Here is a 57,671-nt window from a genome sequence, read left to right on the forward strand (position 1 = left end):
GCCCGATGGCGGTCGCGGCTACCTCGGCAAGGTCTTCAACGACAAGTGGATGCAGTCGTACGGCTTCATCCAGCTCTCCACCGAGAAGACGGTGGGCGATGTGCTGAAGACCAAGTCGGGCGAGGTGCCCGCGCTCGTGCACCTGCACCCCTCCGACACGGTGCGGGACGCCATCCAGATCATGGCGAAGCACGACGTCTCGCAGCTGCCCGTGCTCACCGCGGAGCCCCCCGTCGTGATCGGCGAGGTGGTCGGTGCTCTCGATGAGCGCGCCCTCGTCGAGCTCGTCTTCAGCGGCAAAGCCAGCCTCACCGACTCGATCGCGGAATTCGTGGGCGCCCCTCTCGGTTTGATCGGTGTGCACGAGCCGGTGACGGCCGCGCGCACCGCCCTCGAGTCGGCCGACGCCCTCATGGTCATCGACGATGGCAAGCCGGTCGCGGTGCTCACCCGCTACGACCTCCTGGGCTTCCTCTCCCACTAGCTCCACCCACAGAAAAGACGTTCGTCGTGTCAGACACCGCTTCTTCCGCGCCCGCCCAGCAGGGGTTCTCCACCCGCGCCATCCACGCCGGGCAGGCCTTCGACCCGAGCACGGGCTCGGTCGTTCCCCCGGTCTACCTCACCTCGACCTTCGTGCAAGACGGCATCGGCAACTTCCGCGGCGGCTACGAGTACGCCCGCGGCGGCAACCCCACGCGCGACTCGCTGCAGGAGCTCCTCGCCTCGCTCGAGGGCGGCACCGCCGCGTACAGCTTCGCCTCCGGGCTGGCGGCAGAGGATGCCCTGCTCCGGTCGATCCTCACCCCCGGCGATCACGTCGTCATGGGCAACGACGTGTACGGCGGCACCCATCGCCTCGTCAACCGCGTCTTCGTTCCCTGGGGCATCACCCTCGATGTCATCGACATGAGCGACCTCGATCAGGTGCGCGCGGCGGTGCAGCACCCGGCGACGAAGGTGCTCTGGATCGAGACCCCGAGCAACCCGCTCATGAAGATCAGCGACATCGCGGCACTCGCCGAGATCGGCCACGGCGTGGGGGCGACCGTGATCGTCGACAACACCTTCGCCTCGCCCTACCTGCAGCAGCCCATCGCCCTCGGGGCCGACGCCGTCGTGCACTCGACCACGAAGTACCTCGGCGGCCACTCCGACGTGCTCGGCGGTGCCGTCATCGTGAACGGCGCGGAGCTCGCCGACAGGGTGGCCTTCACGCAGTTCGGGGTCGGCGCGGTGAGCGGGCCGCTCGACGCCTGGCTCACGGTGCGGGGCATCAAGACGCTCGCCGTGCGGATGGAGAGGCACAGCGCCAACGCGCAGGCGATCGCGGAGGCGCTGGTCGGTCATCCTGCCCTCGACGCCGTGTACTACCCGGGCCTGCCCACCCACCCCGGGCACGACCTCGCCGCCCGCCAGATGCGCGGCTTCGGCGGGATGCTCTCGGTGTCGCTGCGCGGGGGAGCGGCCGCGGCGCGGCGCTTCGCCGAGTCGACCACGGTGTTCCAGCTGGCGGAGTCGCTCGGTGGGGTCGAGTCGCTCATCGGGTATCCGAGCGAGATGACCCACGCCTCGGTGAAGGGAACCTCGCTCGAGGTGCCCGACAACGTGATCCGCCTCTCGGTGGGGATCGAAGACGCGGACGACCTCGTCGCGGACGTGCTCGAGGCGCTGCGTTCATAGGATCCCCATAGGGGACGCACCCCATCGTGCCAGTCTGGCGATAGGGGCGGCATAGGGGCGACGCCGATCGTTGTCGGTATGAAGCCAACGACCGACGCCCTCGCCCTCGACGTCGTCGTCCCCGTCTACAACGAGCAGGGGACGCTCGACCGCAGCATCCGCACACTGCACCAGTACCTCAGCCGCGAGCTGGAGGTGAACTGGGCGATCACCATCGCCGACAACGCGAGCATCGACGCCACCGTCGACATCGCGACCGCGCTCGTCGCCGAGCTCGACGGCGTGCGCCTCATCCACCTCGACGAGAAGGGGCGGGGTCGGGCGCTCAAGCGCGCCTGGGGTGAATCCACCGCGAAGGTCGTCGCGTACCTCGACGTCGACCTCTCCACCGACCTCGCGGGCATCCCGCCTCTCATCGCTCCGCTGCTCTCCGGCCACTCGGATCTCGCGATCGGCACGCGCCTCGCGCTGTCGTCGCGCGTCACCCGCGGCGGCAAGCGCGAGTTCATCTCCCGCTCCTACAACTTCCTGCTGCGGCGCACCATGGGGGTACGGTTCAGCGACGCGCAGTGCGGCTTCAAGGCGATGCGCGCCGAGGTCGCCGCCGAGCTGCTGCCCCTCGTGGAGGACGACGGCTGGTTCTTCGACACCGAGCTGCTCATCCTCGCCGAGCGGGCCGGGCTGCGCATCCATGAAGTGCCGGTCGACTGGATCGATGATCCGGACAGTCGCGTGGATATCGCCTCCACCGCCATGGCCGATCTTCGCGGCATGCTGCGGGTGGGCAGGGGGCTGGTGAACGGGCGGATTCCGATCGAGCGCGTGTATGCGGAACTCGGGCGGCGGCCGTTCGAACCCCCGACGCCGCCGACGTTCTTCGGGCAGGTCATCCGCTTCGGTGCCATCGGTGCCCTCTCGACGGTCGCCTACGCCCTCATCTACCTCGTGCTCTCCAGCTTCATGGCGGGCCAGCTCGCCAACTTCCTCGCGTTGCTCATCACGGCGATCGCCAACACCGCCGCGAACCGGCGCTTCACCTTCGGCGTGCGCGGTCGCGCGGGGGTGGCGCGGCACCAGGTGCAGGGGCTCATCGTGTTCGGCCTCGCCTGGCTGCTCACGAGCGGCGCCCTCATCGAACTGCACGCCATCAACCCGAACGCGGGTGCCACGGCCGAGCTCATCGCACTCACGTTCGCGAACCTCCTGGCGACCGTGCTGCGGTTCGTTCTGCTGCGGGTGTGGGTGTTCCGCAGCCACCGCCGCCCCGTCGACGCCTCCGTCCCGGCGGAGCTCGCCCTCCGCCCCGTCACCACGACCTCCACCACGACCACCACCAGCCACGAGAAAGTGAGCGTCTCATGACCACCTCCTCACCAACCACCACCACCATTCCGACGGCGAATCGCGGAGCACCGCGGAACGGCGCCGGAGCCTGGGCGCGACGCGTCGTCCTCGGGCGAGAGGGCACGGCCCGATGGGAGCGCCCGGCCCTGCTGGGTCTCCTCGCGGTCGCTGCCCTCCTCTACTTCTGGGATCTGAGCGCGAGCGGATGGGCGAACTCGTTCTACTCCGCCGCCGTTCAGGCCGGCGCCAGCAACTGGGAGGCGTTCTTCTACGGCTCCTCGGATGCGGCGAACTCGATCACCGTCGACAAGCCGCCGGCCAGCCTGTGGTTGATGGCGCTGTCGGTGCGGGCGTTCGGACTCAGCTCGTTCAGCATCCTGCTGCCCGAGGCGCTCATGGGGGTCGCCACCGTCGGCGTGATCTACGCGGCCGTGCGCCGCGCGTTCTCCGCCCGCACGGCCCTGCTCGCGGGCGGCGTGCTCGCGATCACCCCGGTCGCGGCGCTCATGTTCCGATTCAACAACCCGGATGCCCTGCTCGTGCTGCTCCTCAGCCTCGCCACCTACTTCACCATCCGGGGGATCGAGTCGGGCAGGGTGCGCTGGGTGCTGTGGGCGGGCGTCATGATCGGCCTCGGCTTCCTCACCAAGCAGCTTCAGGCCTTCGTGATCCTCCCGGCCCTCGCCGGCGTCTACCTCGTCGCCGCTCCCGGCACGGTGTGGCGGCGGATCCGGCACTCCCTCCTCGCCCTCCTCGCCGTCGTCGTGTCGGCCGGGTGGTGGGTCGCGATCGTCGAACTCGTGCCCGCCTCGATGCGGCCGTACATCGGCGGATCGCAGACCAACAGCTTCCTCGAGCTCACCTTCGGGTACAACGGCCTCGGCCGGATCACCGGCAACGAGACCGGCAGCGTGACCGGGGGTGCGGGAGGCAACACCTCGGGTGGCCAGTGGGGTGCGACGGGCATCCTTCGTCTCTTCACGGGCGAGATCGGGGGGCAGATCACCTGGCTGCTGCCCGCGGCGCTGATCCTGATGGTCGTCGCCTTCATCGTGATGCGCGGCGCCCGCGGCGATCTGCGTCGGGCCACCCTTATGCTCTTCGGCGGCTGGCTCGTGATCACCGGTCTCGCCTTCAGCTTCATGGCGGGCATCTTCCACGCGTACTACACGGTGGCGCTCGCGCCGGCGCTCGCCGCGGTCGTCGCGATCGGGGCCTCGGAACTGTGGAGCCAGCGCGCGCAGTACTGGGCGCGCATCATCGGAGCCGTGACCGTGCTCGGCACCGTGCTCTGGGCGTACTCGCTGCTGAGCGAGGCATCCACCTGGCTGCCGTGGCTCAAGTGGGTCGTGGTCGTGCTCGGAGTCGTCGCCGCCGCACTGATCCTGGTGCCCGTCGACCGCCGCTCATTCCGGGTCGCGACGATCGCCACCGCCCTCACGGCCTCGCTCCTCGCCCCGCTCGCCTACACGATCCAGACGGTGACGACGGCGCACACGGGGTCGATCGTGACCGCGGGCCCGACCGTCGCCGGCAACGGCTTCGGCGGGGGAGCCGGCGGCCCCGGTGGTCGCGGCGGCTTCGGCGGCGGTCAGGGCGGCCCGGGTGGCACCCCGCCGACCGGGATGACCGGCGGCACCGGCACGTCGACCGGCGGAACCGGCACCGGCGCAGCCACGGGCGGCGCGGGCGGCACGGGCACCGCGACGGGCGGCACCGGCACCACCTTCACGCGGGGTGCGGGCGGCGGCATGGCCGGCCTGTTCGGCGGGGGAACGGTGAGCACGGCGCTCTCGACGCTTCTGAAGACGAACGCCTTGCAGTACACCTGGGTGGCGGCGGCCATCGGCTCCGACAGCGCGGCCAGCTACCAGCTGGCCACCCAGGAAGCGGTCATGCCGATCGGCGGATTCAACGGCAGCGACCCGTCTCCGACGCTCGCCCAGTTCAAGGCGTATGTCGCGGCCGGCAAGATCCACTACTTCATCGGCGGGTCCGTGGGGGCGTCGAACGGTGGGTCCAACGTCTCCAGCCAGATCGCCTCCTGGGTCGCCGCCAACTTCACCGCCACCACGGTGGGCGGAGTGACGGTCTACGACCTGTCGGGCAGTTAGGACCGATGCGCGGGTCCGCCTCTGCCCGCGCATCCCGACCGGCCGGGCCAGCTCGCGACAACGCGGGGTGGCCCGGCCGTTGGCGTGTGCCTGTGGATGGCTGGCGCCGCGACTCTCGGCCGCCGCGTATCCTCGCCCGGACGAAGGAGGCGCATGCGTAACGAACTCTCGGTCGCGTGGCGAGACGTGCGCAAGAGCTTCGGTCGGAGAGCGGCGCTGGATAGGTTCACGCTCGAGGCGGGGCCGGGCATCCACTGCCTGCTCGGCGACAACGGGGCGGGCAAGTCGACCGCATTCGCCGTGTTGACCGGCGCGCGGCGTCCCGACGCCGGTGACGTGCTGGTCGGCGGCGAGCGCGTTCGCCGGGGCGGCGCGACCGCGCGGCTGATCGGTTCGGCCCCGCAGAGTCTGTCGTACCCGCCGACGGTTCGCGTGCGGGAGGTGGTCGACTACGTGGCCGCTCACTATGCGGCGCCCGCACCCACTGCCGCGATCCTCGATCGCGTCGGGCTCACCGCGCTCGCACGCCGCAGCTGCGGTGGGTTGAGCGGCGGGGAGGCGCGGCGGCTGGCCCTCGCCTGTGCGCTCGTCGGCGACACCCCGGTCGTGGTGCTCGACGAACCGTCGGCGGGGCTCGATCGAAGTGGCCAGGGGGAGCTGCGGGAGATCATCCGCGGTCTGGGGTCGGCTGGCCGGATCGTGCTGCTCGCCTCGCACGACCTCGCGGACGTGGAGGCGCTCGCCGACCGCGTCTGGGTCGTCGCCGCGGGGCGGGTCGTGCTGGGTACGGACCCGGACGACATCACGCGGAGATTGGGTACACGGCGGATCCGGTTCCCCATCGCACGCGCGGTCGGATGGAAGCCCGTCGCCGTGCGCGTCGACCCCGAGGCGGTGGTAAGCGAGGCCGCGGGCACCGCCATCATTTCGACCACCCGTGCGGATGCGGTCGCCCGCGAGCTCCTCGGTGTCGACGGCCTGGCAGATCTCACGATCGAGCGCCCGACCCTCGGCGAGGCGATCGATCAGCTCGCCCTGGCCACGCGCGACGCAACGGATGCGCCCGCATGACGGTCATCATCGCGACCGTCCGCCTCCAGGTGATCGAACTGGTGCGGCTGCCCGCGTTCCTGCTGCCGCTCGCCGCCTTCCCCACGATGCTCTACGTGCTGCTGCCGGCGAACCTGGCCCGGCCCTCCCTGCTCACACTTCTCGGGTACCTCGCCTTCGCGATTCTCGGCACGATGATGTTCCAGTTCGGCGTCGGAATCGCGACGGGGCGCAACGATCCCTGGACCATCTATACCCAGACGCTACCGACGCGGGCGGTCCAACGAATCGTGGCGCTGGTCGGTGCGGGCATCGCCTTCTCGGCGCTCTTCTGCGTTCCCCTCGTCGTCGCCGGGTCAGCGAGCGGGGCGCTTCGAGCCGCGACGCCCGGCGCCATCGCGCTGATCATCCTGGCGCTTCTCCTCGGCGCGGTCGTGCACGGACTTTTCGGGCTCTCCCTCGGCTTCTGGTTGCCCGCCCGAGGAGCAGTCGGCATCACCAACCTCGTCTACTTCCCCCTCTCCTACGTCGGCGGCCTGTTCGGCCCCGTCGCCCCCGGACCGCTCACCGAGATCCACCCCTGGACCCCGACCGGAGGGTGGATGGACCTGCTGCACGCCTCCGCCTCGGGAGAGTTCGCGGGGCGCCCCATGCTCGTGCTGGCGGGCTACGCCGCGGCGTTCGGCGCCGCGACGCTCGTGGGGTACCTGCGGGTGGAACGCACGGTATACGCGTGAGCGGAGTGGCGGTGGGTCGCGCACGGTCGGCGGTTTTCGCGTGTCGGCGGGGCGGGCAGCCTGTCACACTCGGGGGATGACCACCCGCATCGTCGACCTCAGCCACCGCATCCGCGCCGGACTCGTCACCTACCCCGGCCTGCCCGCCCCCGAGATCACCCCGCACCTCACGCGCGCCCAGTCGCGCAGCCGTTACGCGCCGGGCACCGAGTTCGAGATGGACATCATCACGATGATCGGCAACACCGGCACCTATCTCGACAGCCCGTTCCATCGCTACGAGGGCGGGGATGACCTCGCCGCCCTCGATCTGGCCACCCTCGTCGACCTGCCCACGGTCGTCGTGCGGGCCGATCCTGCGACGCTCGTGGACGGCCGCGGCATCCCGGCGTCCGCGCTCGCGGGGCACGCGCTCGCGGGAGCGGCGGTGCTCCTCGACACGGGCTGGTCGCGCCACTTCGGGACGCCCGCCTACGGCGTCCGCGCTCCCTACCTGACGGCGGAGGCGACGGCCGCGCTGATCGATTCGGGCGCTGCGCTCGTGGGCATCGACTCCGTGAACATCGACGACACGGAGCCGGAGGCCGCGGGGGAGCGGCCAGCGCACTCGGGGCTGCTGGCGGCGGGCATCCACGTGGTGGAGCACCTGACCGGTCTCGCCGCGCTGCCTGCGACGGGCGCGCGCTTCACCGCGGCGCCCCCGGCGGTCGAGGGATTCGGCACCTTCCCCGTGCGGGCGTTCGCGATCGTGCCCTGACGGCGCTGCTCCGCCCCGCGCGCCCACCCCGCAACGCAGGCGCTCGCACGGCGCGCCCACCCCGCAACGCAGAAGCCCGAAACTGGCACCACCCGCAACGCACGAAACCCCGCCCGGACCGAGGTCCGAGCGGGGTTCCGCTGCTGTGTTACGAAAGGGACCGAGGTCCCGGGAGTCGGGTGTTACTTGGTGAGCGGCTCGAGCGTGGGGTTGTCCTTGTATGCCTCGGCAGCGTTCGCCTTGGTCACGAGGATCGGGGTCAGCTCGACCGACGGCACCGTGATGACGCCGTTGTAGTTGTTCTTGTCGACCACGGTCGCGGGCTTCTGGCCCTTGCTCAGGGTGACGACGAGGTCGACGGCGGCCTGCGCCTCGTCCTGCGTGTTCTTGTAGATGGTGCTGTACTGAATGCCCTGCATGATCAGCGGGATGGAGGCGGTCTCCGAGTCCTGTCCGGTCACGATCGGGTACGGCTTGCCGGCCGCCTTGACGGCGGTGAGGATGGCGCGGCCGAGCGTGTCGTTCGGCGAGAGCACGCCGTCGAGCGTCGGGGTGGCGGCGCTGTAGTTCTTGGTCAGGAGGTCGCTCATGCGGGACTGCGCGTTCTGCGCGAGCCAGCCCTGCGTGGAGACCTGCTGGAACTTCGTCTCACCCGAGGCGACCTTGAGGGTGCCGTCGTCGATCTTCGGCTGCAGGATGCTCATGGCACCGTTGAAGAAGATCGGCGCGTTGGCGTCGTCGGGCGAACCGGCGAACAGCTCGATGTTGTACGGGCCGGTCGCCTTCTTGGCGGCCATTCCGTCGAGGAGCGCCTGGCCCTGGAGCTGGCCGACCTTGAAGTTGTTGAAGGCGACGTAGTAGTCGACGTTCTTCGTGCCGGTGAGGTTGCGGTCCCACGCGATGACGATCGCGCCGGCCGCCTTGGCCGCCTTGACCTGGGTGCCGAGCTGGCTGCCGTCCTGGGCGGCGACGATGATGACCTTGTCACCCTTGGTGACCATGGCGGACACCTCGTTCTGCTGGTCGGGAACCGTGTTGGTGGCCGCCGCGTACTGCACGTCGGCCTTGAAGCCGGCCGCGGTGATCGACTTCTCGAACGCCGCCTTCGCGAGAACCCAGTTCTGCGAGGTCTTGGCGGGGAGCGCGACGCCGATGGTGTCACCCTTCTTGATGGTGCTGCTGCTGTCGCCCGACGTGGTGCCGCGCGAGGAACAGGCCGTGAGCGCCATGATCGCGATGGTCGCGACCGTTGCGCCCATGATTAGCTGCTTCCGCATTGAATGCCCTTTTCTTCTGTGATTGGAGGAGACGGTTGCGCACGGGGCGCATCCTGTTATTTGCTGACGCCGTAGTGCTACGGCAGCAAAACCTGGGGGGAGTCGTCGATCGACTTCGGCTGCTCGGTCGCGCTCCCGGTACCGGTCGACGCGTCACCGCCACCGCTCTTGCGAGTGAAGTTGCGCGTGAGGTACCCGATGACCGAGGGGCGGCCCTGCACCTTGCTGTAGACGTCGAAGGCGACGGCGATCAGAAGCACGAGGCCGCGGATGATCAGCACGAGGTTCGCGTCCGTGCCCACGAGCGACAGCCCGTTGGCGAGGAACGCGAGCACGAGACCACCGATGATCGACCCGGTGATCGTTCCGATACCACCGGCGACGGCGGCACCACCCACGAAGACGGCGGCGATCGCGTCGAGCTCCCAGCCGGTGCCGTCGGCGGGGCCTGAGGAGCCGGAGTAGGCGACGAACACCATGCCGGCGATGGAGGCCAGTACCGACATGTTGAGCATCACGAAGAAGTTGACCCGCTTCGAGTTGACGCCCGACAGCACGGCGGCGTTCGAGTTGCCGCCGACGGCGTAGAGGTGGCGGCCGAAGACCGTGGTGTTGGTCACGAAGCTGTACAGGATGATCAGCACGCCGAGGATGATCGCGACGATCGGGAGGCTGGTGCCGGCGCGGCCCGAGGCGAACAGGTAGGTCGCGTAGACGGTGATGCCGCAGAGCACGATCAGGCGCACGACGCTGGCCCAGACCGGCTGGGGCTCGGCACCCATCCGAACGCGGGTGGCGCGGGCGCGGATCTCGCGGATGATCAGCACCACCACGACGATGAGCCCGATGAGCAGCGTCGGGTTGCTGTAGCCGAAGTCCGGTCCGAAGTCGGGCAGGAAGCCCGCGCCGATGACCGTGTACGACTCGGGAACCGGCAGCGCCGTCGAGTTGCCGATGTACTGGTTGCCACCGCGGAAGATCAGCTGGCCGGCGAGCGTCACGATGAACGCGGGCACCCGCACGTAGGCGACCCAGAAGCCCTGCCAGGCACCGACGAGCACGCCGATGACGAGACCGAGCACGATCGCGAGCGGCCACGGCAGGTGCCACACGGCCATCGACTGGGCGACGATGATGCCGACGAAGGCGGCGACCGAGCCGACCGACAGGTCGATGTGGCCGGCGACGATCACCATCACCATGCCGATCGCGAGGATCAGGATGTAGGAGTACTGCAGGAACACGTTGATGACGTTCGTCGGGTTGAGCGTCAGGCCAGTTGCGATCTGGAACACGATGATGATCGCGACCAGGGCGATGATCATCCCGAACTGGTTGACGCCGCCGCCACCGCCGAAGATCTTACGAATGCTTTTCATCGAACGTTGGTCCTTTTCGAGGTCATGCTAACCATCAGCGATTCCGGGTTGGCTTCTTCTGCCGTTAGCTCATTGGTGATCTGGCCCTCGAAGATCGTGTAGATGCGATCGGAGAGGCCGAGGAGTTCGGGGAGTTCCGAGGAGATGAGGATGATGCCCTTGCCCTGGCTGGCGAGCTCCTGGATGATGCCGTAGATCTCGAACTTCGCCCCGACGTCGATGCCGCGGGTGGGCTCGTCGAGGATGAGGATGTCGGGATCGGTGAACATCCACTTGGCCAGCACGACCTTCTGCTGGTTACCGCCGGAGAGCTTGGTGACGCCCTCGTTGACCGAGGACGCCTTGGTGCGGAGCATCGTGCGGTAGCGCTCCGCCGTCTCGTACTCCTTGACGGAGGAGACGACGCCGTTCGTGGTGATCTTGGCGAGTCCCGCCGAGACGGTGGCGCGCTTGATGGTGTCGAGCAGGTTGAGGCCGAGCGCCTTGCGGTCTTCGCTCACGTAGCCGATGCCGTTCGCGATGGCCTGTGCGACCGAGTTCACCTTGATCGGCTTGCCGTCTTTGATGATCTCGCCCGAGACGTAGGTTCCGTAGGAGTGACCGAAGAGGCTCATCGCGAGCTCGGTGCGACCGGCGCCCATGAGGCCGGCGAAGCCGACGATCTCGCCCCGGCGCACGACGAAGTTCTCGTTCTTGCAGACCATGCGGCTCGGGTCGAGCGGGTGCTGAACGTTCCAGTCACGAACCTCGAAGAAGACCTCGCCGATGTTCGGGGTGCGCTCGGGGAAGCGGCTCTCGAGCGAGCGGCCGACCATTCCGCGAATGATGCGGTCTTCATCCACCCCGTCGCCCTTGACGTCGAGCGTCTCGATGGTCTTGCCGTCGCGGATGATCGTGATGGTGTCGGCGACCTGCTCGATCTCGTTGAGCTTGTGGGAGATCATGATCGAGGTCACGCCCTTGCCCTTGAGCCCGACGATGAGCTCCAGGAGGTGCTGCGACTCGGATTCGTTGAGGGCCGCAGTCGGCTCGTCGAGGATGAGCAGCTTGACCGACTTGTGCAGTGCCTTTGCGATCTCGACGAGCTGCTGCTTGCCGACGCCGAGCGACTTGATCTTGGTGTCGGGGTCGTCGTTCAGGCCTACCCGCGCGAGCAGCTCGGTGGCCTGGCGGTGGGCGCTCTCCCAGTCGATCACTCCGAAGCGCGACGGCTCGTTGCCGAGGAAGATGTTCTCGGTGATGGAGAGCTCGGGGATGAGCGCGAGTTCCTGGTGGATGATCACGATGCCGGCGGCTTCGCTCTGCTTGATGCCGCTGAAGTGAACGACCTGCGACTGGTAGACGATGTCGCCGGAGTAGGTGCCGTAGGGGTAGACGCCCGAGAGCACCTTCATGAGCGTGGACTTGCCGGCGCCGTTCTCGCCGCAGATCGCGTGAATCTCACCGGCGGCGACGGTCATGCTCACATCGGAGAGAGCCTTGACGCCCGGGAACTCCTTAGTGATCGAACGCATCTCGAGGATGGTGGGACCACCAGTCATATTGCACCGCCGTCTCTGGACTTCGCTGTCGTTCGGGATCGAAATCGCCCTGTGTCACGATAGGCGCAACGACCGCTGGCGTCAAAAGTTGAACGCAACGAATTGATAACGGATTGGTAAACCCGAGCGGGCGGCGACGGCGGGGATCGGCTTAAGGCCGCTTCAGCGCTGGGAAGACGCGCGCACGAGCGGGTGGGCGTGATTGCCGGTTTAACGTCAAGTCCTGAAGTCAGGTCGTGAACTCGGGGCGGCGGCGCGTGAACCCAAGGCGGGCGGGCCGGGCGGGGGATGACCGGGCGCCGGTTATCCACCGATGACGGCGCCGCACTCGCCCTCCCGACGCGGAGGGGCATAATGCTGCAAACGATGTGAACGTTTCCAAGCGGAGAGAATCGCGGCCGGAGAGCATGGAACCCGAGAAGGTGCGAGCGCCGAACATCCGCGATGTCGCGCGCCTCGCCGGGGTGTCGTACCAGACGGTCTCCCGCGTGCTCAACGACAGCCCGAGCATCCGCCCGGAGACGCGGCAGAAGGTGCTCGATGTCATCGAGGCGGTCGGCTACCGGCCCAACCAGGCGGCGCGCGCGCTCGTCACGAGCCGCTCGCGGACCATCGGCGTGCTCACTTCGCAGAGCGCGCACTACGGCCCGACGACGAGTTTGAACGCGATCGAAACCGCGGCGCGCGATGCGGGATACCGGCTCAGCGTCACCACGATCAGCACCGCCGACTACGCCTCGACCCGGGCGGGGCTCGACTACCTCATGAGCCAGTCGATCGAGGCGCTCGTGGTGATCGCGCCGCAGGTGCGGGTGTTCGATGCGATCCACGAGCTGTCGGTCGGTGTGCCGTTCGTGACCCTGGAATCGACCGGGCGCGACCCCGGCCACAGCCTCTCCGTCGACCAGACCGAGGGCGCCCGCCTCGCGGTGCGGCACCTCATCGACCTAGGGCACAGCGAGATCCTCCACATCTCGGGCCCGCAGGACTGGATCGAGGCCGAGGCGCGCATGCAGGGCTACCTGCAGGAGATGAACGAGGCCGAACTGCGCACCCGTGCCCCCGTGCTCGGTGACTGGACCGCCCACTTCGGCTACTACGCCGGCCTCGAGTTGCTGCGTTTTCGCGACTTCACCGCGGTGTTCTGCGGCAACGACCAGATGGCGCTCGGATTCATGCACGCCTGCCGCGAGATGGGGCTGACGGTGCCCGGCGACATCAGCATCGTCGGATTCGACGACATCCCCGAGGCCGCCCACTTCCTGCCGCCGCTCACCACCGTGCGCCAGAACTTCGTCGAGATCGGCCGGCGCGCGATCGCCGTGCTGCTCGGGGAGCTCGGCGGCCAGCCCGACCAGAACCACACCCCGATCACGCCGGAGCTGATCGTGCGCGCCTCGACGTCCCGCGTCGTGGTGCGCTGAGGGGAGGCGTCCCGCGCCTCCGCGCGAGTTGGCGCGCCCCGCGCCGCGCGAGTTGGCACTTTTTGTGCCACAAGTCGCGTTTCGCGGTCACGATCGGCAACGGATGACCGTGCTCGCGTGTTGTTGCACAAATCTGTCCCACAAAACGAGGGTGCTGGCACTGGCGGAGCGGGTTCGCGCCGCGAACCGCCTTTGACCCCGGGTTGGGCGCGGGTTTGCTCGGCCCTGCCCGCACCGCCGCGCGAGTTGGCACTTTTTGTGCCACAAGTCGCGTTTCGCGGTCACGATCGGCAACGGATGACCGTGCTCGCGTGATGTTGCACAAATCTGTCGCACAAAACGAGGGTTCCGGCACGGGCCGGGCGGGTTCGCACCGCGAACCTCCGCATATCCACCGCGAACGCTCCCCGGCGGCCCACTCCAACGCCCCAATCGGGCCACCCCGCCGCCCCAATCCGGCCACCCCGCCGCCCCCATCGGGCCAATCGGCCGGGCCAGTCGCCTGGCCCGACAGCCCCGCCTCGAACCGTCGCACGCCGGGGCGAAGGTAACGATCCGGTGACGCAAACGACCGGGCAGCTCAGGTGCTTGACAGATGTGACCGTTTCGGCTGTAGCATGTCGGAAGTCGTGTGAACGGTCACATCGCGGGGTGAGAGTCCGCAACCACATCGCGAGGCGAAAGCCCCGCAGCCAACATCGAAGCGAACCACCTCCGCCCCGCGGAGGCCCCCCGCTGAGACCCCGTGACCGACCACTCGCGCAGCCCCAGATCGAGTTCCAGACAAAGAGGTCATCGGTGAATCAAGCCGCCCCCGGCACCGTCGCCCCCGGCACGGCCGGTTCCAGCGCAGCCGCCCCCGGCACGGCCGGCTCCAGCGCAGCCGCCCCCGCATCCCCCGACGATCGCTATGTGATCGGGGTCGACTTCGGCACTCTCTCCGGACGCGCCGTCGTCGTGCGGGTGTCTGACGGCGCCGAGTTGGGCGCGGGCGTGCATGACTACCGCCACGCGGTGATGGACACCACCCTCGCCGCGACCGGTGCGGCGCTCCCGCCGGAGTGGGCGCTTCAGGTGCCCTCCGACTACACCGACGTGCTCAAGCACGCGGTGCCGGCGGCGCTCGAGGATGCGGGCATCGACCCCTCGAAGGTGATCGGCATCGGCACCGACTTCACCGCCTGCACCGTTCTACCCGTCCTCGCCGACGGCACGCCGCTGAGCGAGCTTCCTCAGTTCTCTGCGCGTCCCCACGCCTACGTCAAGCTCTGGAAGCACCACGCCGGGCAGCCCCAGGCCGACCGCATCAACGAGCTCGCCGCCGAGCGCGGGGAGAGCTGGCTGCCGCGCTACGGCGGGCTCATCTCGAGCGAGTGGGAGTTCGCGAAGGGCCTCCAGCTGCTCGAGGAGGACCCGGAGATCTACGCGGCGATGGACCACTGGATCGAGGCGGCCGACTGGATCGTCTGGCAGCTGTCCGGCCGCTATGTTCGCAACGCCTGCACCGCCGGCTACAAGGGAATCCTGCAGGACGGCGAGTACCCGAGCCGCGAATTCCTGGGCGCGCTCAACCCCGACTTCGCCGACTTCGCGATCGACAAGGTCGCCCACGAGATCGGCGAACTGGGCGCGGTCGCGGGCCACCTCACCGCCGAGGCCGCCGCGTGGACCGGCCTCCCCGAGGGCATCGCGGTCGCGGTCGGCAATGTCGACGCGCACGTCGCCGCCCCCGCCGCGCAGGCCACCGAGCCCGGTCAGATGGTCGCCATCATGGGCACCTCGACCTGCCACGTCATGAACTCGGATGTCCTGCGCGAGGTCCCCGGAATGTGCGGTGTCGTCGACGGCGGCATCGTCGCCGGACTCTACGGCTACGAGGCGGGCCAGTCGGGCGTCGGCGACATCTTCGCCTGGTACGTCGCGAACCAGGTGCCGCAGCGCTACTTCGACGATGCGGCGGCCGCGGGTCGCAGCATCCACGAACACCTCACCGCGCTGAGCAAGGACCAGCCGGTCGGCGGGCACGGTCTCGTCGCCCTCGACTGGTACGGCGGCAACCGCTCGGTGCTGGTGGATGCCGAACTCAGCGGCACCGTCATCGGGGCGACCCTCACCACCCGCACCGAGGAGATCTACCGCGCGCTGTTCGAGGCCACGGCCTACGGCACCCGCAAGATCGTCGAGACCTTCGACGCCGCGGGCGTTCCGGTCACCGAGTTCATCGCGGCGGGCGGGCTGATCCGCAACCCGGTGCTCATGCAGATCTACAGCGACGTGCTGCGCCTTCCCATCTCGACCACGGTCAGCACCCAGGGCCCGGCCCTCGGCTCCGCCATCCACGCCGCGGTTGCGGCGGGGGCCTACGCGAACGTGCGGGAGGCGGCTGCCGCGATGGGCAAGGTCAACCGGGCGCTCTACACGCCGAACGCGGAGGCGGCGGACGCCTACGACGCGCTCTACGCCGAGTACACGCTGCTCCACGACTACTTCGGTCGCGGCGCCAACGAGGTCATGCACCGGCTCAAGACCATCAAGCGGGAGGCCCTGTCATGACCGCATTCTCTCCGGAGATCGAGGTCGCGATCGCGCGCACCCGCGACGAGGTCGCCGCCCTGCACGCCGAGCTGACGCGCTACGAGCTCGTGGTGTGGACGGGCGGCAACGTGTCGGGTCGCGTGCCCGGCGCCGAGCTGTTCGTGATCAAGCCGAGCGGCGTGCTCTATGACGACCTCTCGCCCGAGAACCAGATCCTCTGCGACCTCGATGGCAACGTGATCCCCTCCACCCCGGGATCCGACCGCAGCCCGTCGAGCGACACCGCGGCGCACGCCTACGTGTACCGCAACATGCCCCACGTCGGAGGAGTCGTGCACACGCACTCCACCTACGCGACGGCGTGGGCGGCGCGCGGCGAGTCCATTCCGTGCGTGATCACGGCGATGGCCGACGAGTTCGGCGGCGACATCCCGATCGGACCCTTCGCCATCATCGGTGACGAGTCGATCGGCGCGGGCATCGTGCAGACGCTCAGCGGGCACCGCTCGCGGGCCGTGCTCATGCAGAACCACGGCGTGTTCACGATCGGCAAGAACGCCCGCGACGCCGTGAAAGCCGCGGTCATGACCGAGGATGTCGCGCGCACCGTCCACATCGCCCGCCAGCTCGGCGAGCTCCTGCCCATCCCGCAGGAATCCATCGATTCGCTCTACAACCGCTACCAGAACGTGTACGGCCAGAACCCCGCAGGAGAACTCAAGTGACCCGATCCATCGTCCCCGATCTCGCGAGCTACGAGGTCTGGTTCCTCACCGGCAGCCAGGGCCTCTACGGCGAGGAGACGCTGCGCCAGGTGGCCGAGCAGTCGCAGGAGATCGCTCGCACGCTTCAGGCTGCGGCGGATATCCCGGTCACCATCGTGTGGAAGCCGGTGCTCACCGACAGCGAGTCGATCAAGCGACTGTTCCTCGAGGCCAACTCGGCCCCCGGCGTGGTCGGCGTGATCGCCTGGATGCACACCTTCAGCCCCGCGAAGATGTGGATCCGCGGCCTCGACGCCCTCCAGAAGCCGCTTCTGCACCTGCACACCCAGGCGAACGTGGAGCTGCCCTGGAGCGAGATCGACTTCGACTTCATGAACCTCAACCAGGCCGCCCACGGCGACCGCGAGTTCGGCTACATCCAGGCCCGGATGAACGTCGCGCACAAGACGGTCGTCGGTCACGCCACGAACCCCGCGGTCACGGCGCAGATCGGCACCTGGACGCGCGCCGCGAGCGGCTGGGCCGCGGTGGGCAACCTCAAGCTCGCGCGCTTCGGCGACAACATGCGCTACGTCGCGGTCACCGAGGGCGACAAGACCGAGGCCGAGATCCGCTTCGGGCTGAGCGTCAACACCTGGGGCGTCAACGAGCTCGCCGACGCCGTGCACGCCACGAGCGACGCCGAGGTGGATGACCTCGTCGCCGAATACGAAGAGCTCTACTCCGTCGTGCCCGAGCTGCGCCGCGGCGCCGAGCGTCACGAGTCCCTGCGCTACGGCGCGCGAATCGAGCTCGGTCTGCGCTCCTTCCTGGAGGCCGGCGGGTTCAGCGCCTTCACGACGAGCTTCGAAGACCTGGGTGCGCTGCGCCAGCTGCCCGGCCTGGCCGTGCAGCGCCTCATGGCGGACGGCTACGGCTTCGGAGCCGAGGGCGACTGGAAGACGGCCGTACTGGTGCGGGCGGCGAAGGTGATCGGTGCGGGACTGCCCGGTGGGGCATCCCTCATGGAGGACTACACCTACGACCTCACCCCCGGCAACGAGCTCATCCTCGGCGCCCACATGCTCGAGGTCTGCCCGAGCCTCACCACCTCGAAGCCCTCGCTCGAGGTGCACCCGCTCGGCATCGGCGGCAAGGAGGACCCGGTCCGCCTCGTCTTCGACACGGATGCGGGCGACGCGGTCGTCGTCGCGATGAGCGACATGCGCGACCGGTTCCGCCTCGTCGCGAACGCCGTCGAGGTCGTGCCGCTTCCGGAGCCGCTGCCCAAGCTGCCCGTCGCGCGCGCGGTGTGGAAGCCCGCTCCCGACTTCGCGACGAGCGCCGCCGCGTGGCTCACCGCCGGCGCCGCCCACCACACCGTCATGAGCACCCAGGTGGGTGTGGACGCGTTCCAGGACTTCTCCGACATCGCCCGCACCGAACTCCTCGTCATCGACGAGGGCACGACGCTGCGTGAGTTCCAGAAGGAGGTGCGCTGGAACCAGGCCTATTACCGACTCGCGCAGGGCATCTGACCCTCGCACTGTAGACACCCCACGATGTGCCTTTCGTGACAACCCGTCACGTAAGGGCAGGGGACGCGGCTTTACATGGACGAGCCGCGTCCGACGAGTAACAAGTCAGAAGACAATGACGTCCATTTGCACCCCTCGAAAGGAAACACAGTGAAGAAGAAGGTCATCCTCGCGGTCATCACCGCGGGCGCCCTCGCGCTCACCCTCGGCGCTTGCTCGTCGACCCGCACCACCACCGGGTCGACGTCGACCTCCAACAAGGGCGCTCTCGTCGGCATCGCCATGCCGACGCAGACGTCCGAGCGTTGGATCAAGGACGGCGCCGCCATCAAAAAGGACCTCGAGGCCCTCGGGTACAAGACCGACCTCGAGTACGCGAACAACGACATCCCCACCCAGGTGCAGCAGATCGAGGCGATGATCACCAAGAAGGCCAAGGTGCTCGTGATCGCGTCGATCGACGGCACCGCGCTGTCGAGCCAGCTCGATGAGGCCGCCGCGGCGGGCATCAAGGTCGTCGCGTACGACCGCCTCATCAACGGCAACAAGAACGTCGACTACTACACGACGTTCGACAACTACAAGGTGGGCGTGCAGCAGGCGACCTCGCTGCTGACCGGCCTCGGAATCCTCGACGCGAGCGGCGCCGAGACCGGCAAGAAGGGCCCGTTCAACGTCGAGCTCTTCGCCGGCAGCCCGGACGACAACAACGCGACGTTCTTCTACAACGGCGCGATGGACACCCTCAAGAAGTACCTGGACAACGGCACCCTCGTGGTGAAGAGCGGCCAGACCGACTTCAAGACCGTCGCGACCCTGCGTTGGGACCCGGCCACCGCCCAGGCCCGCATGGAGAACCTGCTCGCCAAGAGCTACTCCTCAGGCGCCAAGGTGCAGGGTGTGCTCTCGCCCTACGACGGCCTCTCCATCGGCATCATCTCGGCTCTGACCAGCGCCGGCTACGCGAAGAACGCGCTGCCGATCATCACGGGTCAGGACGCGGAGGTCGGCTCGGTGAAGTCCATCATCGCCGGTGAGCAGTACTCCACCGTCTACAAGGACACCCGCAAGCTGGGCAAGGAAGCCGTCTCGATCGTAGACGACCTCCTCAACGGCAAGCAGCCCACCGTGAACGACACCAAGTCGTACAACAACGGCAAGAAGATCGTCCCGGCCTTCCTGCTCCAGTCGGTCGTCGTGACCAAGGACAACTACAAGCAGGTCCTGGTCGACGGTGGCTACTACACCGAGGCAGACCTCCAGTAGTTCTGCTGGGCACGTCATGAGGGTGCGGGCGATGGATGATCATCCCTCGCCCGCACTCTCCCTCCCCATTTCACGTCCCACCACGAAAAGCAGGTGACCGATGAGCAACAACATCCTCGAGATGCGCGACATCACCAAGACCTTCCCGGGCGTCATCGCGCTCAAGGACGTCTCCATCTCGGTCGAGCGCGGCGAGATCCACGCGATCTGCGGCGAGAACGGCGCGGGCAAGTCCACGCTCATGAAGATCCTCTCCGGCGTGTACCCCTCGGGCAGCTACGACGGCGAGATCGTCTTCGAGGGCGAGCCCGTGCACTTCCGCACGATCAACGACTCCGAGGCGGTCGGAGTGGTGATCATCCACCAGGAGCTCGCCCTCAGCCCGTACCTGTCGATCGCCGAGAACATCTTCCTCGGCAACGAGCGGCAGAAGCGCGGCTGGATCGACTGGAACGACACCAACCTCGAGGCGGCGAAGCTGCTCGCGCGCGTCGGCCTCAGCGACAACCCCATCACCAAGATCGTCGACATCGGAGTCGGCAAGCAGCAACTCGTCGAGATCGCGAAGGCGCTCTCGAAGAAGGTCAAGCTGCTGATCCTCGACGAACCCACCGCGGCCCTCAACGACGAGGACTCGGCGCACCTGCTCGACCTGCTGCGACACCTCAAAGAGCAGGGCATCACCTCGATCATCATCTCGCACAAGCTCAACGAGATTAAGAAGATCGCCGACTCCGTCACGATCATCCGCGACGGCAAGACGGTCGAGACCCTCGACATGGCGGCCGACGCGGTCTCCGAGGAGCGCATCATCAAGGGGATGGTCGGTCGCGACCTCGGCAACCGGTATCCCGACCACACGCCGCACATCGGCGACGAGGTGCTGCGCATCGAGGACTGGGTGGTGCATCACCCGAGCGATCACTCGCGGGTGGTCATCCACGGGGCCAACCTGTCGGTGCGGCGCGGCGAGATCGTCGGCATCGCCGGGTTGATGGGCGCGGGGCGCACCGAGCTCGCCATGAGCGTCTTCGGGCGTTCGTACGGCGCCAACATCTCGGGTCGCGTCTACAAGGAGGGCAAGGAGATCAAGACGAACACGGTTCCGGAGGCCATCGCGAACGGAATCGCGTACGCCACCGAGGATCGCAAGCGTTACGGCCTCAACCTCATCGACGACATCAAACGGAACATCTCCGGGGCAGCGCTCGAGAAGCTGACGAAGCGCGGCTGGGTCGACGCCAACCAGGAGTATGTCGTCGCCGAGGGCTACCGCAAGGACATGAACATCAAGTCCCCGACGGTCGGTGCGATCACCGGCAAGCTCTCCGGCGGCAACCAGCAGAAAGTCGTGCTGAGCAAGTGGATGTTCGCCGACCCCGATGTGCTCATCCTCGACGAACCCACCCGCGGTATCGATGTCGGCGCGAAGTACGAGATCTACACGATCATCAACAAGCTCGCGAGCCAGGGGAAGGGCGTCATCGTCATCTCCTCGGAGCTGCCCGAGCTGCTCGGCATCTGCGACCGGATCTACACGCTCTCGGAGGGTCACATCACGGCGAACGTGCCGCGCTCCGAAGCGACCCCCGAACTCCTCATGCAGTACATGACCCAAGAAAAGGAGTGAGACGACATGAGCGCCTCCCCCGTCACCACGAAGAGCTCGCTGAGCTCGGCCGCGAACTACCTCACCTCACAGCTGCGCCAGGTCGGCATCTTCGTCGCCCTCATCGTCATCGTGATCATCTTCCAGATCCTCACCGGCGGGATCCTGCTGCAGCCTGACAACGTCTCCAACCTGGTGGTGCAGAACAGCTACGTGCTGATCCTCGCCATCGGAATGGTGATGATCATCATCGCGGGTCACATCGACCTCTCGGTGGGCTCCATCGTCGGATTCATCGGCGCGATCGCCGGCACCATGGCGGAGCGGTGGGGCTGGCCCTGGTGGGCCGCGATCATCGCCTCGCTCGCGGTCGGAGCGATCGTCGGCGTCTGGCAGGGCTACTGGGTCGCGTACTTCGGTATCCCCGCGTTCATCGTGACGCTGGCCGGCATGCTGATCTTCCGCGGCCTCACCCAGGTCGTGCTCGGCAGCACGCAGATCACCCCGTTCCCCGACCCGATCCGCGCGCTCGGCGGCGGATTCCTGCCGGGCCTCGGCTTCCTGTTCGGGCAACTGGAGACATTGACCGTCGTCATCGGCATCCTGATCGCCGTCGTCATGGTCGTGCAGGCGCTGCGTCAGCGCGCCGTCCGTCGCCGCTACAACCTGGAGTCGGAGCCGTTCATCTGGTTCCTCGTCAAGCTCATCTTCACGGTGGGTCTGGTGCTCGTGATCGCGTACCTCCTTGCGAGCAACAACGGCATCCCGATCGTGCTCGTGGTGCTCGGCGTGCTCGTCGTCGCCTACTCGGCGATGATGTCGCGCAGCGTGTTCGGCCGGCACATCTACGCGATGGGCGGCAACCTCAACGCGGCGACCCTGTCGGGCGTCAAGACCAAGCGCGTCACCTTCCTGCTCTTCGTCAACATGGGCGTGCTCGCGTCGCTGGCGGGACTCGTCTTCGCCGGACGCCTCAATCTCGCCAACCCGACGAACGGCAACGGCTTCGAGCTCGACGCGATCGCCGCCGCCTTCATCGGCGGCGCGGCGGTGACCGGCGGCATCGGCACGGTGACCGGCGCCATCATCGGTGGTCTGATCATCGGAATCCTGAACAACGGAATGTCGATCATCGGCGTCGGCACCGACTACCAGCAGTTCATCAAGGGCATCGTGCTCCTCGGAGCGGTCGCCTTCGACGTGTACAACAAGCGGCGCACGGGTTCGCGCTAGTCGCGGTGAGGAGGCCCCGGCGACGACGTCGCCGGGGCCTCTGCCGTTCCGTGAAGCGAGGCCGCGACAGCCCGGCCGGCGGGTGGCTTCGATCGTGAGCGGAGAGGGCGTACCGAATCGATTCGATTAGCGCTAAACTGGTTACTCGCGCGCAGCGGAACCGACGTCACCCGAGCGGCTTCGAGCGGCGATCCTCCCTCCCTCCCCGCTCCACTTCCGTGCAAAGGTCTGCCCACTTTTCGTGACTACCGTCGTCCACCCCGGTGACTCCCTCTCGGGCCGCCAGCGCCTCGTCTACGTCGTCCTCCTCGGGGCGCTCACGGCGCTCGGACCCTTCACCATCGACCTGTACCTCCCGGCGCTGCCGCGGGTGCAGTCCGAGTTGCACGTGGGAACCTCCGCCGTGCAGCTCACCCTCAGCGCGACGATCATCGGCTTCGCGCTCGGGCAGCTCCTCGTGGGGCCGTGGAGCGACAAGATCGGCCGCCGTCTGCCGCTCATCATCGCGACCTCGGTGCACATCCTCGCGAGCCTGGGCGTAGCCCTCGCGCCCGGCTACGAGTGGCTCGTCGTCTTCCGCGTGCTTCAGGGCGCCGGCGCGGCCGCGGGCGGCGTCGTGGCGCAGGCGACGGTGCGCGACCTGTTCGGCGGGTACCCCCTGGTGCGGATGCTCTCGCGCCTCGCCCTCGTGAACGGGCTCGCCCCGGTGCTCGCCCCGTTCATCGGCTCGCAGTTGCTGCTGCTCGTGCCGTGGCGCGGCATCTTCCTGGTGCTCGCCGGCTACGGAGTGCTCGTGCTCGCCGCCTCGATCCTGTTCATCGTCGAGACGCTTCCGCCCGAGCGCCGTCGCGAGAACAAGCACAGCACGGCCCGCCAGCGCTATCACGCCCTCTTCACCGACCGCCGCTTCATCGGCGTCGCTCTCGTCGGCGGCATGACCTTCGCCGGCCTCTTCGCCTACCTCTCGTCGTCGTCGTTCCTGTTCCAGGACGTCTACGGCTTCAACCCCCAGGGCTACGGTCTGCTCTTCGCCGTCAACTCGGTCGGCATCGTCTCGGGCGTGCAGATCAGCGCGCGGCTGGCCAAGTACTTCGGTCCGCAGTGGATCCTCGCCGTCGCGGGAATGGTGGCGTTCGCGATGGCGGTCGCGATCGTGGTGCTCGATCTCTCGCACGCCGGGCTGTGGGGCATCCTCATCCCGCTGTGGTTCTTCATCGCCGCGTGCGGCTTCTCCTTCCCGGCGGTGCAGGTGCTGGCGCTCGCCGAGCACGGCAAGGAGGCCGCCACGGCCGCCTCGCTCCTCGGCGCGCTCAACTTCGGCCTCGCGGGTGGTATCTCGCCCGTGATCGGGCTGTTCGGCATCACGAGCGCACTTCCGATGGGCGGGATGATGGTCGTCACGACGTCGATCGCCATCATCGGCATGTGGACCCTCGTGCGCCCGCGGTCGGTGCCGGCGCTCTCGCGCTGAGCGACGCCGACGCCGGCGGATGACCGCCCGCCCGGTCATCCGCCGAAAACCGCGCGCGCACTCGGTCCTCCAACGTTGTAATCTGCGAGTGCGGATCGCACGAGGATGACCGAGGGGAGCCAGTCGTGACCATCACCATGCACGACGTCGCCAAGCTCGCCGGCGTCTCGATCAAGACGGTCTCGAACGTCGTCAACGACTACCAGTACATCAAGCCCGAGACGCGGGCGCGGGTGCTCGAGGCGATCGAGAGCCTGGGGTACACGCCCAACCTCTCGGCACGCGGTCTGCGCTCCGGGCGAACGGGCGTGATCAGCCTGATCATTCCCGACCTGCGCAACGCCTACTTCGCTGAGCTCGCCGACTCGGTGATGCGGGCCGCCGCCGACGAGGGTCTCGCGGTGCTCATCCAGCAGGTGGGCGGAAAGCGCGCGGCCGAGATCGAAGCACTGCACGGGCCGCGCATGACCAACGTCGACGGAATCCTGTACAGCGTGCTCGCCCTCGACGAGAGCGACGTCGACCAGCTCGTGATCGACACCCCGCTCGTTCTGCTGGGGGAGCGGATCTTCAACGGGCCCACCGACCACGTGACGATGCACAACATCGAGGGCGCCCGGGCGGCGACCGAGCACCTGCTCGCACAGGGACGACGGCGACTGGTCGCGTTCGGCGCCCACCCGGGAGAGGTCATCGGCTCGGCCGGCCTGCGTCTCGTGGGCTATCGCGAGGCGCTCGAGGCGGCCGGCGTCGAGTTCGACGAGTCGCTCGTCGTCACCGTCGGCAACTGGCACCGGGCCGACGGGGCGGAGGGCATGCGGGAGTTCCTGGCGAAGGGCATTCCCTTCGACGGGGTCGTCGCGTTCAACGACTCGATCGCGCTGGGTGCGATGCGCGTGATGCAGGATGCGGGCATCCGGATCCCGGCGGACGCCGCGGTGATCGGCTTCGACGACATCGACGAGACGCGCTACACCCTGCCGAGCCTGTCGACGATCAACCCCGGCCGCGACGAGATCGCGCGGGTGGCCGTGCAGTATCTCAAAGAGCGAATCGCGGGTGGAGCGCACTCTATTCCGCCGCGGGAATACCTCGCCGATTTCGAGCTCATCGAGCGCGAATCGTCGCACGCGGGTGGCTAGGTAACTTTTCGGCACCCAATCTGCGCGGGTCGCTTGACACCCGCGATCGAGTTCCGCATGATGTTCCTACAACGTTTACCTACAACGTTGTAAACACGAAAGCCCCACACCGTGAACCAGCGGAGGGGGACCAGCGAATCAAGGAGGATTCCCTATGAGCCAGGCCGCACCGGTCGCTCCCGGATCCCGTCCTCCCCGCCGCAGCAGTGGCATCCTCGCCGGGCCCTCCTCCTACGCGCGCCGCGCCTGACCACCGTGCTGGTGCCCTGCACCACCTTCTCGACAACGAAGTCCAACCACCTCGAAGGGAATCACAGTGAAGAAGAAAGCACTGCTCGCCGCCGTTGCGGCAGCCGCTCTCGTCGCAGCGCTCGCCGCCTGCAGCAGCAGCGGAGGCGGAGGCACGAGCACCAGCTCGAAGGCCACCAACTGCACCAACAAGATCGTCGTGAAGTCGGCGCCGGTCGTCACCGTCTGGGCCTGGTACCCCAACATGGCGAAGGTCGTCGACAACTTCAACAACGGCCACAAGGACGTGCAGGTCTGCTGGACCAACGTCGGCCAGGGCGGCGATGAGTACAACAAGGTTCAGACGGCCATCTCGGCGGGCAAGGGTCTTCCCGACGTCGTGATGCTCGAGGCCGACCACCTCACCGCCTACGAGATCCAGGGCGCGCTCGTCGACATCAGCAAGTACGGCGCCGACTCGGTGAAGAGCAACTTCAGCGCCGGTGCCTGGAAGGACGTCTCGCAGGGCAGCTCGGTCTACGCCGCTCCCGTCGACGGCGGCCCGATGGCGCTCATCTACCGCACCGACGTCTTCAAGAAGTACGGCATCACCACCCCGCCGACCACGTGGGCCGAGTACGCCGCTGATGCCGCGAAGGTCAAGGCCGCGGGCGGACCCGCGTTCGGCGACCTCGGTGCCAACGTTCCCGCCGTCCAGATGGCGCTCCAGATCCAAAAGGGTGCGACGCCGTTCCAGTACGACCTCTCCGACCCCAAGAAGCTGACGATCAAGCTCAACGACCAGGCCTCGAAGGACGTCCTGGACTACTGGGCCGGACTCGTGAAGGCCAAGGAGATCGGCACGCAGGACCAGTTCACGACCGACTACATCTCGGGTGTCGTGAACGGCAAATACGCGACCTACGTCTCCGCGGCGTGGGCCCCCGGCTACCTCACCGGCGCCGGCGTCGGCAAGGGCGCCTCCAGCGGTGTCTGGGCCGTCGCCCCGCTGCCGCAGTGGGACACGGCGAACCCGGTCTCGGTCAACTGGGGTGGTTCGGCGTTCGCCGTGACCAGCCAGGCGACCAACAAGGCGAACGCCGCCAAGGTGGCGCTCGGTCTGTACGCCGACCCGGCATCCCTCGCCGACGGGTGGAAGAACCAGATCATCTTCCCGCTCAACCAGGGTGTGCTGACCTCGCAGGAGTTCATCGACAACAAATCGGAGTTCTTCAGCGGCCAGACCGCCAACAAGGATGTCTACATCCCCGCCGAGAACGCCTACAAGGGCTTCACCTACTCGCCGATCACCGTCTACTACTACGCCCAGCTGCAGGCGGAGACGGCCAAGATCAACGCGGGCAAGATCACGGGATCGCAGGCCGCCGATGAGCTGCAGGCGAACATCGTGAAGTACGCACAGGGACAGGGCTTCACGGTTACGCAGTAACCTCGCCCCACCCCACAGGAGCGGCTCCGGTCGTCACCGGCCGGAGCCGCTCCCTCCCCACCGACTTGCAAAGGATCTGCGAATGGCAAACGCACCAGCGATCACGGCGACGGCGCCGCGATCGGCACGAGCCGCCGACGGCGGCAAGAAGAGGCGGCCGGGCGGCCGGCGCCGAGGCGCCATCGGCTGGATGTTCATCGCCCCGTTCGCGGTGGTCTTCCTCGTCTTCCTCGTCGCTCCGCTCGCCTACGCCTTCTACCTCAGCCTCTACACGAAGGGGCTCGCCACCGGCACCACCTTCGCCGGCATCGACAACTACACCAAGGCGTTCACCGACCCGTCGTTCCTGAACGGCGTCTGGTTCGTGGTGCGCTTCGCTCTCGTGCTCATCCCCGTGCAGATGGCCGTCTCGCTCGCGGTGGCGCTCGTGCTCGACGCGATCACCACTCGCTTCGCCCGCTTCTCGCGACTCATGATCTTCCTGCCGTACGCCATCCCGGCCGTCATCGGGGCGCTCATGTGGGGCTTCCTGTACAGTCCCACCTTCGGTCCGCTCGCGCAGATCTTCGGCATCTTCCACGCCGCCGCGCCGTTCCCGCTGAGCCCCGACAACGTCTTCGGCGGGCTCATGAACGTCGTCACCTGGCAGTGGGCCGGCTACTACATGATCATCATCTACGCGGCGCTCCAGGGCATCGATCCCTCGATCTACGAGGCCGCCCGCATCGACGGCGCGAGCGCCTGGCAGGTGGCCTTCCGCATCAAGGTGCCGCTCGTCAGCTCCGCGCTCGTGCTCATCCTCGTCTTCGCGCTCATCGGAACACTGCAGTTCTTCACCGAGCCGTCGATCCTCGCCCCCTCGGCCAACTGGTCGATCACGCCCGACTTCACGCCGAACATCTATGCCTACAACCAGGCGTTCTCCTACGCCAACTTCAACTACGCCTCGGCGATCTCCTTCGCCCTCGGCATCATCGTGTTCATCGCGGTGTACATCTTCCTGTTCGCCACTCGTAAGCGGGGGAGCATCCTGTCATGACGACCGCATCACTGGGCCGCACCGGCCTCAGCACCGCCCGCCTCACCGACGGCAAGCGCCGTCGTCGCGCCAACCTCGTTCCGCACCTGTTCCTCGGCGCCCTCGTGATCTACTTCCTGATTCCCATCTGGTGGCTGTTCGTCGCGAGCACGAAGGACGTGCACGGCCTGTTCAGCGGCAGCGCCGGCGCGCTCTGGTTCGACAAGAACTTCGCGCTCGGTGCCAACATCGCCGACCTGTTCACCTACAACGGCGGCATCTACCTGCGCTGGCTCGGCAACTCGCTGTTCTACGCGGTCACCGGCGGCCTCGGCGCGAGCGCGCTGGCCGTGCTCGCCGGGTACGGGTTCGCGAAGTTCCGGTTCCGCGGTCGCCGCTTCTTCTTCGCGGTGCTGCTGGGATCGGTCATGGTGCCGCTGACGGCGCTCGTGATCCCGACCTTCGTGATGATGTCGGACCTCAAGCTGACAGACACCATCTGGGCGGTCATCCTGCCGTCGCTGCTCAACCCGTTCGGCGTCTACCTCATGCAGGTCTACGCGACCGACGCGGTGCCCGACGAGCTGCTCGACGCCGCCCGGGTCGACGGCGCCGGCGAGATCCGCACCTTCTTCCAGGTCGCGTTCCCGCTCATGCGGCCCGCATTCGTCACGGTGCTGCTGCTCTCGATCGTCGGCACCTGGAACAACTACTTCCTGCCGCTCGCCATGCTCTCGAACACCCAGCTGTTCCCGATCACCGTCGGGCTCGGGCTGTGGCAGGGGCAGGCGGCGGCCAACAACGGCGGCGGGCACTCGCTGTGGGGCCTCATCATCATCGGCTCGCTCGTCTCGATCATCCCGCTCGTCATCGCGTTCCTCTCCCTGCAGAAGTACTGGCAGGGCGGCCTCTCCATCGGCAGCCTCAAGTAATCGCCCGCGCCCGCCCCTGAACACCGAAAGATAACCATGCCTTCAGCACACCTCACCCTCGACCCGCACTTCACCGTCGGGGTGGTCGATCGCCGCGTGTTCGGCGGGTTCGTCGAGCACCTCGGGCGCTGCGTCTACGACGGAATCTACGAGCCCGGCCACCCCACCGCCGACGCCGACGGATTCCGTGAGGATGTCCTCGCGCTCGTTCGCGAACTGGGGGTGTCGACCATCCGCTACCCCGGCGGCAACTTCGTCTCCGGGTTCCGGTGGGAGGACTCCGTCGGCCCCAAGGAGAAGCGTCCCGTGCGCGCCGACCTCGCCTGGCACTCCATCGAGACGAACCAGGTTGGCATCGACGAGTTCGGTCGCTGGCTCGACAAGGCCGGCAGCGATCTGATGTACGCCGTCAACCTCGGCACCCGCGGCGTGCTCGAGGCCCTCGATGTGCTCGAGTACACGAATGTGCGCGGGGGCACGACCCTCTCCGACGCCCGCATCGCCAACGGACGCACCGAGCCCTACGGGGTGAAGATGTGGTGCCTCGGCAACGAGATGGATGGGCCGTGGCAGCTCGGCCACCGCTCGGCCGAGGACTACGGCAAGATCGCCTCGCAGACGGCGAAGGCGATGCGCCAGCTCGACCCCTCCGTCGAGCTCGTGGTGTGCGGCAGTTCGAGCGCGCAGATGCCGACCTTCGGCGCGTGGGAGCACACGGTGCTCGAGCACAGCTACGACGACGTCGACTTCATCTCGTGCCACGCCTACTACGAGGAGCTGGGCGGCGACACCGGCAGCTTCCTCGCCTCGGCCGTCAACATGGACCACTTCATCGAGTCGGTCGTCGCGACCGCGGACGCGGTCGGCGCGGCGCTCAAGAGCACGAAGAAGATCAACATCTCCTTCGACGAGTGGAACGTCTGGTACATCAGCCGGTACCACGAGGTCGATCGCATCACCGACATCGAGGAGTGGCCGGTCGCGCCGCGCCTGCTGGAGGACAGCTACTCCGTGCTCGACGCGGTCGTCGTCGGCAACCTGCTCATCTCGCTCCTCAAGCACGCCGACCGGGTCACCTCCGCGTCGCTCGCGCAGCTCGTCAACGTGATCGCGCCGATCATGACCGAGCCCGGCGGCGACACCTGGCGGCAGACGACGTTCTTCCCGTTCGCGATCACCTCGCGGCTCGCGACGGGGTCGGCTCTCGAACTCAAGCTCGACTCCGACAGCTACGAGACCGCGCAGTACGGCACCGTGCCGACGGTCGACGCGGTCGCGACTCACGATGCCGAGGCGGGCACGACCGCGATCTTCCTCGTCAACCGCAGCATCGACGCGCCGACCACGGTGACCATCGACGTGAGCGGCCTCGGTGATGTGCGCATCGCCGAGACCCACCTCCTCGCCGACGACGACATCTACGCCAAGAACACGCTCGATCACCAGGACCGGGTCGGCACCACCGAGAACTCGACCGCGGTCGTCACGGGAGGCACGCTGACCGTCACGCTCCCCGCCGTCTCCTGGACCGCCATCTCGCTCGTGGCGTGACCATGCGGGGGCCTTCGCGGCGGGTGACCGTCGTGGTGACCGCCATCGCCCTGCTGGTGGTGGCGGTCATCGCGGTGGTGATCCTGGTCGTGCGCGCGGCACCGCGAGCGCCGATGCGGCCGCTCGCGCTCTCGGGTGACATCGCGGCGCACGATCCCGCGATCGTGGTCGGCTCACACGGGTCGCCGTGGTTCGTGTTCGCCACCGGCGACGATTCGCACGACGGCACGATCCAGATCCGCGAGTCGCCCGACGGCCATCACTGGCGCTTCGTCGGCACCGTGTTCGACCAGAAGCCCGCGTGGCTGGTGGATGCGGTGCCCGGCGTCGGCGCACTGTGGGCGCCCGACGTGCACCGGCACGGCGACACCTGGTACCTGTACTACGCGGCATCGACCTTCGGGTCCAACCACTCCGTCATCGCACTGGCGACGAACACCACGCTCGACCCCTCCGCTCCCGGATACCGCTGGGTGGACCGCGGTCCCGTGATCGCGAGCGAGACGGGTGGAGACTTCAATGCGATCGACCCGAACGTGGTGGAGGACGCGGCCGGGCATCCCTGGCTCGCCTTCGGATCGTTCTGGAGCGGCATACGGATGGTGCGCGTGCGGTACCCCTCGGGACTGCGCGCCGATGCCGCGACGCCGCTGCGGCTCGCGAACCGCGGCACCGCGGAGGACGCGATCGAGGCCGCGTTCGTCGTGCGGCACGGTGGCTGGTACTACCTGTTCGCCTCCTTCGACCACTGCTGTCAGGGGGTCTCCAGCACCTACAACATCGACGTCGGCCGGTCGCGCAGCGTGACCGGGCCGTACCTCGATGAGGCCGGGCATCCGATGCTCGACGGCGGGGGCACCCGGCTGCTCGCGAGCGCCGGGCGGTACATCGGCCCCGGCGGCGAGTCCTACTCGCAGGGCTACCTCGCGTACCACTACTACGATGGTGCCGCGAACGGCAGATTCGCGCTCGGGATCCGACGCGTGGACTGGCAGGACGACGGCTGGCCGCGGCTACGCTGAGGCGGCGGTGGTCGGCCGTGCGAGGCCGGTCAGCACGGCGGCCGGCGGCGCGCGGCACGGCGGGCACGGTGCGAAGATTGAGGAAGCGGTAGCGGGAACATCGTCCATGAGTCCCCGCTACCGCTCCCTGAATCTCCGACAGGACGGCGACCCCGCGTGACCACACCCAAGGGCGACACCGCCGAGAGCATCCGAACCGCTCGAAAGCTCACCCGCTTCTGGCCGCTGTACTCCGGGGTCGTCGCCCTCGTCGCCGTCGCCGCCCTCGGGGCGCTCATCGCGTTCCGCGACAACAACCTGCCGCTGTCGTTCGACACCACCTGGATGAACGAGGTGATCGAGCACCGAAGCCCGCTGTGGACGGCGCCCGCCCTGGTGATGAACTCGATCGGCGGGGGGATCGTGGCGACGGTCATCCTGCCGGTCGTGGTCATCGGCGTGCTGTGCCTGCGTCGGCGATTCTGGTCGGCCCTGTTCTACGCGATCGCGACAGCGCTCAGCGGCGCGCTCGTGCAACTGCTCAAATTCAGTTTCGAGCGCCCGCGCCCGACCGACATTCTCGTCACCGCCGATCTCGGGTCATTCCCCTCCGGGCATACGGCGAACGCCGCGACGCTCGCCGTGATTCTCGGGATCGTGCTGCAGCGAACGTGGGTGTGGTTCGCGGGGGTGATCTACGCCGTCGCGATGGCGGTGAGCCGCACCTACCTGGGCGCCCACTGGCTGAGCGACACGATCGGCGGACTGGTGCTGGGAGCCGCGGTGGTCGTCATCGTCTGGACCCCGCTCGCGACCCGCATGCACGCGGAACGGGATCGCGGTCGCGCTCGCCGCCTCGCAGCCAGGCGGGATAGCGTGGGGGCATGAGAATCCTCCTCGTCGGCGCCGGTGGCGTCGGCAACGCGATCGCGAAGATCGCCGCCCGCCGTGAGTTCTTCGAGACGATGATCGTGAGCGACTACGACCTCGCCCGCGCCCAGCGCACCGTCGCCTGGATCGAAGAGAGGCACGGACCGCAGGGCGACCGCTTCGTCGCCGCTCGCATCGACGCGAGCGACCCCGACGACGTGACCGCGGTCGCGCGTGCGCACGGAGTGACGCACATCATGAACGCGGTCGAGCCCAAGTTCGTGCCCACCATTTTCGCGGGCGCGCTCGCGGCGGGGGCCGACTACCTCGACATGGCGATGAGCCTGTCTGAGCCGCATCCCACCAACCCGCACGAGGAGACCGGCGTCAAGCTGGGCGACGACCAGTTCGCACAGTCGCCCGATTGGGTGACGGATGGCCGGCTCGCGCTCGTCGGCATGGGCGTCGAGCCCGGCCTCTCCGACGTCTTCGCGCGGTACGCCGCCGACCACCTCTTCAGCGAGATCGACGAGCTGGGCACCCGCGACGGCGCCAACCTCGTGGTGCGCGACGAGGCGGGCAACGAGATCTTCGCGCCGTCGTTCAGCATCTGGACCACGATCGAGGAGTGTCTGAACCCTCCCGTGGTGTGGGAGAAGGAGCGCGGCTGGTACACGACCGCCCCGTTCAGCGAGCCCGAGATCTTCGAGTTCCCCGACGGCATCGGCCCGGTCGAGTGCGTCAATGTGGAGCACGAGGAGGTGCTGCTCATGCCGCGGTGGCTCGACGCCAAGCGGGTCACCTTCAAGTACGGGCTCGGCGACGAGTTCATCGGCATCCTCAAAACGCTCAACCAGCTCGGCCTCGACAAGACGGAGCCGGTGCGGGTGCGCTCCGCCAACGGGCCCGTCGAGGTGGCCCCGCGCGACGTCGTGGCGGCGGGCCTCCCTGATCCCGCGACGATCGGCCCGCGGATGACCGGCAAGACCTGCGCGGGCGTCTGGGTGACCGGCCTCGGGCCCGACGGCGCGCGACGCGAGGTCTACCTCTACCACGTGAGCGACAACGAGTGGACGATGGCGGAGTACGAGGCGCAGTGCGTCGTCTGGCAGACCGCGCTCGGGCCGGTCATCGCCATGGAACTGCTCTCGACCGGTGTCTGGTCGGGCGTCGGCGTGCTCGGCCCGGAGGCGTTCGACGCCGAGCCCTTCCTCGAGCTCATGGCGCGCCCGATCGCCGACGGCGGCTACGGCCAGCAATGGGGTCTGCAGGATCGGTTGGCTGCAGGGGTGTGATCCCGTTTCTGGGGCGTCCCAATCCTTTGGATCGGTGACGCATCGTCACTATCCTGACCAGGTGCTTTTCGCTTACCCCTCCACGCGTCGGGCCGGCGGCCGCCCGCGGCACCGCGGTCGCGCCGCTGCGATCGCCGCCCTCGTCGCTGTGCTTGCCATCGTCCTCAGCGGGTGCGCCCCGCGACCCGCGCCCGCAGCGCACCCGCTCGTCGGCAAGACCCTTCGGGTGGTCGAACACGAGTTGGGGCGGGTGCCCTCACCTATTTACGACCTCTCAGCGCCGATTGTGAACGTCAAGCCAGCCTTCTCGCTCAACGGCCCGCAGGGCGACTGGGTCGTCGTGACGGCATGCGGGGCGATGAGCAACAAACGCGGCGATGTGGTGGTGGGGATCATCCCTCTCGCGCGATACACGGCCGACCTGTGGGCGAAGGCGGAGGCGGGCGGCTTCGACTCTCTGCTCGCGGAGTGCTCGAAGCGGTAGGCGCTCGCCGCTCCGACCGGGGATAGGCTGCGGTCATGAAGGTCACCGCGGTCGAACTGCACCTGCTCGCGATGCCCCTCGTGCGCCCCTTCGAGACGAGCTTCGGGCGGCAGACCGCTCGCACCGTGCTGCTGGTGCGGGTGCGCACCGATGTTGGGGACGGCTGGGGCGAGTGCGTGGCCATGGCCGACCCGGTCTACTCGAGCGAGTATGTGGCGGGCGCCGAGGCGGTGCTCCGCGACTACCTCGCCCCCGCGGTGCTGCACGCCGACGAGGTGACCGCCGAGGGCTTCGCGGGCCTCGTCTCCTTCGTGATCGGTCACCGTATGGCGAAGGCCGCGCTCGAGACGGCGCTCCTCGATGCCGAGTTGCGCACGGCCGAGCGCAGCTTCGGCGACTACTTCGGGGCGGTCCGCGACGAGGTGGACTGCGGTGTCTCGGTCGGCGTCGCGCCGAGCATCCCGGAGCTGCTCGACGAGGTCGCCGGGTACGTCGACGAGGGCTACCGCCGCATCAAGCTGAAGATCAAGCCCGGCTGGGACATCGAACCCGTGCGGGAGGTGCGCGAACTCCTGGGGCCGGATGCCCTGCTCCAGGTCGACGCCAATACCGCCTACGACGCCGCCGACATCCGCCACCTGCGGCTCCTCGACGCCTACGAGCTGCTGCTCATCGAGCAGCCCTTCGTGGAGGAGGACATCGCGACCCATATCCAGCTCGCCCGCGAGATCGAGACGCCCGTCTGCCTCGACGAGTCGATCCTCGGGGTGGGGGTCGCGGTCGACGCGATCGAGCGCCACGCCACGAGCATCATCAACATCAAGGCCGGCCGGGTCGGCGGCTATCTCGAGGCCGTCCGCATCCACGACGCCTGCGCCGAACTGGGCGTGCCGGTCTGGTGCGGCGGGATGCTCGAGACCGGCGTCGGGCGTGCAGCCAACGTCGCCCTCGCCGCCCTCGAGAACTTCACGCTGCCGGGCGACACCTCGGCGTCGCGGCGGTACTTCGCCGAGGACCTGACCGAGCCGTTCGAGCTCGTGGACGGGCGGCTGAGGGTTCCGACGGCGCCGGGGTCAGGGGTGACTGTGCGGGAGGAGCTGCTGCGGGCGTGGGCGGTGCGGGCGCCGGTCATCCTCACCGCGTAGCGGTCAGCGGCCGCGCTCGAACCAGTACCGGCTGCCCGGGTAGGTGGTGAAGAACTCGCCCTGACTCAGCGGCGCACCGGCGTGCACCACCTGGCAGCCGATGGCGCCGGCGAAGGTGTCGAGGTCTTCGCGCGCCCAGTACTGCCCGCGAAGGCGGAACAGGCATCGGCCCCCCGCGTCGAGGGCGACGAGTTGGATGGTGCGCTCGGAGGAGTCGCGGGCGTAGACACGGGCGAGAACCACCCGCGCGATCGCGGAGCGCGGCACACTCTGGGTGCGGCTGAAGATGCCGTTGCCGCTCACGAGCTCCCCGCTCACGGCGGCGAACACGCGCGTCTGGCGCAGCAGGGTGGCGAGGCAGGCGAGAGCGAGCAGGATGTGGAGGACGAGAATCCACTCCCAGCCGCCGACGGCCGCCGTGTACCAGTAGGCCACCGCGAACACGGGCACCGTGATCGCGACGTACGTGACGACGGCGGTCGTGAGCAGGGAGCGCTTCGGGCGCACGACGACGGCGAGGGTGTCGGTGGTCGGCATGGCGTTAGGCTCCTCTCCGCCTTTCTCGCAATGGGCGCTCACCGCGAGGCGAGCGGAGCAGAGACGTCGCTGCGTCCCGAATCTCCGACTGAGTTTTACTATAGAACACCCTGTCCATGCCCGGGTGACACCTTTTGGGGGCGCGCCCCGCGCGGATCGGTCGCGGCGACGGTTGCGCCGATTCCCCAGACCAGTAGGGCGAAGATCATGGGCGCGAACGCGTCGTCGGGCTGGAGGACGAGCGTGGCGAGCCCAGGTGCATCGTCCGTCAGCTCGGTGAAGGCGAGGAAGGGCAGGATGGCCCAGCCCATCGGCACAATCCAGCCCAGACGGGGCCCGAACACGAAGGAACCTCCGAGGGCCGCACCCGTCAACGCGAACACGTTTCGCATCAGTGCCAGTGATCCAAGGCCCGCATACGAGTGCGGGGGGAGGCCCGCGGGCGCGGGAAGGAGCAGCGTCGTCCCACCGGCGATGACCGCCGCGATCACGGAGAGCACGGCGACGTGCGCGAGGCGCCAGGCGACCAGATTCCGCACGGCGAGTCGCTCCTGCACCCTCGCGCTCGCCGCCGACGAGGCCGCGATGGCGATCGCGGGGAGCAGGGGCAGCTGGGCCGTCAATTCGACGAGGTAACCACCGCGCGGGTTGACCCCGTACCCGAGTGGCCCGCAGGCGAGCATCAGGATGCCCGTCGCGAGCGCGATGACGACGTTGGCGAGCCACCGTCGCGTTCGGGCGAAGAGGCGGATCCCGATCACGGCAGGTCGGCGAGAGTCAGGGAGCAGGAGAAATACGCCGAGGCGTGCGCACGGAACCACGCGTTGCCCTCGCTCGCAGAGAGTCTCTTCAGCGCACTGAGACGCGCGGGTTCGGGCGATCCATCGCTGAAGTAGTCGGCCCCCGACAACCAGGTGTCGACATAGTCGACCGCTGGCACCCCGATGCTCTCGACTCCGCAGTGCGGAGCAGCCCCGTACTTCTTCACGTACCGTTCCACCGCGAACTCGATGTCGCTTGGCGACGAGAGCCGTTCCACGTAGACGCTGCGCGCGCCCCGAGCGGGCAGGTCCCCGATCCCCTCGACATTCTGCTCCAATCGCGCCGCCGCGAGGGGGGTTCCGTCGACGCGGGAGTTGAGCGCGGCGAAGGCGGCATGCAGCGGCTGCATCGCAACTGCGTAGCCGCGGTTGAGGCAGAGCGTGAAGCCGTCATTCTCACAGACGAAGTCTCGCGAGTTGTACGCCGCGGTGACCTGCCCATTCTCGGCGATGACCACGACGCCGCCGGTCACCGCGGTGAGACCTGCGACCAGGACCACGATCGTGGGCACCCTCCGCGCGGTGCCGGGCCGACGGCTGCCGCGTGACGTCACGACGAGGATCACGGTCAGACCAAGCCAGCACGCGCTCTTGCCCAGGAACGTGAGATCGACGGTGCGGGTGAATACCGAGTCCATTGCCGCGCCCGCCGGGAACAGAGCGCGCATGCCAAAGACAGGGAGACCCACCGTCGCGGCGACGTAGCCCACCACAAAGGTCAGCGCGCCGACGGGAGCGACGAACCAGTGCGCACCGAACGCCGACCCTGCCCAGTACCCTACGGCGGTTGCGAGCAGGAGTCCGGCCCCGAGGGAGGCGAGCCACAGGACGGCAGGCGAGCCGTACGTGCCGGTCAGCGCGGCGATGACCCCGAGGATGCCCAGCGCGAGCAGATAACCCGCGAGCACGGGAAGCGCGACGGCGGCCGCGTGCTGCGCTCGCACCAGAACGGGCTCTCTCACGCCGACCATCGTCCGGTCGCGATTGGCGTTGGACCAGCGATTCGCCTCGAAGGCCGCGATGCCGGCCGCCAGGGTTCCGGTGGGCAGCGCCGCCGACGTCAGCCCCGTCACAACGTCAGCCCAGAGCCTCATTCCCGGGGTCATCGCAAGCGAGGCCAACCAGACGTCGATCCCCGCGATCGCGAGTCCGGCGATCGGGGCGACGCTCCTCCGTGCGAGGAGTGTGAGCGCGCGCACTCAGAGCCGGCCCTGCGCGGGCGCGTTTGCGCCCACGACGGACAGGTACCCCGCTTCGAGCGCGGATGCGGTGCCCTCCGTGCGGGTGCCATGCGCGGCCAATTCGGCCGGTGCGCCGTCGAATATGATGCGGCCGGCCGCGATGACGACCACCCGATCTGCGATCGCCTCCACGTCGTCGGTCAGGTGTGTACTGATGACGACCGCGCGATCAGTCGCATGACCGCGGAGGAAGCGACGGTAGGAGGCCCGCTGCGCAGGGTCGAGTCCCACGGTCGGCTCGTCGAGGAGGACCGCGCGCGGGTCGTTGACGAACGCCTCGGCGAGACCGACGCGCTGCTTCAGGCCGCCTGACAATCGTCGGACTTTGACGTGAGCAAACGCCGTCAGGTCGACCGAGTCGAGCGCGGCTGAGGCAACCGACCGGACGGATGATCCGCGAGCGCCTTTCAGCCATGCTGCGTACTCCACGCTCTCCCGCGCCGTGAAGCCGCTGAAGTACGTCCAATCCTGGGGCATGTAGCCGACCCCGGCGAGGAACGCCCTGAACGAGTCCGAATCGTCGACCCTCGCTCCCACGAACCGAATTGTCGCGTTGCCCGCCCGCGGGGGAGTGAGCAACGCCTCCAGAAGGGTGGTCTTGCCGGCCCCGTTCGGCCCGAGGATCGCGGTCACACCGGAATCGAATGCGATGCTCACGTCGTCGTAGATGACTCGGGACCCGCGCCGGATGGTCAGATTCCGGGCCTCGATGACGGCCCCTGTACGACCTTCGTGCACTGCGGCCCTCACGACGATTCTCGCCTAGCAGTGGTTGAGGGTCACCGTGCGACTGGCGTGCTGCACTGTGCCTCGGAGGCCGTAGAAGGCGATCTCTGTGTAGTACTGCGTGGTGCCGCCGTGGTCGCAGGTCAAGCCCGTGTACGACGCGCTCGAGGCTGGAATGACGACCTCTTTCACCCGCGCGTCGGGAAAGGGTGCCTGGTAGTTATGTACAAGGCGGAACGCGATCGATGACGCCGTGCTGCACTGCGCGGAGCCCCCGAAGGCGATCTTGTGGACACCATTACTGACGTAGATCCACGGAGCGGTCGAGTGGATCGTGCAGCCTGCTGGAATCGATCCCACACTGTCGGCGTACGCAGGTGCGGCAACCGCCATTGCTCCTGCCACGAGCAGCGCGGTGGCGCCCAGTGAGATCAAGGATTGGCGTCGATTCGTCATTGTTCGGCTCCCACTTCTTTCGCGGCAATCGTCTTCTCCGAGCACTGGGCTTGCGTCGGATGCTCCACGCTTTTCGTCGCGTGGCAGGCGCGAAGAAACCGAGAGTATCCCGGTCAATATTCAGTGTGCAATTCTCATTTCACATTATTGATGTTCCGTTGACAATGTGTGCATGAAGCGCCGCCCTACGCGTCCGCCCGCCCGGTCAGCCACCGCTCGATCCGCACCGACTTCGACACCACGACCACTTCGCGCTGCAGCAGCCACCGCAACACCACCTGCGCGGGCGACTTGCCGTGGCTCTCGCCGATCGTCGTGAGCACCGGATTGCTGAACAGCTCGTTCTTTCCCTCAGCGAACGGCGCCCACGCCTCGATCTGTACACCCTCGGCGCGCAGCAGCTCCTGGTAGTCGACCTGCTGGTGGTACGGATTCGTCTCGATCTGGTTCACCGCGGGCACGATCTCGCTGAACGCGATGAGGTCGAGCAGGCGATCCGGCGCGAAGTTCGACACCCCGATCGCGTGCCGAAGCCAGCGACTTCCTCAAGACGAGGCGCGCCCGCCTGAGCCCCGCGGCCGTCGGCTTGACCGCCTCCGCAACGGGTCGTCGCGTGAAGGGTCTCCGCCGCGAGGAGGTCGCCACCCTCGCCGGCGTCAGCGTGGAGTACTACAACCGCATGGAGCGGGGGATGATCGAGGGGGTCTCCGAGTCGGTGATCGATGCGGTGGCCCGCGCCCTCCAGCTCGACGATGCGGAGGTCACGCACCTGTTCGACCTCGCGCGCGCGATCGGCGCGAGCTCCCGCCTCACCACGCGGCGCAGCCCGTCCCGGCCGCGGGTGCGGCACTCCACCCAGCTGCTGCTCGACGGCATGACCGATCTGCCCGCGTACGCGCGCAACGCCCGGTACGACATCCTCGCCATCAATCGCCTGGGCCGGGCCCTGCTGCGCGGGGTCGACCCCGCCGGCCCCGCGCGGGGCAATCTGGCGCGCTACATCTTTCTCGACGGCGACGCACAGACCTTCTACGCCGACTGGGAGAGGGTGGCCAGGGACACCGTCGCCGCGCTGCGCATCGAGGGCGGACGCACGCCATTCGACCGTGGACTCACCGAGTTGATCGGTGAGCTCAGCACGCGCAGCGAGCCGTTCCGCATCTGGTGGGCGTCGCACAACGTGCGGCTGCACACGGGGGCGACCAAGACGTTCCACCACCCGATCGTCGGCGAGATCGAGCTGACGGGCGAGGCATTGCAGCTCGCCAGTGAGCCGGGAATCACGATCGTCGCGTACACCGTCGAGCCCGCGTCGCCCTCGGAGGAGCGACTGCGCCTGCTGGCCAGCTGGGCCGCCGAGCACGCGCCGGTCTAGGTGACCGCGCTCGACGCGGGCGACGCCGTCTAGCGCGTGGGTCTCTTGGCCCGGGGCTGCTTCGGCGGGAGGGTCCGGGCGTAGGCGGCCGCGCGCTCGACCCACTGCTCGACCTCGTCGGAGGCGAAGAGCTGCGACGGGATGACCACGTACTCCCGCATCGGCCGCCCGGCCATCGGCTCGAAGATCTCGAGCCGGAACCGGTCGCCGAACTCGCTGCGGTCGGCCTCGGGCATCCGGAGGATCGCAGAGTCCTCGAACAGGGAGAAGAACAGGTTGCCGTTCATGAAGAGCGCCGGATACCCGAACATGGGCTTGCGCACGGCGTCGGGAGCGACGCCCGTGAGCTCGGCGAAGCGCGCGACGATCTCGGGAGACGACTTCTCGAACCCGGGCACGGCATCCTCGCTCTCGGTGGTGTGCTGCCGACCGTATCGCGCACGGGCGGGGTTGCACCATTCCCCTTGACGCCGGGCACTCCGTCAATAGTGTGGGTCAGGAGAGCGACCACCTCGCGAAGGGAGTGGCGATGGGCCACTTTGTCTACTGGATGAACGTCTCCCTCGACCTGCGCATCGAGCAGTCCGACGGCGAAAACGGCGGCGGTGACTGGATGCGCATCACCGAGCCGCTGCACCGGGTGTTCAACGCCGAGGCCCGGTCGCTCGCGCTCATGGTGCAGGGCCGACGCGTGTACGAGATCATGGAGGCCTTTTGGCCCCGGGCGCGCACCGATGCCACGCTGCCGGATTACCTGCGCGAGTACGGCGAGATCTGGACCACCACGCCCAAGGTGCTGGTCTCCCGCACCCGGGCCGCCGCCGACTACGACACGCGCGTGATCGGTGGCGACGACGCGATCGATCAGCTCGCGGCCCTGCGGTCGGAGACGGAGGGTGCGATCGGCGTCGGGGGCGCCCATCTCGCGACCCAGTTGCTGCGCGCGGGACTGCTCGACGAGCTCCTGCTCTTCACGCATCCGGTCATCCTGGGCGCGGGACGGCCGCTCTTCGATGACGGGGTGACCCCCCTCGAACTCGACCTCATTCAGCAGGACGCGTTCGCAGAGGGGGTCACCCGCCACCGGTACGCGGTGCGGGGTGCGCGCCCTATCGGGTAGGGATCAGGCGGCCTTCGCTCCGGTCATGATCGCCACGGCATCCGTCATCGAGTGCGACTCGGGCGTGATGGTCGCGGCGCGCTTGCCGAGTCGCTGGATGTGAATGTGGTCGGCGACCTCGAACACCTGCGGCATGTTGTGACTGATCAGGATGACCGCCACACCCTTCTCCTTCAGGCGCAGAATGAGCTCCAGCACGTGATTCGATTCGCGCACGCCGAGCGCGGCCGTGGGCTCGTCGAGGACGACGACCCGGGAGCCGAACGCGGCGGCACGCGCGACCGCGACGGCCTGCCGCTGCCCGCCCGAGAGGTTCTCGATCGGAACGGTGACGTCCTGCAGGGTCGAGATGCCGAGTTGGTGCAGCTGCTCGGTCGCTCGCGCGCGCATCTCCTTGGTGTCGACCATTCGGAACGCCGTGCCCAGCACACCCGGTCGACGAATCTCGCGTCCGAGGTACATGTTGGCCGCCACGTCGAGCGCGGGCGACACGGCGAGCGTTTGGTACACGGTCTCGATTCCGACGTCGCGGGCGTCTTGCGGGCGACGGAACTGAACCTCTTTGCCGTCCAGTTTGATCACCCCCTCGTCGGGAACCTCGGCGCCGGTGAGGCACTTGATCAGCGTCGACTTTCCCGCGCCGTTGTCTCCGATCACCGCGAGCACCTCCCCGGCGTGCACCTCGAGGCTTACGCCGTCGAGCCCGACGACGTGACCGAAGGTCTTGACGAGGCGATGTGCCGACAGCACCGGAGGGGTGGCCGCGGATGCGTCCTGGTTGTTGGAGTTCACGACTTCGACTTCCTGATCCACTGATCGATGGCGACGGCGGCGATGACGAGGATGCCGACCGCGAGGGTCTGGTACAAGACGTCGAGACCGACGAGCGCGAGGCCGTTGCGGAAGACGCCGACGATGAGGGCCCCGAGGAGGGTGCCCCAGATCGTGCCGCGACCGCCGAAGAGACTCGTGCCGCCGATGACGACGGCGGTGATGGCGTTGAGATTGGCATCGGTGGCCGCGTTGGGGCTCGAGCCGAAGTCGCGGCCGATCTGCGTCCATGCGGCGAACGCGACGATCGCGCCGGCGAGCACGTAGACGCTGAGCAGCACACGGTCGACCCGGATGCCGGTGAGGCGCGCGGCCTCACGGTCATCCCCGACGGCGTAGACATGACGGCCCCAGGCCGTGCGGCCCAACATATAGGCGATGAGGAGGTACAGGGCGACCATGAGCACGACCCCGTAGCTGATGTCGACGCCGATCACACGGAAGGTGCCACCGGTCCACGTGACCAGATCGGGCAGCGACGTGCCCTGCACAGTCGCCCCGCTCGAGACGAGCAGCAGGAGCGCGGTGAAGATGCTCAGGGTGCCGAGCGTCACGATGAACGGCGGCAGCTTCAGCCGCGTCACCAGGATGCCGTTCAGAGCCCCCGCGGCGAGGCCGGTGGCGAGACCCGCGATGAGGCCGACGACCGACGGCGCGTGCAGTCCTGCCACGGCGTTGCCGATCACGATCGAGCTCAGCACCATCGCCGCCCCGACCGACAGGTCGATTCCCGCGGTGAGGATGATCAGGGTCTCGGCCACGCCGAGGATCCCGATCACCGCGACCTGCTGGGTGATCAGCGAGAGGTTGGCGGGCGCCAGGAAGCGCGGGTTCAGAATGCCGAAGACGACGACCGCGACGAGCAGCACGATGCCGGGGCTGATCGCGGGAAAGCGATGCAATACTCCGCGCACGCGGCTGAGCGGGGTGCGGCGGTCGATGAACTGGGATGCCAGATCGAGCGCGGCGGTTGACGCGGTCGGGGGCGATGAAGTGCCGGACATGGACGATCTCCTTGTTGCGGTGTTGCTCGACTATCGCGCACGGGCGGGAAAGTGGGAAGTCCCTTTTCCCCGCCCGTGCCGAGTGCTGGTTACTTGCTGCCCCAACAGGTGGTGGCTGCCTGGTCGGTCGTGATGCTGTCGAGACCGGACACCGGGGTGTCGGTGACCAGCTGCGATCCGGTGTTGTAGAAGTCGAGTCCGCTGCTGACGGCCGGCTTGCTGCCGCCGCGAGCGATCGCGGCGATGGCTTCCATGCCGAGCGATGCCATCTTCGACGGATACTGCTGCGCGGTCGCGCCGATGATGCCCTGCTTGACGTAGCCGACGCCCGCGCATCCACCGTCGATGCTCACGATCAGGACGCTGCCCTGCTTGCCGGCCGCCTTGAGCGCCTGGTAGGCGCCGTACGCGGCGGGTTCGTTGATCGTGTACACGACGTTGATGTTCGGGTTCTTGGAGAGCAGCGTCTCCATGGCGCTGCGCCCGCCGTCCTCGGCACCCTGGGTGGGCTGGTGACCGACGATCTCGTACTGACCGCCCTTGCCGCCGGTGTAGTTGCCGCTCTGCGGTTCGGCGCCGTTCTTGCTCTTGTCGCCCACGTCGATCCCCATGCCGTTGAGGAAGCCGTGGTCGCGGTTCACGTCGACCGAGACGATCTGGTCGCTGAACAGGTCGAGCATGGCGATGACCGCCTTCTTGCCGCCCAGTTGTGCCGCCGTCCACTTGCCGATCGACTGACCGGCCGCGTAGTTGTCGGTCGCGAAGGTGATGTCGACGGTGTTCGCGGGGTCGGGCGCCGTGTCGAGCGCGATGACGTAGAGGCCGGCCTTGCGCGCCTTGTTGATCTCGTTGTTGACGGCCGGGCCGTTCGGCGTGATCAGGATGCCCTTGTCGCCGCGCGAGATCGCGTTCTCGATCGCCTGGATCTGGGTGTCGGTGTCGCCGTCCTTCTTGCCTGCCGCGAGGGTCAGCTTGACGTTGGCCTTCTTGGCGTCCGCTTGCGCCGCCTGCTCCATCGACACGAAGTAGGGGTTGGTCGTCGTCTTGACGATCAGGCTCACGCCCACGGTGTCGTTCTTGCCGACGGTGGATCCACCCGACGTGCTCGAACAGGCGCTGAGTCCCAGAACGGCCACGGCCGCCAGCGCGGTCACCGCAGCTGCCCGGGATCGGCGTGCGGCGAAGATCGTGAACTGCTTCATTGCGAATTCCTCTCGGTAGGGTCGTTGCCCATGACAACGGTGTCAGAATCGTTTGTAGCCCATCCGGTACCAACAATCAAGTAGGCTTCGGGCCGGAGTTGAAACTGAAATGACACCGTTATCCCCGCCCGGCAATGAGCCGCCCGAAGCGCGCGTGACCATTCGCGACGTCGCTCGGCTGGCGGGCGTGGGCATCAAGACGGTGTCGCGCGTGATCAACGGTGAGCCGAACGTCTCCGAACACACCGCTGTGCGCGTGCGCCAGGCGATCACGCAACTGCGCTGGGAGCCGGATATCCGGGCGCGCAACCTCCGCCGTGCGGACGGCCGCACCCACACGATCGGGCTCCTGCTGGGAAGCGTCTCCAACCCGTTCGCGGCCGAGATGCATCGCGCGATCGAAGACGTTGCCGCGAATCGCGGGTACGCGGTGCTCGCCTCCAGCCACGACGACGACCCGGCGCGAGAGGGCACCGCCATGGCGGCGATCCTCGGGCGCCGCGTCGACGGGGTGATCCTCATGCCGATCGCGGCGAGCCAGGCCTATCTGCAGACCGACATCGATCGCGGCCTGACCGTCGTGTGCGTCGACCGCGAGCCGTCCGGTGCGCTGATCCCGTCCATCCGATCGGATGCGCGGGTCGCCGCCTCGGTCGCGACGCGGCACCTCATCCGACGGGGACACCACCGCATCGCACTGCTCCACGACGATGAGAACATCTGGACTGCCCGGGAGAGGCGCTACGGTTACCTCGACGCGATGCGCTTTGCCGGTCTGGAGATCGACGAGAGCCTCATCGTGGGTGGCCTCAGCACGCCGGAGCTCAGTGGCGCTGCGAGTGACCGGCTCATGCGCATCCAGGATCCTCCGACTGCCCTGGTGTGCGGCAACAACCTCATCACCATCGGCGCCGTGCGAACTCTGCAACGGCTCAGCCTGCAGCACGACATCGCTCTCGTCGGCATCGACGACTTCGACACCGCCGACCTGATCGCGCCACCGATCACCGTCGTCGCCCAACGCCCGAGTCAGATCGGGCGGCTGGCCGCCGACCAGCTGTTCGCCATGATCGACGGAACCCTTCCGCGCTCCGGCCCGCCCATCAGCGTTCCCACCGACCTCATCGAGCGTGGGTCCGGCGAGATCGGCCCGGGCTCATCCGACTGATCCGGCCGTGAGCGAGGGGTGAGGTCGCAGCCTCCCCCCTCTGTGGGGACTGAGGAGAAGTCTGGTTCGGCCTACGCTGGCCTTGGGGCCCGCAACCGCGGGCCGAGTTCGACGGGGGCACCGCAGACGCATGGCCAACACACTGTTCGCGAGTCGCGATCAATTCTTCGACCACATCGTCACCCCGCTTCCACTTTCCGGCGGCGGCAAGGATGCGCTGTTCACCGAATTCCGTGAGCACGGCTATCTCGCGCGACAGGAAGCCGTCGGTCTGACCGTGCTGCCGCGCGGCATCTTCTACGGCGTCTTCGCAGAGGGCGACCCCGGGCTGGGCGGACAAGTGCAGGTGGTGCTGCTGTCGAACCCTGCGCTGACTGACGACGTGTTCGACGGATGGGTGGAGGTGCTCCAGCAGTGGACCGCGTCGTTCGATCTGGACTTGCGCGGCGCGATGTCGCGCAAGGTCCGTGATCTGAAGGCGGTCGATCGCGGGGTGCCGGCGAATCTCCTGCACAAAGACATCCCGCTGTCCTTCTTATTGTCATACAGCCGACGGAGCGATTTCGTGATGGTCATCGATCCGCCATCCGACTCCCAGCGCAGGATCTACACGACGAAGGGCATCGGGTAGGCCACTCGCGTCGCTCACTCGGCGAACTCGCGTTCTGCCCGGGCGCGGGTGAGGGTCGCGAGGACGTTCTTGCGGGTCCCACGATCGCCGAGAACGTCCGCATCCTCGACTCCGAGCTGAGCCCCGAGGATGGAGAACTAACGCTCGCTGCGCTCAAACGACCCCGACGAACCGAGCGCAGCGTCCTGGGTCGCGGCCCAGCTGGCAAGAACCTTCAACCCGTCCTCCGACGGGGTGCCTGGTTCGGCCGTGTAGGTCGACAGCGTGAGGCCGGGATCGGCGGGAAGATCGAGTGCTTCGTAAACCAGATCCAAATCACCGACGACGGGGTGATGCATCAGTTTCACGCCTGACCGATGGTATCGCACATCGTGGGAGCCCCACAGGGTTCTGAACACATCCGACTGGGTCGACAGTTCGCCAACCAGCCCGCTGAGCCGCTTGTCGTAGGGGTTGCGCCCGGCCTCACCGCGCATCGTCGCGACAAGCTCGGCGACGACACGGTCCCAGTCGCGATAGAAGTCCTGCGCGGCCGGATTGAGGAACGCGAAGCGAGCACTGTTGGGTGCCGGCTCAGCGAAGACCGGCGCATAAAGGGCGCGTCCCATCGCGTTCGCGGCGACGTAGTCGAAGTAGTTGTTGCGGATGATCGCCGGCGCCTCAGTGATTGAGTTCAGGAGCCGTTGGATACTGGGGCGGATCGCGTCGGCGGACTTCCGAGGGCGCCTCGCGACAGGGGAACTGTTGGCGATCTTGGCCAGATCGTGAAGGTGTTCACGCTCTGCGTCGTCGAGATGCAGCGCTCCCGCGACGGCTTCGAGAACGCTGTCCGATACTCCAGCGAGGATTCCTCGCTCAAGTCGGTTGTAGTAATCCACCGACACTCCGGCGAGCATCGCCACTTCCTCGCGGCGAAGACCCGGCACGCGGCGGTGACCGCCGAACACCGGCAGCCCGGCGGCATCCGGGGTCAGTCGGGCGCGGCGAGAGCTGAGGAACTCGCGAACGTCTTCTGGGCCAGTCATTCCTTAACGGTACGGCCATCGGACATTCTGATGGGTGGTCTGCTGGTACACGGATAACCCGTCACTCCCAGCAGTCGGCGGGCAGCTGTGTGATGGATTCATGCGAGCCACATACATCTACGGCGCCGGCGACATTCGGGTCGAAACAGTCGCCGACCCCGAACTCCTCCTTCCTACCGACGCCATCGTGCGCGTCACCCGCGCCTGCATCTGTGGAAGCGACCTCCATCCGTATCACTCGAAGCCGGCATCCGAGCACGGCACCACCATCGGGCACGAGTTCATCGGAGTCGTCGAAGAGATCGGATCCGACGTTGCGACGCTGGGGGTGGGCGACTTCGTGATCGCCCCATTCGCATGGTCCGACGGCACCTGCGCGTTCTGCAGGGAAGGGCTTCAGACTTCGTGCGAGCAAGGTGGATTCTGGAACATGCCCGGGAAGCAGGTCGGCGGCGGACAGGCAGAGGCGGTCCGCGTTCCCCTCGCTGACGGCACCCTGGTGAAGGTTCCCGCCCCTGTCGATGAGGCGCTCTACCCATCGCTGCTTGCCCTCACCGATGTGTATGGCACGGGGTGGCACGCGGCCCTGCGGGCCGGGGTGAACGCATCCAAGACCATTGCCGTGATCGGCGACGGGGCAGTCGGCCTTATGGCCGTGCTCAGCGCGAAGCAGATGGGTGCCGAGCGCATCATCCTCATGGGCCGCCACGAGACGCGCACCAATCTGGGGCTCGAGTTCGGCGCAACCGACGTCGTCGCCGAACGCGGCGACGAGGGAATCCAGATGGTTCGCGAACTCACCGATGGATACGGGGTCCACGCGGTTCTCGAAGCCGTGGGAATGCTACCCGCCTACGAGCAGGCGCTCGGCATCGTCCGCCCCGGAGGAGTGATCAGCCGCGTCGGAGTTCCTCAGTACGAGGAAGGTCCCGTGGGATCGACGCTGTTCTTTCCGAACATCACCTTGACTGGTGGCCCAGCCCCGGTGCGCACCTACATCGAACAACTCCTCCCCGGCGTGCTCGACGGCACGGTGAACCCTGGCAAAGTGTTCGACCAGACCATAGACCTCGACCACACTCCCGAGGGCTACCGGGCGATGGACCAGCGCACTGCGTTGAAGGTCATGGTGACTCCATGACCGACACCGCGGCGCCGGTGCAGCACAAGGGCGCGATTCTGGCGATCATCCTGATCAGCTACTTCATGATCCTTCTCGACAACTCGGTCATTTTTACCGGGCTGCCGCAGCTGCGCGCCGACCTGCACCTGTCAGAGACCTCACTCGCGTGGGTGCAGGACGCGTACACCCTCGTGTTCGGCGGTCTGTTGCTCCTCGGTGCACGTGCCGGCGACCTGCTCGGCCGCAAGCGGGTCTTTGTCTTCGGCCTCGTGGTATTCGCAACCGCCTCATTTCTCATCGCGGTGCCGCCAGCCGCGTGGTGGGTGATCGCAGCTCGTGCCGTGCAGGGGGTCGGAGCCGCGATCGTCGCGCCATCAGCGCTGTCGTTGCTCACCGCAAGTTTTGACGGCAATGAACGCGCACGTGCTGTCGCCTGGTACGCGGCGATGGCGGGAATCGGCGCAAGCGCAGGAATGGTGATCGGTGGCGCTCTCGCCTCATGGATCTCCTGGCGTGTGGGATTCTTCGTTAACGTTCCGATCGGGATCGCGATGATCGTCCTGGCACCACGGTTCCTGCCGGAAACGAAGAAACTCGCGGGCCGATTCGATTTTCTCGGCGCCATCACTTCCACGGTCGGCGTTGGTTCGCTCGTCTACGCGATCCTGAACGCCGCCGAGCACGGATGGGCGACGATCGAGACAATCGTCGGACTCGCGGTCGCTTTCGCTGGGCTCGGGAGCTTTGTGATCACCGAGTCACGCGTGACCCAGCCGATTCTTCCGCTGCGTCTGTTCCACAGTCGAGAAAGGACCGGAGCCTACGTCGGCCGACTGCTCTACCTCGGCGCGATGATGGGATTCTTCTATTTCACGACGCAGTTCCTTCAAGGAGTCCTCGGATTCACACCGCTCCAGGCCGGCCTCGCATTTCTACCCATGACCGCAGTCAACTTCGCGGTCGCGATGGCCATCCCGCAGGTCACGCGACGAGTCGGACAAGCCACTTCTCTCGTGCTCGGAATCGCGTTGACGCTTGCGGGCATGATCTGGTTGAGCCACATCGGTTCGGGCAGCAGCTACCTCACCGGGGTGGCGCTTCCGATGGTTCTCATCGGTTCGGGCCAAGGCTTCACTTTCGCGCCCCTGACCGCGGCCGGAATCGCCGGAACCACCTCCGCCGACGCCGGCGCCGCCTCCGGAGCGGTGAACACCTTCCATCAGGTGGGCTCATCGCTCGGCCTGGGAGTGCTCGTCAGCCTTGCGGCCGTCGCACCCAGCGACGGCTCAGCACGAGCGGTCATCACCGCACAGGCCGAGGTCGCGCTGACCGGAGGCAGCGGATTGCTGCTCCTCGCGCTACTCGTCGCGGTCGCGCTCATCGTTCCGGGCATCCGCGCACGCAGCCGAACAGAATCGGTGGCCCAGACCCGAACCGCCCACAAGGAAGCGACAACGACTCGAATCGCAACATTGAAGGAATCATGACCCACACAACCGACCCCACCCCCATCCAGAAGATCGTCGGAGACTTCGCCCCGAAGATCGCTGAACTCACCGACGGCGTCCTGTTCGGCGACATCTGGGAACGCCCTGAGCTCTCGCCTCGGGACCGCAGTCTCATCACGATCGCCGCACTCGTCATGGGCGGGAACACCGAACAACTCAGTGGCCACCTGCAGCGCGGAATCGCGAACGGCCTCACCGAAGCAGAGATCGCGGAGGTCCTCACACACCTCGCGTTCTACGCGGGATGGCCCAAAGCGTTATCCGCTGTCACCGTCGCCAGAAAGGTCATCGAAGGCTAATGGTCTGGAGCGAGCAAGCTATCAATGCGATCGCGCGCAGCGACGAAGTGCGGATCAGTTCAGACCGTCCCGACGGCAGCGCTCGACCAGACGTCATCATCTGGGCAGTTGAATTCGATGGCGACATCTTCGTGCGCAGCGCCCGCGGCGCAACAAACGGATGGTTTCGCCGCGCCGTGACCAGCGGCAGCGGCCACATCACGGCTGGCACAAACACGACCGCTGTTCGATTCGTGGCGGCAGACGATGACGCACAAGCAGGGGTCGACGCTGCCTACCGCTCGAAATATGCGCGCTATCCGAGCATCGTTGACGGCATCACCGGGCCAGCAGTCTACGAGGTCACACTCCGCCTCGACCCCGTCGACTGACAAACCGGTTCCCAGCTGGAATCACGACGCCCGCCACTGAAGAGTCCGCCCGAGTTCTTCCCTGGCGACGCCTGACTCGAACCGTTCGTCACCCCGCGACGGGGACCGGCGGCATTGACAGCGCCGAGGCACCAGTCCGTCGTCACGACAGGGGAAGCCTGAAAACCGTGCACAATCTGGGCAAAAAATCGGCGGAGAATGGGGGATTCGAACCCCCGAGGGCTTTCACCCAACACGCTTTCCAAGCGTGCGCCATAGGCCACTAGGCGAATTCTCCTGGCGCATTCCGCGGCAGGTGGGCCGCAGAACCATAGAGAAGCTTAGCGGCTTAAGTCACTGCCGCCATTCGGTCGCGGGTGCCTAGGCTGGGTCACGTGCCCACCCGCATCTATCTGACCTCGGCCGAAGGCCACACCGGGAAGTCCACCGTCGCGCTGGGGGTGCTGGAGACGCTGGCGCGCGAGGCAGGGCGAGTCGGGGTGTTCCGCCCGATCGCGCGGTCGGTCATCCAGGCCGATTACGTGCTCGACATGCTGCTCGACCACGCGACCGCCGAGGTGCCCGCGGCGGACTGCGTCGGCGTCAGCTACGAGCGCGTGCACAGCGATCCGGAGGGGGCGCTGACCGACATCGTCGCGAGGTTCGCCGAGATGGAGCGGCAGTGCGACGCGGTGGTGATCCTCGGTTCCGACTACACAGACGTCGGCAGTCCCACCGAGCTGACCTTCAACGCCCGCATCGCCGCCAACCTGGGCGCGCCCGTGCTGCTCGTGCTGGGTGGGCGGGTGGCCGAGTCCGACGCCTCGCGCACCCCCGACGACATGCGCCAGATCGCCGAACTCACCTTCGCCGAGCTGCGCACCGCGCACGCCGGCCTGCTGGCGGTGATCGCCAATCGCGCCGATCCCGACTGCCTGCCCGAGATCATCGCCGCGATCACCTCGGTGGTGCCGGAGGCCGAGCACGAGATCCCGGTGTGGGCGATCCCGGAGGACCGCGTGCTCGTCGCCCCGACCGTCGCCGCCCTGCTGGAGGCGACGGATGCGCACCTGATCGCCGGCGACCCGGCCCTCATCGGTCGCGAGGCGCTCGGCGTCGTCGTGGCGGCGATGTCGATGGAGAACGTGCTGCCCCGACTCATCGAGGGGTCGGTCGTCGTGGTGCCCGGTGACCGCGCCGACGTGCTCGTGGGCACCCTGCTCGCGCACGCCTCCGGCACCTTCCCCTCCATCTCGGGCGTGATCCTCAATGGCGGCTTCGCGCTCTCGCCGCAGATCGAGCGCCTCATCGCGGGGCTCGATTCCACTCTGCCCATCGCGGCGAACGCGCTCGGCACCTTCGACACCGCGAAGCGCATCTCCCAGACTCGCGGCCGACTCGCCGCCGACTCGCCCCGCAAATACGACACCGCGCGCGCCCTCTTCGACACCCACGTCGACGCCGCCGAGTTGCTCAGCCTCCTCAAGGTCAACCCGTCGAGCGTGGTCACGCCGCTCATGTTCGAGTACGGCCTGCTCGAGCGGGCCCGCAGCTCCCAGCGGCACATCGTTCTCCCCGAGGGCACGGATGACCGCATCCTCCGTGCCGCCAGCACCCTCCTTCAGCGGGGGGTCGCGAAGCTCACGATCCTCGGCGACCCCTCGGCCGTCCGTGCGCGCGCAACCGAACTCGGACTCGATCTCTCCGCGGCGGAGGTCGTCGATCCCGTCACCTCTCCGCTGCGGGAACGGTTTGCGGAGGAGTACGCGAGGGTCCGCGCACACAAGGGAATCACGCTCGATCAGGCGAGCGACACCGTGACCGACGTCAGCTACTTCGGCACCATGATGGTGCACCTGGGGCTCGCCGACGGCATGGTGTCGGGCGCGCAGCACACCACGGCGCACACGATCCGGCCCGCCTTCGAGATCATCAAGACCCGCCCCGGTGTCTCGGTCGTGTCGAGCGTGTTCCTCATGGCGCTGGCCGACCGCGTGCTCGTGTACGGCGATTGCGCGGTCATCCCCGACCCGACGGCGGAGCAGCTGGCCGACATCGCGATCTCGTCGTCGGAGACCGCGATCCAGTTCGGGATCGAGCCGCGGGTGGCGATGCTGAGCTATTCGACCGGCGAGTCCGGCTCCGGCGCAGACGTCGACAAGGTGCGCGCGGCCACGGCCCTTGTGCGCGAGCGGCGTCCCGATCTCCTCGTGGAGGGGCCGATCCAGTACGACGCGGCCGCCGACCCCACCGTCGCGGCGGCGAAGATGCCGGGTTCGCAGGTGGCGGGCCGGGCGACCGTGTTCATCTTCCCCGACCTCAACACCGGCAACAACACCTATAAAGCAGTGCAGCGCAGCGCGGGAGCGGTCGCGATCGGACCGGTGCTGCAGGGCCTCAACAAGCCGATCAACGACCTGTCGCGCGGGGCACTCGTGGAGGACATCGTGAACACCGTCGCCATCACCGCGATCCAGGCCGCCTCGTGAGCACGGTCTTCGTGCTCAATTCGGGCTCCTCATCGCTCAAGTACCAGCTCATCGACGTCGAGACCGAGCGCTCCCTGGTGGGCGGGATGATCGAACGCATCGGCGAGCAGGGCTCCGGTGTCGCCGACCACGGTGAGGCGATGCGCCACGCACTCGCCGACCTCGGCACGGCCCACACGATCGATGCGGTGGGCCACCGCGTCGTGCATGGCGGCTCCGTCTTTCACGAGGCGACGCTCGTCACCCCCGAGGTGGACGCCCAGATCGATGAGCTGTCGGCGCTCGCGCCCCTGCACAATCCCGCCAATCTGCAGGGCATCCGCGCCGCGCAGGAGGTTCTCGCCGGCGTTCCGCAGGTCGCGGTCTTCGACACGGCCTTCCACCAGACCCTGCCCCCAGCCGCCTACACCTACGCGATCGACCGCGAGCTCGCCGCCGCGCACGGGGTCCGCCGCTACGGCTTCCACGGCACCTCGCACAAGTATGTGAGCGAGCAGGCCGCTCTCTTCCTTGGGCGTCCGCTCGCCGAGCTCAAGACGATCGTGCTGCACCTGGGCAACGGCGCATCCGTGTGCGCGGTGGATGGCGGGCGCTCGGTGGAGACGAGCATGGGGCTGACGCCGCTGGAGGGGCTCGTGATGGGCACGCGCTCCGGCGACGTGGACCCAGCGGTGCTCATCCACCTGCATCGCCAGGCGGGTCTCGATGTCGACCAGCTCGACGTGCTGCTCAATCGCCGCAGCGGTCTGCTGGGCCTCACGGGCAGCGGTGACATGCGCGACGTGCAGGAGCGCGCGGCCCAGGGCGACGAGGTCGCGGATGCCGCACTCGCCGTCTATCGTCACCGCATCCGGCGCTACCTCGGCGCGTACATCGCCCACCTCGGCGGCCTCGACGCGATCGTGTTCACGGCCGGCGTGGGGGAGAACAACGTGCTGCTGAGGAGGCGGGTCCTCGCGGGTCTCGAGTTCCTGGGCATCCACGTCGACGACGATCGCAACGAGCTGGCCTCGCGCGTGGCCCGTCGCATCTCGCCCGACGACTCGCCCGTCGCCGTGCTCGTGATCCCCACGAACGAGGAACTGGAGATCGCCCGGCAGACCGCCGCGCTCATCGCGCAGTGATCCAGTGGCGAGCACCGGGGCGCGCGCTCGCCGGGATTGCGGGTAAAGTTGTCGACGGCTCCTCGCGTGGCGCCATCCAGGCCAACTCCCCCAGGGCGGAAACGCAGCAAGGGTAACCGGGCTCTGGCGGGTGCGCGAGGGGTCCTTTTTCGTTCGGGCGTCGGTCTCCCGGATGCCCGGCTCCCGCACATCGCGCGCCGCCGCCCGTGCCCCGCCGCCCGCGGTCGCGGCCGCGTAGGGCGTCGGGGGTCCCGGCTATCCTTGACAAGTGGTCACAGCCCTCTACCGCCGGTATCGCCCGGAGACATTCGCCGAACTGATCGGCCAGTCCCAGGTGACCGATCCGCTGAGGACGGCACTGCGCACCGATCGCGTGAACCACGCCTACCTGTTCAGCGGGCCGAGGGGCTGTGGCAAGACGACCTCGGCGCGCATCCTCGCCCGCTGCCTCAACTGCGCGGAGGGTCCGACCGACACCCCGTGCGGGGTCTGCCCGAGTTGCGTGGAGCTGTCGCGCGATGGCGGTGGCTCGCTCGACGTGGTCGAGATCGATGCCGCAAGCCACAACGGCGTCGACGACGCGCGCGACCTTCGGGAGCGAGCGGTGTTCGCTCCGGCGCGCGACCGTTTCAAGATCTTCATTCTCGATGAGGCCCACATGGTCACGCCGCAGGGCTTCAACGCGCTGCTGAAGATCGTGGAGGAGCCGCCGGAGCACGTGAAGTTCATCTTCGCGACGACCGAGCCCGAGAAGGTCATCGGCACGATCCGCTCCCGCACCCACCACTACCCGTTCCGGCTCGTGCCTCCCGCCCAGATGCTCGAATACGTGCAGACCCTGTGCGAGAGCGAGGGCATCACGGTGGCCCCCGGCGTGCTCCCGCTCGTCGTGCGCGCGGGCGGCGGGTCGGTTCGCGACACGCTCTCCCTGCTCGACCAGCTCATGGCCGGGTCCGAAGACTCGCGCATCGAGTACGAGCGCGCGGTGGCCCTGCTGGGGTACACCCACGGCGCCCTGCTCGACGAGGTGGTCGACGCGATCGGTGCGCAGGATGCGGCGGCCGCGTTCACCGCGGTCGACCGGGTCATCCAGACCGGCCAGGATCCGCGGCGCTTCGTGGAGGATCTCCTCGAGAGACTCCGTGACCTCATCATCGTCGCGGCCACCGCCGACGGCGCGGCCGCGGTGCTCCGCGGTATCCCGCAGGACGAACTCGACCGCATGGCGCAGCAGTCGCACGCCTTCGGTGCCGCAGAGCTCTCGCGTGCCGCCGACGTGGTCAACGCCGCGCTCACCGAGATGACGGGCGCCACCTCGCCTCGACTGCACCTCGAACTCATGGTCGCGCGCGTGCTGGTGCCCGCGAGCGACGAGACCGAGCGCGGGGCACTCGCGCGCGTCGAGCGACTGGAGCGCCGAATCGGTGTCGAGTCGACGTCGACGGATGCCCGTCCCGCCGCTGCGCGCACCCCCGAGACCCGCGCCGCACCCCCGTCGCGCGTCGCGGCCCCGATCCCGCCCGCCGCCGCGACCGCCCCCACGGTTCCGACTCGGGCACCCGCCACCGCGGCCGCCGCACCCGCGTCCGCCGCGCCCGCCGCTGACGCGCCTTCCTCGTCGACGCCGCACGCCGAGTCGGCCCCGCCCACCGATTCGGCCCCGCCCGCCGAGTCGGCCGTGCCCGCTGAGTCGGCCCCGCCCGCCGCTTCGGCGGCGCCCGTCGCGCCCGCCGCCGACGGCCCGGTCACCCTCCAGCAGATGCGCGATGCGTGGCCCGAGATCCTCGAGAGCGTCAAGCGAGCGCGCCGCAGCGCCTGGATGGTCGTCTTCACCTCGCAGGCGCGCGCCCTTCAGGGTGACGTGCTCACGGTCACCTTCCCGAGCGAGAACGACGTCGCCAATTTCAAGCAGACGGTGACCTCGGGGGAGGGCGTGAGCGAGACCCTGCGCAAGGCCATCGTCGAGGTGCTGGGGCTCCGCGTGAAGTTCATCGCGCGCGTCGAGACCTCGCTGAGCTCGCCCGCCGCATCCGCGGCAGCGGCGGCTCCGGCAGGAGCCACACCGGCAGCGGCTCCGTCGCCGGCAGAGCGCATGCCAGCGCCCGCCGCCGCCGCGCGCCCTGCCGCCACGCCGCCCGCAGCAGCACCCGCGGCAGCCGCCCCCGCGCGAACCGCGCCCCGAGCGGCCACGCCTCCGCCATCGGTGCCGCTCCCGCCCGAGCCCGACGACTTCCCCGAACCCCTCGAACCCGATCTCGAGCCCGACCCGGGCGGATGGGCGGTCGCCACGATCCCCGCCTCGCCCCCCGCTCCGGCGACGAAGGCGCCCAGGCCTCCGGCGTCGACGGCGTCCACGCCACCCGCGTCGCAGGCACCCGCGTCGCAGGCACCCGCGTCGCAGGCACCCGCGTCAGAGGCGCCGGCATCGACGGCCTCCACGCCACCGGTGGCCCCGAGCGGGAAGGTCGCCCCTCCGAGCAAGCGCTACGGCGAGTCGGTCGTGCGCGAGATCCTCGGTGCGAACTTCATCGAGGAGCAGAAGATCACCCCGCGCGTCACCCCGAGAATCGACTGATCCATGTACGAAGGCATCATCCAGGAGCTCATCGACGAACTCGGTCGCCTCCCCGGCATCGGGCCCAAGTCGGCGCAGCGCATCGCCTTCCACATCCTGCAGACCGAGACCTTCGACGTGACCCACCTCGCGGAGGTGCTGCTCGAGGTGAAGGAGAAGGTCCGATTCTGCGAGATCTGCGGCAATGTCAGCGAGCAGGACACCTGCAACATCTGTCGTGACCCGCGTCGCTCGGCGACCACCATCTGCGTGGTCGAAGAAGCCAAAGACGTCGTCGCCATCGAGCGCACCCGCGAGTTCCGCGGGCTCTACCACGTGCTCGGCGGCGCGATCAGCCCCATCGACGGCATCGGCCCGGACGACCTGCGCATCCGCCAGCTGCTGCAGCGGCTCGCCGACGGCACGGTCACCGAGGTCATCATCGCCACCGACCCCAACCTCGAAGGCGAGGCCACCGCGACCTACCTCACGCGACTGCTCGTGCAGCCAGGACTCCGCGTCACCCGCCTCGCCTCGGGCCTGCCGGTCGGCGGCGACCTGGAGTACGCCGACGAGGTCACCCTGGGGCGGGCCTTCGAGGGCCGCCGGCTCGTCGAGCAGTAGCACCCGCGCCCGCCGCGTCAGAGCGCATGTTTCGGGCACATTACACTGAACTCCAAGATATCGACACCTCTGGAGTAGCGCGTGAGCCTGATCGTACAAAAGTACGGGGGATCCTCCGTCGCCGACGCTGAGAGCATCAAGCGCGTCGCGAAGCGGATCGTGGAGACCCGCAAAGCGGGCAACGAGGTCGTCGTCGTCGTCTCGGCGATGGGTGACACCACCGACGAGCTCATGGACCTCGCCAACGAGGTCGTCCCCATGCCCTCCGGCCGGGAGCTCGACATGCTGCTCACCGCGGGCGAGCGCATCTCAATGGCGCTCCTCGCGATGGCCATCAAGGGCCTGGGCGTCGAGGCCCGCAGCTACACCGGCAGCCAGGCGGGCATGCTGACGGATGCCCAGCACGGCTCCGCCCGCATCGTCGACGTGACCCCCGGCCGCGTCCGCGCCGCGCTCGACTCGGGTGCCGTCGCCATCGTCGCCGGCTTCCAGGGTTTCAATCGCGGCACCGGCGACATCACCACACTCGGTCGCGGCGGTTCCGACACCACCGCGGTCGCGCTCGCGGCGGCGCTCGACGCCGACGTGTGCGAGATCTACACCGACGTGGACGGCGTCTTCACGACCGACCCGCGCATGGTGCCCGCGGCCCGCAAGATCGACACGATCACGAGCGAGGAGATGC

The 57,671-nt window shown here is 68.0% G+C and carries 52 protein-coding genes, 1 tRNA gene, 1 other RNA gene and 1 pseudogene (2 of these 55 cut by a window edge); 40 read left to right on the forward strand and 15 right to left on the reverse strand.

All coding sequences use genetic code 11. The features are described from left to right. From G3T37_RS12235 to G3T37_RS12265, 7 genes are all read left to right on the forward strand, one after another. A protein-coding gene (locus G3T37_RS12235; RefSeq protein ID WP_163474184.1) for a cystathionine beta-synthase crosses the window boundary here: on the forward strand, positions 1–484 show its 3' portion. It extends 881 nt beyond the left edge of the window; only the last 484 of its 1,365 coding nucleotides appear in the window; its start codon lies beyond the left edge, outside the window; its stop codon occupies positions 482–484. 26 nt (positions 485–510) lie between these two features. Continuing rightward, a complete protein-coding gene (locus G3T37_RS12240; protein ID WP_163474185.1) occupies positions 511–1,683 on the forward strand; it encodes a cystathionine gamma-synthase in 1,173 nt (390 codons plus the stop codon). A 78-nt stretch (positions 1,684–1,761) separates the two neighbouring features. After that, positions 1,762–3,045: a bifunctional glycosyltransferase family 2/GtrA family protein gene (locus G3T37_RS12245; protein WP_163474186.1), complete on the forward strand. Its 1,284-nt coding sequence runs from the start codon at positions 1,762–1,764 to the stop codon at positions 3,043–3,045. Then, positions 3,042–5,141, forward strand: coding sequence for a glycosyltransferase family 39 protein (locus G3T37_RS12250; protein ID WP_163474187.1), 2,100 nt, complete (start codon positions 3,042–3,044; stop codon positions 5,139–5,141). The genes G3T37_RS12245 and G3T37_RS12250 overlap by 4 nt, the downstream gene beginning before the upstream one ends. Before the next feature lie 153 nt (positions 5,142–5,294). Then, positions 5,295–6,212: an ABC transporter ATP-binding protein gene (locus G3T37_RS12255; RefSeq protein WP_163474188.1), complete on the forward strand. Its 918-nt coding sequence runs from the start codon at positions 5,295–5,297 to the stop codon at positions 6,210–6,212. Further along, positions 6,209–6,928: an ABC transporter permease gene (locus G3T37_RS12260; RefSeq protein ID WP_163474189.1), complete on the forward strand. Its 720-nt coding sequence runs from the start codon at positions 6,209–6,211 to the stop codon at positions 6,926–6,928. The genes G3T37_RS12255 and G3T37_RS12260 overlap by 4 nt, the downstream gene beginning before the upstream one ends. Before the next feature lie 76 nt (positions 6,929–7,004). Further along, positions 7,005–7,685 (forward strand): cyclase family protein, encoded by a 681-nt coding sequence (locus tag G3T37_RS12265; protein ID WP_163474190.1) that lies wholly within the window; start codon positions 7,005–7,007, stop codon positions 7,683–7,685. Positions 7,686–7,867: 182 nt separating this feature from the next. Here G3T37_RS12265 and G3T37_RS12270 read toward each other — a convergent pair whose 3' ends face one another. The 3 genes from G3T37_RS12270 to mmsA (G3T37_RS12280) form a co-directional block, all read right to left on the reverse strand. Then, complete coding sequence (locus G3T37_RS12270) at positions 7,868–8,944, reverse strand: substrate-binding domain-containing protein (protein WP_241732424.1); 1,077 nt, start codon at positions 8,942–8,944, stop codon at positions 7,868–7,870. 95 nt (positions 8,945–9,039) lie between these two features. Continuing rightward, on the reverse strand, positions 9,040–10,341 hold the full coding sequence (gene mmsB, locus G3T37_RS12275) for a multiple monosaccharide ABC transporter permease (protein WP_163474192.1): 1,302 nt from the start codon (positions 10,339–10,341) through the stop codon (positions 9,040–9,042). Next, positions 10,338–11,855, reverse strand: a complete 1,518-nt coding sequence (mmsA, locus tag G3T37_RS12280; protein ID WP_422110988.1) for a multiple monosaccharide ABC transporter ATP-binding protein — start codon at positions 11,853–11,855, stop codon at positions 10,338–10,340. The genes mmsB (G3T37_RS12275) and mmsA (G3T37_RS12280) overlap by 4 nt, the downstream gene beginning before the upstream one ends. 434 nt (positions 11,856–12,289) lie before the next feature. Here mmsA (G3T37_RS12280) and G3T37_RS12285 point away from each other — a divergent pair, with 434 nt between their 5' ends. The 18 genes from G3T37_RS12285 (at position 12,290) to menC (ending at position 34,778) form a co-directional block, all read left to right on the forward strand. Beyond that, positions 12,290–13,306: a LacI family DNA-binding transcriptional regulator gene (locus G3T37_RS12285; RefSeq protein WP_163474194.1), complete on the forward strand. Its 1,017-nt coding sequence runs from the start codon at positions 12,290–12,292 to the stop codon at positions 13,304–13,306. Positions 13,307–14,218: 912 nt separating this feature from the next. Beyond that, positions 14,219–15,859 (forward strand): ribulokinase, encoded by a 1,641-nt coding sequence (gene araB, locus G3T37_RS12290; RefSeq protein WP_338401269.1) that lies wholly within the window; start codon positions 14,219–14,221, stop codon positions 15,857–15,859. Then, positions 15,856–16,566, forward strand: coding sequence for an L-ribulose-5-phosphate 4-epimerase (locus G3T37_RS12295; RefSeq protein ID WP_163474196.1), 711 nt, complete (start codon positions 15,856–15,858; stop codon positions 16,564–16,566). The genes araB and G3T37_RS12295 overlap by 4 nt, the downstream gene beginning before the upstream one ends. Continuing rightward, positions 16,563–18,083, forward strand: a complete 1,521-nt coding sequence (araA, locus tag G3T37_RS12300) for an L-arabinose isomerase (protein WP_163474197.1) — start codon at positions 16,563–16,565, stop codon at positions 18,081–18,083. Before G3T37_RS12295 ends, araA begins: the two co-directional genes overlap by 4 nt. A gap of 150 nt (positions 18,084–18,233) precedes the next feature. Beyond that, positions 18,234–19,349, forward strand: a complete 1,116-nt coding sequence (chvE, locus tag G3T37_RS12305; protein WP_338401254.1) for a multiple monosaccharide ABC transporter substrate-binding protein — start codon at positions 18,234–18,236, stop codon at positions 19,347–19,349. Positions 19,350–19,449: 100 nt separating this feature from the next. After that, entirely contained in the window at positions 19,450–20,979 is a 1,530-nt protein-coding gene (gene mmsA, locus G3T37_RS12310) for a multiple monosaccharide ABC transporter ATP-binding protein (protein ID WP_163474199.1), read from the forward strand. 6 nt (positions 20,980–20,985) lie between these two features. Then, entirely contained in the window at positions 20,986–22,191 is a 1,206-nt protein-coding gene (mmsB, locus tag G3T37_RS12315) for a multiple monosaccharide ABC transporter permease (RefSeq protein WP_163474200.1), read from the forward strand. Between the two features lie 241 nt (positions 22,192–22,432). Further along, complete coding sequence (locus tag G3T37_RS12320) at positions 22,433–23,662, forward strand: Bcr/CflA family efflux MFS transporter (protein ID WP_163474201.1); 1,230 nt, start codon at positions 22,433–22,435, stop codon at positions 23,660–23,662. A gap of 125 nt (positions 23,663–23,787) precedes the next feature. After that, the gene (locus tag G3T37_RS12325; RefSeq protein ID WP_163474202.1) at positions 23,788–24,804 is read left to right on the forward strand and encodes a substrate-binding domain-containing protein; all 1,017 of its coding nucleotides are present in this window, start codon (positions 23,788–23,790) and stop codon (positions 24,802–24,804) included. A gap of 316 nt (positions 24,805–25,120) precedes the next feature. Beyond that, a complete protein-coding gene (locus G3T37_RS12330; protein ID WP_163474203.1) occupies positions 25,121–26,482 on the forward strand; it encodes an extracellular solute-binding protein in 1,362 nt (453 codons plus the stop codon). An 82-nt stretch (positions 26,483–26,564) separates the two neighbouring features. Next, positions 26,565–27,521 (forward strand): carbohydrate ABC transporter permease, encoded by a 957-nt coding sequence (locus G3T37_RS12335; protein ID WP_163474204.1) that lies wholly within the window; start codon positions 26,565–26,567, stop codon positions 27,519–27,521. Further along, positions 27,518–28,432, forward strand: coding sequence for a carbohydrate ABC transporter permease (locus tag G3T37_RS12340; protein WP_163474205.1), 915 nt, complete (start codon positions 27,518–27,520; stop codon positions 28,430–28,432). The genes G3T37_RS12335 and G3T37_RS12340 overlap by 4 nt, the downstream gene beginning before the upstream one ends. Positions 28,433–28,468: 36 nt before the next feature. Further along, positions 28,469–29,983, forward strand: coding sequence for an arabinosylfuranosidase ArfA (gene arfA, locus G3T37_RS12345; RefSeq protein WP_163474206.1), 1,515 nt, complete (start codon positions 28,469–28,471; stop codon positions 29,981–29,983). A gap of 2 nt (positions 29,984–29,985) precedes the next feature. Next, the gene (locus G3T37_RS12350) at positions 29,986–31,005 is read left to right on the forward strand and encodes an arabinan endo-1,5-alpha-L-arabinosidase (RefSeq protein ID WP_163474207.1); all 1,020 of its coding nucleotides are present in this window, start codon (positions 29,986–29,988) and stop codon (positions 31,003–31,005) included. Positions 31,006–31,161: 156 nt separating this feature from the next. Then, positions 31,162–31,872 carry a phosphatase PAP2 family protein gene (locus G3T37_RS12355; RefSeq protein ID WP_338401255.1) on the forward strand — a complete coding sequence of 237 codons (711 nt, stop codon included), beginning with the start codon at positions 31,162–31,164 and terminating at the stop codon, positions 31,870–31,872. Next, positions 31,869–33,149, forward strand: coding sequence for a saccharopine dehydrogenase family protein (locus G3T37_RS12360; RefSeq protein ID WP_163474208.1), 1,281 nt, complete (start codon positions 31,869–31,871; stop codon positions 33,147–33,149). The genes G3T37_RS12355 and G3T37_RS12360 overlap by 4 nt, the downstream gene beginning before the upstream one ends. Positions 33,150–33,210: 61 nt before the next feature. Beyond that, a complete protein-coding gene (locus G3T37_RS12365) occupies positions 33,211–33,633 on the forward strand; it encodes a hypothetical protein (RefSeq protein ID WP_163474209.1) in 423 nt (140 codons plus the stop codon). A gap of 35 nt (positions 33,634–33,668) precedes the next feature. Continuing rightward, positions 33,669–34,778, forward strand: a complete 1,110-nt coding sequence (gene menC / locus G3T37_RS12370; RefSeq protein ID WP_163474210.1) for an o-succinylbenzoate synthase — start codon at positions 33,669–33,671, stop codon at positions 34,776–34,778. A gap of 3 nt (positions 34,779–34,781) precedes the next feature. Here menC and G3T37_RS12375 read toward each other — a convergent pair whose 3' ends face one another. From G3T37_RS12375 to G3T37_RS12400, 6 genes are all read right to left on the reverse strand, one after another. Then, positions 34,782–35,315: a hypothetical protein gene (locus tag G3T37_RS12375; protein ID WP_163474211.1), complete on the reverse strand. Its 534-nt coding sequence runs from the start codon at positions 35,313–35,315 to the stop codon at positions 34,782–34,784. A 98-nt stretch (positions 35,316–35,413) separates the two neighbouring features. Further along, positions 35,414–36,076: a hypothetical protein gene (locus tag G3T37_RS12380; protein ID WP_163474212.1), complete on the reverse strand. Its 663-nt coding sequence runs from the start codon at positions 36,074–36,076 to the stop codon at positions 35,414–35,416. Continuing rightward, a complete protein-coding gene (locus G3T37_RS12385; RefSeq protein WP_163474213.1) occupies positions 36,073–37,335 on the reverse strand; it encodes a hypothetical protein in 1,263 nt (420 codons plus the stop codon). The genes G3T37_RS12380 and G3T37_RS12385 overlap by 4 nt, the downstream gene beginning before the upstream one ends. After that, positions 37,336–38,034, reverse strand: a complete 699-nt coding sequence (locus tag G3T37_RS12390) for an ATP-binding cassette domain-containing protein (RefSeq protein WP_163474214.1) — start codon at positions 38,032–38,034, stop codon at positions 37,336–37,338. It lies immediately after the preceding gene. A gap of 105 nt (positions 38,035–38,139) precedes the next feature. Further along, positions 38,140–38,559: a hypothetical protein gene (locus G3T37_RS12395; protein ID WP_163474215.1), complete on the reverse strand. Its 420-nt coding sequence runs from the start codon at positions 38,557–38,559 to the stop codon at positions 38,140–38,142. 185 nt (positions 38,560–38,744) lie between these two features. Beyond that, entirely contained in the window at positions 38,745–39,074 is a 330-nt protein-coding gene (locus G3T37_RS12400; RefSeq protein WP_338401256.1) for an aldo/keto reductase, read from the reverse strand. A gap of 35 nt (positions 39,075–39,109) precedes the next feature. Here G3T37_RS12400 and G3T37_RS15345 point away from each other — a divergent pair. Beyond that, positions 39,110–39,319: pseudogene (locus G3T37_RS15345) on the forward strand (helix-turn-helix domain-containing protein); the annotation flags it as partial. Positions 39,320–39,349: 30 nt separating this feature from the next. Then, positions 39,350–39,934: an MmyB family transcriptional regulator gene (locus G3T37_RS12405; protein WP_338401270.1), complete on the forward strand. Its 585-nt coding sequence runs from the start codon at positions 39,350–39,352 to the stop codon at positions 39,932–39,934. A 29-nt stretch (positions 39,935–39,963) separates the two neighbouring features. Here the strand turns inward: G3T37_RS12405 and G3T37_RS12410 are convergent, their stop codons facing one another. After that, complete coding sequence (locus tag G3T37_RS12410; RefSeq protein WP_163474216.1) at positions 39,964–40,332, reverse strand: TfoX/Sxy family protein; 369 nt, start codon at positions 40,330–40,332, stop codon at positions 39,964–39,966. A gap of 131 nt (positions 40,333–40,463) precedes the next feature. Between G3T37_RS12410 and G3T37_RS12415 the strand changes: the two genes are divergently transcribed. Next, positions 40,464–41,054, forward strand: coding sequence for a dihydrofolate reductase family protein (locus G3T37_RS12415; protein WP_163474217.1), 591 nt, complete (start codon positions 40,464–40,466; stop codon positions 41,052–41,054). A gap of 3 nt (positions 41,055–41,057) precedes the next feature. Here the strand turns inward: G3T37_RS12415 and G3T37_RS12420 are convergent, their stop codons facing one another. The 3 genes from G3T37_RS12420 to G3T37_RS12425 form a co-directional block, all read right to left on the reverse strand. After that, positions 41,058–41,867, reverse strand: coding sequence for an ATP-binding cassette domain-containing protein (locus G3T37_RS12420; protein ID WP_338401257.1), 810 nt, complete (start codon positions 41,865–41,867; stop codon positions 41,058–41,060). After that, positions 41,843–42,889 carry an ABC transporter permease gene (locus tag G3T37_RS14670; protein ID WP_206673833.1) on the reverse strand — a complete coding sequence of 349 codons (1,047 nt, stop codon included), beginning with the start codon at positions 42,887–42,889 and terminating at the stop codon, positions 41,843–41,845. The genes G3T37_RS12420 and G3T37_RS14670 overlap by 25 nt, the downstream gene beginning before the upstream one ends. Before the next feature lie 89 nt (positions 42,890–42,978). After that, positions 42,979–44,091, reverse strand: coding sequence for a substrate-binding domain-containing protein (locus G3T37_RS12425; protein WP_163474219.1), 1,113 nt, complete (start codon positions 44,089–44,091; stop codon positions 42,979–42,981). A 154-nt stretch (positions 44,092–44,245) separates the two neighbouring features. Here G3T37_RS12425 and G3T37_RS12430 point away from each other — a divergent pair, with 154 nt between their 5' ends. Both G3T37_RS12430 and G3T37_RS12435 read left to right on the forward strand, forming a co-directional pair. Next, positions 44,246–45,259 carry a LacI family DNA-binding transcriptional regulator gene (locus G3T37_RS12430; RefSeq protein WP_338401258.1) on the forward strand — a complete coding sequence of 338 codons (1,014 nt, stop codon included), beginning with the start codon at positions 44,246–44,248 and terminating at the stop codon, positions 45,257–45,259. A 130-nt stretch (positions 45,260–45,389) separates the two neighbouring features. Beyond that, complete coding sequence (locus G3T37_RS12435) at positions 45,390–45,890, forward strand: hypothetical protein (protein ID WP_163474221.1); 501 nt, start codon at positions 45,390–45,392, stop codon at positions 45,888–45,890. A 137-nt stretch (positions 45,891–46,027) separates the two neighbouring features. On the opposite strand, the gene G3T37_RS12440 is transcribed toward G3T37_RS12435, so the two are convergent. After that, the gene (locus tag G3T37_RS12440) at positions 46,028–46,915 is read right to left on the reverse strand and encodes a helix-turn-helix transcriptional regulator (protein WP_163474222.1); all 888 of its coding nucleotides are present in this window, start codon (positions 46,913–46,915) and stop codon (positions 46,028–46,030) included. 100 nt (positions 46,916–47,015) lie between these two features. Between G3T37_RS12440 and G3T37_RS12445 the strand changes: the two genes are divergently transcribed. From G3T37_RS12445 to G3T37_RS12460, 4 genes are read left to right on the forward strand one after another with little or no spacing between them, the layout of a single operon-like run. Next, positions 47,016–48,056, forward strand: coding sequence for a zinc-dependent alcohol dehydrogenase family protein (locus G3T37_RS12445; RefSeq protein ID WP_163474223.1), 1,041 nt, complete (start codon positions 47,016–47,018; stop codon positions 48,054–48,056). Then, positions 48,053–49,525 (forward strand): MFS transporter, encoded by a 1,473-nt coding sequence (locus tag G3T37_RS12450; protein ID WP_163474224.1) that lies wholly within the window; start codon positions 48,053–48,055, stop codon positions 49,523–49,525. The genes G3T37_RS12445 and G3T37_RS12450 overlap by 4 nt, the downstream gene beginning before the upstream one ends. Further along, positions 49,522–49,845 carry a carboxymuconolactone decarboxylase family protein gene (locus G3T37_RS12455; protein ID WP_163474225.1) on the forward strand — a complete coding sequence of 108 codons (324 nt, stop codon included), beginning with the start codon at positions 49,522–49,524 and terminating at the stop codon, positions 49,843–49,845. Before G3T37_RS12450 ends, G3T37_RS12455 begins: the two co-directional genes overlap by 4 nt. Continuing rightward, complete coding sequence (locus G3T37_RS12460) at positions 49,845–50,216, forward strand: DUF2255 family protein (protein ID WP_241732426.1); 372 nt, start codon at positions 49,845–49,847, stop codon at positions 50,214–50,216. The genes G3T37_RS12455 and G3T37_RS12460 overlap by 1 nt, the downstream gene beginning before the upstream one ends. A 192-nt stretch (positions 50,217–50,408) precedes the next feature. On the opposite strand, the gene G3T37_RS12465 is transcribed toward G3T37_RS12460, so the two are convergent. Continuing rightward, positions 50,409–50,493, reverse strand: a tRNA-Ser gene (locus tag G3T37_RS12465). A 97-nt stretch (positions 50,494–50,590) separates the two neighbouring features. Between G3T37_RS12465 and pta the strand changes: the two genes are divergently transcribed. From pta to G3T37_RS12495, 6 genes are all read left to right on the forward strand, one after another. Continuing rightward, positions 50,591–52,684, forward strand: coding sequence for a phosphate acetyltransferase (pta, locus tag G3T37_RS12470; protein WP_163474227.1), 2,094 nt, complete (start codon positions 50,591–50,593; stop codon positions 52,682–52,684). Then, complete coding sequence (locus tag G3T37_RS12475) at positions 52,681–53,808, forward strand: acetate/propionate family kinase (RefSeq protein ID WP_163474228.1); 1,128 nt, start codon at positions 52,681–52,683, stop codon at positions 53,806–53,808. Before pta ends, G3T37_RS12475 begins: the two co-directional genes overlap by 4 nt. A gap of 53 nt (positions 53,809–53,861) precedes the next feature. Continuing rightward, positions 53,862–53,958, forward strand: an RNA gene (gene ffs / locus G3T37_RS12480) — signal recognition particle sRNA small type. 118 nt (positions 53,959–54,076) lie between these two features. Continuing rightward, positions 54,077–56,383, forward strand: coding sequence for a DNA polymerase III subunit gamma and tau (locus G3T37_RS12485; protein ID WP_163474229.1), 2,307 nt, complete (start codon positions 54,077–54,079; stop codon positions 56,381–56,383). A gap of 3 nt (positions 56,384–56,386) precedes the next feature. After that, positions 56,387–56,986, forward strand: a complete 600-nt coding sequence (recR, locus tag G3T37_RS12490; protein WP_163474230.1) for a recombination mediator RecR — start codon at positions 56,387–56,389, stop codon at positions 56,984–56,986. A gap of 81 nt (positions 56,987–57,067) precedes the next feature. Next, on the forward strand, positions 57,068–57,671 hold the start of the coding sequence (locus tag G3T37_RS12495) for an aspartate kinase (RefSeq protein WP_163474231.1). 665 nt of this gene lie beyond the right edge of the window; 604 of the gene's 1,269 nt are visible here — the first part of the coding sequence; its start codon is at positions 57,068–57,070; its stop codon lies off the right edge, out of view.

This window comes from Galbitalea soli, assembly GCF_010686725.1.
Classification (GTDB): Bacteria; Actinomycetota; Actinomycetes; order Actinomycetales; family Microbacteriaceae; genus Galbitalea; species Galbitalea soli.

Coding starts and splice junctions, on each gene's coding strand:
- G3T37_RS12245 (WP_163474186.1), top strand. CDS start 1,762: ATGAAGCCAACGACCGACGCCCTCGCCCTCGACGTCGTCGTCCCCGTC.
- G3T37_RS12250 (WP_163474187.1), top strand. CDS start 3,042: ATGACCACCTCCTCACCAACCACCACCACCATTCCGACGGCGAATCGC.
- G3T37_RS12255 (WP_163474188.1), top strand. CDS start 5,295: ATGCGTAACGAACTCTCGGTCGCGTGGCGAGACGTGCGCAAGAGCTTC.
- G3T37_RS12260 (WP_163474189.1), top strand. CDS start 6,209: ATGACGGTCATCATCGCGACCGTCCGCCTCCAGGTGATCGAACTGGTG.
- G3T37_RS12265 (WP_163474190.1), top strand. CDS start 7,005: ATGACCACCCGCATCGTCGACCTCAGCCACCGCATCCGCGCCGGACTC.
- G3T37_RS12270 (WP_241732424.1), bottom strand. CDS start 8,944: ATGGGCGCAACGGTCGCGACCATCGCGATCATGGCGCTCACGGCCTGT.
- mmsB (WP_163474192.1), bottom strand. CDS start 10,341: ATGAAAAGCATTCGTAAGATCTTCGGCGGTGGCGGCGGCGTCAACCAG.
- mmsA (WP_422110988.1), bottom strand. CDS start 11,855: ATGCGTTCGATCACTAAGGAGTTCCCGGGCGTCAAGGCTCTCTCCGAT.
- G3T37_RS12285 (WP_163474194.1), top strand. CDS start 12,290: ATGGAACCCGAGAAGGTGCGAGCGCCGAACATCCGCGATGTCGCGCGC.
- G3T37_RS12295 (WP_163474196.1), top strand. CDS start 15,856: ATGACCGCATTCTCTCCGGAGATCGAGGTCGCGATCGCGCGCACCCGC.
- mmsA (WP_163474199.1), top strand. CDS start 19,450: ATGAGCAACAACATCCTCGAGATGCGCGACATCACCAAGACCTTCCCG.
- mmsB (WP_163474200.1), top strand. CDS start 20,986: ATGAGCGCCTCCCCCGTCACCACGAAGAGCTCGCTGAGCTCGGCCGCG.
- G3T37_RS12335 (WP_163474204.1), top strand. CDS start 26,565: ATGGCAAACGCACCAGCGATCACGGCGACGGCGCCGCGATCGGCACGA.
- G3T37_RS12340 (WP_163474205.1), top strand. CDS start 27,518: ATGACGACCGCATCACTGGGCCGCACCGGCCTCAGCACCGCCCGCCTC.
- arfA (WP_163474206.1), top strand. CDS start 28,469: ATGCCTTCAGCACACCTCACCCTCGACCCGCACTTCACCGTCGGGGTG.
- G3T37_RS12350 (WP_163474207.1), top strand. CDS start 29,986: ATGCGGGGGCCTTCGCGGCGGGTGACCGTCGTGGTGACCGCCATCGCC.
- G3T37_RS12360 (WP_163474208.1), top strand. CDS start 31,869: ATGAGAATCCTCCTCGTCGGCGCCGGTGGCGTCGGCAACGCGATCGCG.
- menC (WP_163474210.1), top strand. CDS start 33,669: ATGAAGGTCACCGCGGTCGAACTGCACCTGCTCGCGATGCCCCTCGTG.
- G3T37_RS12375 (WP_163474211.1), bottom strand. CDS start 35,315: ATGCCGACCACCGACACCCTCGCCGTCGTCGTGCGCCCGAAGCGCTCC.
- G3T37_RS12395 (WP_163474215.1), bottom strand. CDS start 38,559: ATGACGAATCGACGCCAATCCTTGATCTCACTGGGCGCCACCGCGCTG.
- G3T37_RS12415 (WP_163474217.1), top strand. CDS start 40,464: ATGGGCCACTTTGTCTACTGGATGAACGTCTCCCTCGACCTGCGCATC.
- G3T37_RS14670 (WP_206673833.1), bottom strand. CDS start 42,889: ATGTCCGGCACTTCATCGCCCCCGACCGCGTCAACCGCCGCGCTCGAT.
- G3T37_RS12425 (WP_163474219.1), bottom strand. CDS start 44,091: ATGAAGCAGTTCACGATCTTCGCCGCACGCCGATCCCGGGCAGCTGCG.
- G3T37_RS12435 (WP_163474221.1), top strand. CDS start 45,390: ATGGCCAACACACTGTTCGCGAGTCGCGATCAATTCTTCGACCACATC.
- G3T37_RS12440 (WP_163474222.1), bottom strand. CDS start 46,915: ATGACTGGCCCAGAAGACGTTCGCGAGTTCCTCAGCTCTCGCCGCGCC.
- G3T37_RS12445 (WP_163474223.1), top strand. CDS start 47,016: ATGCGAGCCACATACATCTACGGCGCCGGCGACATTCGGGTCGAAACA.
- G3T37_RS12450 (WP_163474224.1), top strand. CDS start 48,053: ATGACCGACACCGCGGCGCCGGTGCAGCACAAGGGCGCGATTCTGGCG.
- G3T37_RS12455 (WP_163474225.1), top strand. CDS start 49,522: ATGACCCACACAACCGACCCCACCCCCATCCAGAAGATCGTCGGAGAC.
- G3T37_RS12460 (WP_241732426.1), top strand. CDS start 49,845: ATGGTCTGGAGCGAGCAAGCTATCAATGCGATCGCGCGCAGCGACGAA.
- recR (WP_163474230.1), top strand. CDS start 56,387: ATGTACGAAGGCATCATCCAGGAGCTCATCGACGAACTCGGTCGCCTC.